The 40,430-nt window shown below is 70.4% G+C and carries 39 protein-coding genes and 1 pseudogene; 28 read left to right on the top strand and 12 right to left on the bottom strand.

The features are described from left to right. Together STRIP9103_RS04970 and STRIP9103_RS04965 are read left to right on the top strand one after the other, a co-directional pair. The coding region (locus STRIP9103_RS04970; protein WP_158696850.1) for an ABC transporter permease subunit at window positions 1–448 on the top strand (448 nt) is incomplete at its 5' end. A gap of 1 nt (window position 449) precedes the next feature. Continuing rightward, window positions 450–1,511 (top strand): ABC transporter ATP-binding protein, encoded by a 1,062-nt coding sequence (locus STRIP9103_RS04965; protein ID WP_009299292.1) that lies wholly within the window; start codon window positions 450–452, stop codon window positions 1,509–1,511. A gap of 272 nt (window positions 1,512–1,783) precedes the next feature. Here the strand turns inward: STRIP9103_RS04965 and STRIP9103_RS04960 are convergent, their stop codons facing one another. The 4 genes from STRIP9103_RS04960 to STRIP9103_RS04945 form a co-directional block, all read right to left on the bottom strand. Then, window positions 1,784–2,443, bottom strand: coding sequence for a potassium channel family protein (locus tag STRIP9103_RS04960; protein WP_009299285.1), 660 nt, complete (start codon window positions 2,441–2,443; stop codon window positions 1,784–1,786). Then, complete coding sequence (locus STRIP9103_RS04955) at window positions 2,440–3,099, bottom strand: potassium channel family protein (RefSeq protein WP_009299311.1); 660 nt, start codon at window positions 3,097–3,099, stop codon at window positions 2,440–2,442. The genes STRIP9103_RS04960 and STRIP9103_RS04955 overlap by 4 nt, the downstream gene beginning before the upstream one ends. Then, window positions 3,096–4,133, bottom strand: coding sequence for an HAD-IC family P-type ATPase (locus STRIP9103_RS04950; protein WP_309474675.1), 1,038 nt, complete (start codon window positions 4,131–4,133; stop codon window positions 3,096–3,098). Before STRIP9103_RS04950 ends, STRIP9103_RS04955 begins: the two co-directional genes overlap by 4 nt. Before the next feature lie 212 nt (window positions 4,134–4,345). Beyond that, window positions 4,346–5,218, bottom strand: coding sequence for a universal stress protein (locus tag STRIP9103_RS04945; RefSeq protein WP_009299309.1), 873 nt, complete (start codon window positions 5,216–5,218; stop codon window positions 4,346–4,348). Window positions 5,219–5,582: 364 nt separating this feature from the next. Here STRIP9103_RS04945 and STRIP9103_RS04940 point away from each other — a divergent pair, with 364 nt between their 5' ends. From STRIP9103_RS04940 to STRIP9103_RS49770, 5 genes are all read left to right on the top strand, one after another. Further along, on the top strand, window positions 5,583–6,320 hold the full coding sequence (locus STRIP9103_RS04940; protein ID WP_309474674.1) for a universal stress protein: 738 nt from the start codon (window positions 5,583–5,585) through the stop codon (window positions 6,318–6,320). After that, on the top strand, window positions 6,293–6,463 hold the full coding sequence (locus STRIP9103_RS52720) for a universal stress protein (RefSeq protein ID WP_009299277.1): 171 nt from the start codon (window positions 6,293–6,295) through the stop codon (window positions 6,461–6,463). The genes STRIP9103_RS04940 and STRIP9103_RS52720 overlap by 28 nt, the downstream gene beginning before the upstream one ends. A gap of 482 nt (window positions 6,464–6,945) precedes the next feature. Then, window positions 6,946–7,626: a hypothetical protein gene (locus STRIP9103_RS45155; RefSeq protein ID WP_009299305.1), complete on the top strand. Its 681-nt coding sequence runs from the start codon at window positions 6,946–6,948 to the stop codon at window positions 7,624–7,626. 85 nt (window positions 7,627–7,711) lie between these two features. After that, window positions 7,712–8,386: a hypothetical protein gene (locus STRIP9103_RS04930; protein ID WP_009299307.1), complete on the top strand. Its 675-nt coding sequence runs from the start codon at window positions 7,712–7,714 to the stop codon at window positions 8,384–8,386. Between the two features lie 141 nt (window positions 8,387–8,527). Continuing rightward, window positions 8,528–8,683, top strand: a complete 156-nt coding sequence (locus STRIP9103_RS49770; RefSeq protein ID WP_158696849.1) for a hypothetical protein — start codon at window positions 8,528–8,530, stop codon at window positions 8,681–8,683. Window positions 8,684–8,870: 187 nt separating this feature from the next. Here the strand turns inward: STRIP9103_RS49770 and STRIP9103_RS04925 are convergent, their stop codons facing one another. Then, the gene (locus STRIP9103_RS04925; RefSeq protein ID WP_009299288.1) at window positions 8,871–9,203 is read right to left on the bottom strand and encodes a metal-sensitive transcriptional regulator; all 333 of its coding nucleotides are present in this window, start codon (window positions 9,201–9,203) and stop codon (window positions 8,871–8,873) included. Continuing rightward, on the bottom strand, window positions 9,200–12,001 hold the full coding sequence (locus STRIP9103_RS04920) for a heavy metal translocating P-type ATPase (protein ID WP_009299284.1): 2,802 nt from the start codon (window positions 11,999–12,001) through the stop codon (window positions 9,200–9,202). The genes STRIP9103_RS04925 and STRIP9103_RS04920 overlap by 4 nt, the downstream gene beginning before the upstream one ends. A gap of 203 nt (window positions 12,002–12,204) precedes the next feature. On the opposite strand from STRIP9103_RS04920, the gene STRIP9103_RS04915 reads away from it, so the two are divergent. The 15 genes from STRIP9103_RS04915 (at window position 12,205) to STRIP9103_RS04845 (ending at window position 24,433) form a co-directional block, all read left to right on the top strand. Further along, on the top strand, window positions 12,205–12,468 hold the full coding sequence (locus STRIP9103_RS04915) for an SHOCT domain-containing protein (RefSeq protein WP_009299300.1): 264 nt from the start codon (window positions 12,205–12,207) through the stop codon (window positions 12,466–12,468). Between the two features lie 49 nt (window positions 12,469–12,517). Then, complete coding sequence (locus STRIP9103_RS50545) at window positions 12,518–12,775, top strand: DUF2933 domain-containing protein (protein ID WP_009299286.1); 258 nt, start codon at window positions 12,518–12,520, stop codon at window positions 12,773–12,775. A 31-nt stretch (window positions 12,776–12,806) separates the two neighbouring features. Further along, window positions 12,807–13,088, top strand: coding sequence for a hypothetical protein (locus STRIP9103_RS04905; protein ID WP_009299283.1), 282 nt, complete (start codon window positions 12,807–12,809; stop codon window positions 13,086–13,088). After that, window positions 13,081–13,797 carry a methyltransferase family protein gene (locus STRIP9103_RS04900; RefSeq protein WP_009299293.1) on the top strand — a complete coding sequence of 239 codons (717 nt, stop codon included), beginning with the start codon at window positions 13,081–13,083 and terminating at the stop codon, window positions 13,795–13,797. Before STRIP9103_RS04905 ends, STRIP9103_RS04900 begins: the two co-directional genes overlap by 8 nt. Before the next feature lie 112 nt (window positions 13,798–13,909). After that, window positions 13,910–14,227, top strand: a complete 318-nt coding sequence (locus tag STRIP9103_RS04895) for a hypothetical protein (protein ID WP_009299299.1) — start codon at window positions 13,910–13,912, stop codon at window positions 14,225–14,227. Window positions 14,228–14,417: 190 nt separating this feature from the next. Continuing rightward, entirely contained in the window at window positions 14,418–15,194 is a 777-nt protein-coding gene (locus tag STRIP9103_RS04890; RefSeq protein ID WP_009299312.1) for a PspA/IM30 family protein, read from the top strand. Then, on the top strand, window positions 15,191–15,469 hold the full coding sequence (pspAA, locus tag STRIP9103_RS04885; RefSeq protein ID WP_009299301.1) for a PspA-associated protein PspAA: 279 nt from the start codon (window positions 15,191–15,193) through the stop codon (window positions 15,467–15,469). The genes STRIP9103_RS04890 and pspAA overlap by 4 nt, the downstream gene beginning before the upstream one ends. 6 nt (window positions 15,470–15,475) lie before the next feature. Further along, complete coding sequence (htpX, locus tag STRIP9103_RS04880; protein ID WP_009299276.1) at window positions 15,476–16,390, top strand: zinc metalloprotease HtpX; 915 nt, start codon at window positions 15,476–15,478, stop codon at window positions 16,388–16,390. Between the two features lie 17 nt (window positions 16,391–16,407). Then, window positions 16,408–16,986: a PspA-associated protein PspAB gene (gene pspAB / locus STRIP9103_RS04875; protein ID WP_009299314.1), complete on the top strand. Its 579-nt coding sequence runs from the start codon at window positions 16,408–16,410 to the stop codon at window positions 16,984–16,986. A 38-nt stretch (window positions 16,987–17,024) separates the two neighbouring features. Then, window positions 17,025–17,702 (top strand): ATP-binding cassette domain-containing protein, encoded by a 678-nt coding sequence (locus STRIP9103_RS04870; protein WP_009299273.1) that lies wholly within the window; start codon window positions 17,025–17,027, stop codon window positions 17,700–17,702. Then, window positions 17,699–19,192, top strand: a complete 1,494-nt coding sequence (locus tag STRIP9103_RS04865) for an ABC transporter permease (protein ID WP_009299289.1) — start codon at window positions 17,699–17,701, stop codon at window positions 19,190–19,192. The genes STRIP9103_RS04870 and STRIP9103_RS04865 overlap by 4 nt, the downstream gene beginning before the upstream one ends. Before the next feature lie 165 nt (window positions 19,193–19,357). Next, entirely contained in the window at window positions 19,358–19,759 is a 402-nt protein-coding gene (locus tag STRIP9103_RS45975) for a cupredoxin domain-containing protein (protein WP_009299313.1), read from the top strand. A 513-nt stretch (window positions 19,760–20,272) separates the two neighbouring features. Next, the gene (locus STRIP9103_RS04855; RefSeq protein WP_009299298.1) at window positions 20,273–22,816 is read left to right on the top strand and encodes a heavy metal translocating P-type ATPase; all 2,544 of its coding nucleotides are present in this window, start codon (window positions 20,273–20,275) and stop codon (window positions 22,814–22,816) included. Window positions 22,817–22,995: 179 nt separating this feature from the next. Then, entirely contained in the window at window positions 22,996–23,427 is a 432-nt protein-coding gene (locus STRIP9103_RS04850; RefSeq protein WP_141581763.1) for a hypothetical protein, read from the top strand. 403 nt (window positions 23,428–23,830) lie between these two features. After that, window positions 23,831–24,433 (top strand): hypothetical protein, encoded by a 603-nt coding sequence (locus tag STRIP9103_RS04845; RefSeq protein WP_009299280.1) that lies wholly within the window; start codon window positions 23,831–23,833, stop codon window positions 24,431–24,433. A gap of 77 nt (window positions 24,434–24,510) precedes the next feature. On the opposite strand, the gene STRIP9103_RS04840 is transcribed toward STRIP9103_RS04845, so the two are convergent. Beyond that, window positions 24,511–25,503 carry an Acg family FMN-binding oxidoreductase gene (locus STRIP9103_RS04840; RefSeq protein WP_009299297.1) on the bottom strand — a complete coding sequence of 331 codons (993 nt, stop codon included), beginning with the start codon at window positions 25,501–25,503 and terminating at the stop codon, window positions 24,511–24,513. A 214-nt stretch (window positions 25,504–25,717) separates the two neighbouring features. Here STRIP9103_RS04840 and STRIP9103_RS04835 point away from each other — a divergent pair, with 214 nt between their 5' ends. Together STRIP9103_RS04835 and STRIP9103_RS04830 are read left to right on the top strand one after the other, a co-directional pair. After that, complete coding sequence (locus STRIP9103_RS04835) at window positions 25,718–26,230, top strand: hypothetical protein (protein WP_009299306.1); 513 nt, start codon at window positions 25,718–25,720, stop codon at window positions 26,228–26,230. 25 nt (window positions 26,231–26,255) lie between these two features. After that, the gene (locus tag STRIP9103_RS04830) at window positions 26,256–26,630 is read left to right on the top strand and encodes a hypothetical protein (protein WP_009299296.1); all 375 of its coding nucleotides are present in this window, start codon (window positions 26,256–26,258) and stop codon (window positions 26,628–26,630) included. Between the two features lie 66 nt (window positions 26,631–26,696). Here STRIP9103_RS04830 and STRIP9103_RS04825 read toward each other — a convergent pair whose 3' ends face one another. The 3 genes from STRIP9103_RS04825 to STRIP9103_RS51230 all read right to left on the bottom strand — a co-directional run bounded on the left by STRIP9103_RS04825 (window position 26,697) and on the right by STRIP9103_RS51230 (window position 28,840). Further along, window positions 26,697–27,578 (bottom strand): F510_1955 family glycosylhydrolase, encoded by an 882-nt coding sequence (locus STRIP9103_RS04825; protein ID WP_009299291.1) that lies wholly within the window; start codon window positions 27,576–27,578, stop codon window positions 26,697–26,699. Between the two features lie 125 nt (window positions 27,579–27,703). After that, on the bottom strand, window positions 27,704–28,339 hold the full coding sequence (locus tag STRIP9103_RS04820) for a DUF305 domain-containing protein (RefSeq protein WP_009299317.1): 636 nt from the start codon (window positions 28,337–28,339) through the stop codon (window positions 27,704–27,706). Window positions 28,340–28,459: 120 nt separating this feature from the next. After that, window positions 28,460–28,840 carry a DUF6153 family protein gene (locus tag STRIP9103_RS51230; RefSeq protein ID WP_078613799.1) on the bottom strand — a complete coding sequence of 127 codons (381 nt, stop codon included), beginning with the start codon at window positions 28,838–28,840 and terminating at the stop codon, window positions 28,460–28,462. Window positions 28,841–29,404: 564 nt separating this feature from the next. Here STRIP9103_RS51230 and STRIP9103_RS04815 point away from each other — a divergent pair. The 4 genes and pseudogenes from STRIP9103_RS04815 to STRIP9103_RS04800 form a co-directional block, all read left to right on the top strand. After that, a pseudogene (locus STRIP9103_RS04815) lies at window positions 29,405–29,743 on the top strand (zinc-binding dehydrogenase); the annotation flags it as partial. Between the two features lie 111 nt (window positions 29,744–29,854). Further along, window positions 29,855–32,539, top strand: a complete 2,685-nt coding sequence (ppdK, locus tag STRIP9103_RS04810; protein ID WP_009299315.1) for a pyruvate, phosphate dikinase — start codon at window positions 29,855–29,857, stop codon at window positions 32,537–32,539. A 475-nt stretch (window positions 32,540–33,014) separates the two neighbouring features. Next, window positions 33,015–35,687, top strand: a complete 2,673-nt coding sequence (gene adhE, locus STRIP9103_RS04805) for a bifunctional acetaldehyde-CoA/alcohol dehydrogenase (protein ID WP_009299295.1) — start codon at window positions 33,015–33,017, stop codon at window positions 35,685–35,687. Window positions 35,688–36,065: 378 nt separating this feature from the next. Further along, a complete protein-coding gene (locus tag STRIP9103_RS04800) occupies window positions 36,066–36,944 on the top strand; it encodes a potassium channel family protein (RefSeq protein ID WP_048819704.1) in 879 nt (292 codons plus the stop codon). 16 nt (window positions 36,945–36,960) lie between these two features. On the opposite strand, the gene pflA is transcribed toward STRIP9103_RS04800, so the two are convergent. Next, complete coding sequence (pflA, locus tag STRIP9103_RS04795; protein WP_009299274.1) at window positions 36,961–37,707, bottom strand: pyruvate formate-lyase-activating protein; 747 nt, start codon at window positions 37,705–37,707, stop codon at window positions 36,961–36,963. Further along, complete coding sequence (pflB, locus tag STRIP9103_RS04790) at window positions 37,704–39,965, bottom strand: formate C-acetyltransferase (RefSeq protein ID WP_048819703.1); 2,262 nt, start codon at window positions 39,963–39,965, stop codon at window positions 37,704–37,706. Before pflB ends, pflA begins: the two co-directional genes overlap by 4 nt. Between the last annotated feature and the right edge of the window lie 465 nt (window positions 39,966–40,430).

Here is a 40,430-nt window from a genome sequence, read left to right as displayed (position 1 = left end):
GGTGTTCTTCGGGATCAACGTGGCCTACCCGCTCTACCAGAGCGTCTGGCTGCTCGCCCTCGCGTACGCGGCCCTGTTCCTCCCACTGGCCGTAGCAGCGGTCGGCACCGCCGCGCAGCAGGCTCCGCCGGCGCTGGAGGAGGTGGCCCGCTCGCTCGGCCGCCGCAGATCCCACGTACTGTGCACGGTCACCTTGCCGCTTGCCGTGCCCGGCATCGGCGCCGGGGCGGTCCTGGTCTTCCTCACCTGCATGAAAGAGCTGCCCGCCACCCTGCTGCTGCGCCCGACCGGAATGGACACACTCGCCACCGAGTTGTGGACCCAGACATCGGTCTCCGCCTACGCGGCCGCCGCACCCTACGCCGCCCTGCTGGTGCTGCTCGCCGCAGTCCCGACCTGGTGGCTGTCGGCCCGCACCGGCGTCCTCGCCCCGGGCGGAGGAAGCTGACATGGCGGAGCTGCGCGTCACCGCGGTGCACAAGTCCTTCGGCCCGGTGCGGGCGCTGCGCGGGGCGGACCTCACGGTCCACTCCGGGACGCTGACCGCGGTACTCGGACCCTCCGGCAGCGGCAAGACCACGCTGCTGCGCTGCATCGCCGGATTCGAGGCCGTGGACGCCGGGGAGATCCGGCTCAACGGCCAGCGGATCGCCGCGCCCGGCCGCACTGTGCCGCCCGAGCGGCGGCGGATCGCGGTGGTCCCGCAGGAAGGCGCACTCTTCCCACACCTCCCAGTGCGCGGCAACGTCGCCTACGGGCTCGACCGCCACAGCCGACGGACCGGACGGACCGAGGCCGTACTGGCGCTCGTGGGCCTCGACGGGTTCGAGAACCGGATGCCGCACCAGCTCTCCGGCGGCCAGCAGCAACGCGTCGCCGTGGCCCGGGCACTCGCGTCTCGCCCACCGGTCGTCCTGCTCGACGAGCCCTTCAGTGCCCTGGACGCGGCTCTGCGCGCCGAGGTGCGCCGAGACGTACGCGGGGCACTGCGCGCCGACGGCGCCACAGCCGTCCTCGTCACCCACGACCAGGCCGAGGCCCTGTCGATCGCGGACGAGGTCGCCGTCATGCACGACGGCCTGATCGTGCAGAGCGGACCGCCGGACCGCGTCTACAGTTCCCCCGCCACCCCCTGGGTGGCCGACTTCATCGGCGAAGCCGTCTGGCTGCCCGCCGAGATGACCGGCGACCGGGCCCGTACACCGCTGGGGCTGGTGCCGGTCGTCGCCACGGACGGCTGTCCGCCGGCCGCCCCTGGGCGGGTACTGCTGCGCCCCGAGCAGATCGAGGTCGTCCCGCCCACCACTGCCGCAGTGATCACGGCGACTGTTGTACGCCGTGACTTCCAGGGCCACGATGCCCTGCTCGCCCTGCGGCTGACGGACGGAACACCGGTGCTCGCCCGGATCTTCGACCCGACCTCGGCACCCCACGCCCTCGGTAGTGAAGTCGGCCTACGCGTGCGCGGCGCCGCCCGAGCCTTCCCCGCCCCGCCCTGGGAACCGGAGTGATCCGTCTGCTCCGCCCTCGTCCATGACACCAAGGCGCGGCGGCTGTGCCGTCGGCCCTCGCGGTGACCGCCTCTCCCCGAGGCAGCGAAGCGTGGCCAGGGGAAACCTGGAAGTGAGAGGTAACGGCATCCGCAGTCCGGAACCGACGGAGATCGAGTCGCCGTAATCCGCCACTCCAACGGTGGTCGGCAGCCGGGACACCTGACAGCTGGCGGCGCTGGGTTGCCAGGACAGCAGGCGGTAGCCGTTCGGACCTCCGAATCCGGGGCGGTTCACTGGAACGCCGCGTGGATCTCCTGCTCGGTCGCGGAGTGCGAGACGAGGAGGAGTTCGTCCCCGGTCTGAAGCCGAATGGCCGGATCCGGCACAGTAGGCTGACCGTCGCGGACGATCGTGGCGACAACCGTCCCTTCGGGCAGCCGGACGTCACCCAGCGCCCGGCCCACGGCCCTGGACTGTGGCGTGATGACCGTTTCGATGACGTCGACGCCTGCTTTGCTGAGCCGCAGCAGGGCGACCGTGTCTGTGGCCCCGGTGGCCTCCTCGATGAGGGAGATCAGCGGGGTGGCGGCGGGGACGGCGGCGTCGACGCCCCAGCGCCCGTCGAACAGCCAGGCGTTGTCGGCGTCGTTCACGCGGGCGGCCACTCGGTCCACCGCGAACTGCCGTTTCGCGAGCAGACTGATGACGAGGTTGTCCTCGTCGTCCCCGGTGGTGGCGACGACGAGGTCGGTGGTCAGTGCACCGGCGTGTTCCAGGAGGGCCGGTTCGCAGGCGTCTCCCACGACCAGCCGCACCATTGGGATACTGCTCTCCAACTCGGCCACACGGTCGTCGTCGACGTCGATCAGGGTGACCTCGTTGCGCGCTGCGGAGAGCACCTGAGCGATCTGGGTGCCGAGCCGACCCGCGCCGGCGATGAGCACGTTCACGTCCCCAGCTCCTTGTCGAGAAAGCCGCGCAGTCTGCCGAGCGCGGTGGCGGCGACGGCGAAGGTGACCAGGTCGCCCGCCTGGGCGGGCGTGCTGTGCGCGGGTATCAGTGAGCGGCCCCCACGGGTGACCTCGACGACGCGAATCTCACCGTCGATGCCGAACTCGGTCAGCCGCCGCCCGATGAGGTAGTCGGGCAGTTCCGAACGGACGAGCAGGGTCTCTCCGTTGCCGAAGCTGAGTTCGGGGCTCAGGTGGCGGTGCAGCAGCATCTGATGGAGCTGGTGCACGGTCCAGCGGACGCTGGCGATGGTGGGGATGCCGAGTTCGCGGTAGATGTCGGCGCGCCGGGGATCGTAGATGCGGGCGAGGAGGATCGGCACCCGGTACGCCTCCTTCGCCGTACGCGCGCTGACGATGTTGCTGTTGTCCCCGGAGGTGACGGCCACGAAGGCGTCCGCGTGCTCGACCCCGGCGGCCGTGAGGACGCCGCGGCTGTAGCCGTTGCCCTCGTGGAAGCGGATGCGGGGGCTGTCGGGCAGCCGCTGGGCCGCCTTGGGACGGCGATCGACGACAGCCACGTCGTGCCCTTCGGTGGCGAGCAGACCGGCGAGCATGGACCCCACTCGTCCGCAGCCGACGACGATCACCTTCACCGTGGGACTCCTTTCCGACGGTCCGCGCGGCGGCGCAGCCATGCCTTGCGGGCCTCGTCCGCGATCAGGGGGAGGGTGCCGAGCCCGGCGAGGACCGCCCAGTCGGCGGCGTCGAGCGGGGCGGTGTTGAAGACGGCCTGCAGCGGGGGCAGATAGCTGATGGCGGCCATGAGGGCGACGCCGAAGCCGCCCGCCGCCAGCAGGGCCGGGTTGGACCGCAGTCCCACTTTCAGGATGCTCTGGCGGTCGGTACGGACCGCGAGGGAGACGAAGAACTGGCTGAGCACGATCGCGCCCTGCGCCAGCGTCACGGCCTCACGGTAGACGGGACTGTCCTCGGTGAAGTCGTCGAACGGAATGCCGGAGGAGTGGATGTGCCAGAAGAAGACCGCGCACACGCCCAGCGCCTGGATGCCGCCCAGGAACAGGATCCGTCCCACCACCGCGGCCGAGAACAGCCGCTCGCGCCGGGAGCGCGGCGGGCGGTCCATCACGTCCGGCTCTGGCCGTTCCGCGCCCAGCGCCAGGGCGGGCATCACGTCCGAGCCCAGGTCGATCACCAGGATCTGCACCGCGCTGACGGGCACCAGCGGGAACCCGGCGAACGTCGCCGCCAGGATCGGGCCGAGTTCGCCAATGTTGCTGCTGAAGACGTAGACCAGGAACTTGCGGATGTTCTGGTAGACGGACCTGCCGAGCCGTACCGCCGTCGCGATGGACGCGAACGAGTCGTCGAGCAGCACCATCGAGGCCGCCTCCCGGGCAACGTCGGTACCCGAGGCCCCCATCGCCACGCCGATGTCCGCGTGCTTGAGCGCCGGGGCGTCGTTCGCACCGTCCCCGGTCACCGCGACCACCTCGCCCCGCCGCTGGAAAGCGGTGACCACCCGCATCTTGTGCTCCGGGCTCACCCGGCACAGCAGCAGCTCGGACGACTCCGCGAGCAGCGTGTCCAGCGCCTCGTCGTCCATCGCGTCGACCGCCGCGTCCGTCCCTCCGCCTGGTACCAGCGGGTCCATACCGGTGCGCATCATCCGAACCCGTATGGCGCCGAGGTCCTCGGTTCCGGCGAAACCGGTCGGATCGCACGGAGGGCCTTGCGTGAGGCTTCCATCACGGACTCCAGTGAGTTCGGCGGCCGTCCGGCCGGTGTGCCGCTCCCCAACGGCAGCGACCTCTCATCGTGGAACGGGCCGCCCGGCGCCACCAGGGCCGTACGGGGCAGGGGATGGCACCGTTCGGCGCCTCACACCGGGACCGTGATGACGGGGCAGTGGGCGTGGTGCAGCACGCCCTGGCTCACCGAGCCCAGCAGCATGCCCGTGAAACCTCCGTGCCCGCGGGTTCCCACGACCAGGCCCAGCGCGTGTTCCGAGGCTTCCGTCAGTACCCGCACCGGGTGGCCGAGGACGACTTCGTGGTGCAGCTCCACTCCCGGGTACCTCGCGGTCCGGCCCGCGACCGTCTCGGACAGCACCCGGCGGCACTCCCGTACAGCGGCGTCCTCGTCCAGGACACCGAGGAGCGGCGGGTGCCACACGTACAGGGCCCGCAGGAGCGCTCCGCGCAGGGCAGCCTCCTCGAACGCCACATCCACCGCCGCGGCCGAATGCGGACTGCCGTCGACGCCGACCACGACGTACGCCGGCTGCTGGGTGACGTGCTCGGGCTCCGGTACGACCACCACCGGGCAGGGAGCGTGGGCGGTGAGCGGGAGCGCCACAGAGGCGGAGGTGAACATCTCGCGCCGTCTGCTCAGGTGCCAGGATCCCACCACGACCAGTGCGGCGCTCCGCGCCTCCTCACGCAGTACCCAGGCCGGCTCTCCTTCCGCCAGCAGTGTCGACACCTCCACCGCCGGCCGCCGGGACTCGACGAAGGCGACCGCCTCCTTGAGTACCTGGTCACCCAGGCCGTGCAGCGCCCGGTTCCACTCCTCCCAGGACGGCCGTACCTCCCCCGACCGGTATCCGCGGGTCGGCACGCCCTGGGCATGGACAAGCCGCAGCGGCAGGGCACGCCGATCCGCTTCGTCGGCGGCCCAGGCGAGCACCAGCCGCCTCGAGGGATCGGGGTCGACGCCCACCACGATCGGCCGACGCCCGTCCGCACCAGTCATGGCACCTCCAAGAGGTCTCCACGCCGCCGTCCGTTCTCTGTCCTCCCAGCGTGACCCCAGCCGTCGAACGCCGCCACGCCACGGCTTCGCCCATCCCCGGCCACTGTTCCTCGCGCCTCCCCCCATGCGGGGCGTTGCCTGCCGGTGCAGGCTGGACGTGCGTCACTGACGCCGTCCGCGGCGGAGCTGCTGCCCGGTGAGGGATCAGCAGCCCGGCCGCCCCGCCCTGCCGGGTCAGGGATACAGGGCGGGCCGAGCGGCTCCCCAATCAGCCTCATGGCCCCTGGCCTGGGTGGGCGGCTGCGCCGAGGCTGGGAGCTGACAGAGGGGCGCGTGCTGGTTGTCAGGGATGGGAGAGTGAGCAGTGAGTGATCCGGTGATCGTCGGGGTGGATGGGTCGGCCTCCAGCCTCGAAGCAGTTGACGTCGCGGCTCAAGAGGCGTACGTGCCGGAGTGTCACTGCGGATCGTGCACGCTTTCGGCCGCCCGTCCCGGACACCTGCCTGGCGGTACCTCACCGTGGAACCCGGCAGGGCACAGTCTGGAGCCGATGGTGGAGGGTGCGCTGGCCCGCGCGGAGGAACGAGCACGCGCGGCTGCGCCGGGCATCGACATCGACCGCTCCGTAGTAGCCGGTGAGGCTCTTGAGGTGCTGGAGGTCGAGTCGCGCTCGGCTGCGCTGGCAGTGGTCGGGTCCCGGGGCCTGTCCGGCTTCGCCGGACTGCTGCTGGGCTCGACAGCAGTACATCTGGCCGCTCACGGCCACTGCCCCCTGATGGTGGTGCGCGGCCGTCCCGACCCGGCCGGTGCGGTGTTGCTGGCGGTGGACGGCTCCGAAGCCGGCCAGGCAGCGGTGGAGTTCGCGTTCGCCGAGGCCGCGCTGCGCAAGGCGCCGCTGGTGGCGCTGCACGTATGGAGCACCTGGAGCGAACGGGCCTACGAAGGTCCCGGCGACCCGCTGACCGCTGTCGTGGCCGACATCGACCACCTCCGCCAGGCCGAAAGAGCCTGCTGGATGAGACGGTGGCCTCCTACCAGGGGTCTTACCCGCAGGTCGAGGTGGAGCGGCGCCTGGTGCGCTCCAGGATCCGCCCGGCCCTGATCGACGCCAGCCGCGAGGCTCAGCTGGTGGTGGCCGGCGCGAGAGGCCGTGGCGGCTTCACCGGCCTGTTGCTGGGTTCGGTCAGTCAGGCGCTCCTGCACCACGCCCACTGCCCCGTCGCCGTCGTGCGCGGCAAGGAGTGAACGTGCCCCAGCAGACCTGAACCACAGCTGCGCCCCAGCCCGCCGTCACATCCCCGCAGCCGGTGACGGACACCTGCCAGCAGGAGATTGCCGAGGCGGCGGACCTGCACCGCGTCGTTCCGGCAATTGAGCCCTTCGGATGCCGAGCATCGGGCCGCCGCGTTTGGGTGCCGGCGGGCCGGCCCAACAGGCCCGCCAGACGCAGTGGTTGGGCATCGGCGCGTAGAAGCCAGATCGCAGGAGGGCGCGATGCGGCTGCCGGTCCGTGCGACCGGGGCACTCGGAGCCGCGCCGGTCCCTGAACGACGATCCCGGCGAGGCGAGCGGTTCGCGGCTCTCGTCCATTGTGCGAGACCATGCGTACGAGTCGTACAGAACCAACGCAGCCTGTATGCGCGCCAGCCCCGCACGCATTCGCCTCCCTACCGCGCCGGGAAGACGCTCACCGACGACACTGGAGAAGTCGGCCGGAGGAGGTTGCGATGGACACGGACACCGGTGCCCGCCCCCTGTTGCTCGACCGCGCTCTGCCGGACTTCCGGTTCACGCGCCTGGAGTGCGCGACTGTCGCCGCCGGGCCGCCGCAAACGTATCGGACAGCACGCGATCTCGATCTCCTGTCGATCCACTCTCCGCTGTTCGACCTGGTCGCCCGGGCACGCGGCCTGCCCGACCGGCTGCGAGGCAACCCCGCCTCACCGCCTGCCTCGATGCGGTTGGCCGATCTCTTCGACACGGTCACGGAGGGCCGGCACGACCAGGAGCAGCGGGAGTACGAGCAGGAGCAACCGTGGGTCGGGCTGGGCGAGGATCCTGGGCGAGAGCTGGTCTTCGGTGCCGTCGGCAAGGCGTGGCAGCCGTCCATCCAATGGCGGCGGATCGAGCCCGGCGAGTTCCCGGAGTTCGCGGAGCCCGGCTGGGCGAAAATCGCCGCCGCCCTGGTGGTCCACCCCTACGGCACCCGGCGCTCCCTGCTGACCTACGAGGCGCGCACGGCCTGCACGGACCCGGTCGCCACCCGGCGCTTCGCCCGATACTGGACCGTCGTGTCGCCCGATGTCGGCATCGTCATGCGCGCGGCGCTGCACGCGATCAGGACAACGGCGGAAGAAGAGGCCAGGTCCGCGACCGGTGCGCCCGGCACCGTGGCGAACGGTGCCTGACAGGTGTCAGGGCCGTCTCCAAGCCTGCTCGGTGACGCTCCCGCGTTCTGTGGTGCGACCGGGACGCAGCTGAGACGCTGAGAACATGAGCGAGCACCGGCCCCGGGTTGGGCGACGTTCCCTCGGCGTGGCGGCGGCCACGCTGGCCCTGTACAGGGTCTTCCTGAGGCCGCGGGTGCTGACCTGGGGCGCGACGGACGAGGAAGTCGACCGTAGCTACCCCGGTGATGACCTCATCCCCGATGCCGATGGATCTTCGACCATGGCCACGACCCTGCCGGCGCCGCCCGAAGAGGTCTGGCCCTGGCTTGTGCAGATGGGCTGCAACCGCGGTGGCTGGTACAGCTGGGACCGCCTGGACAACGGCGGACGTCCAAGCGCGGAACGCATCGTCTCGGAATGGCAGCGCCTGGAGACGGGGCAGCACCTGGACTCCCTGCCGAGCGGCGACGCCTGGTTCATCGTCGCCGTCCTGGAACCGGAGAGGACACTGGTGCTGCGCTCGCTGACGACGCTCCCGTCGGGACGCCCCTTCGATAGTCTGGACGCGCCGCCGCGGGCGTACACCGACTCGATCTGGGGCTTCCATCTCCGGCCGGAGCCCGGCGGCGGGACCCGGCTGGTCGTCCGCGCGCGGGGTCACAGCCGCCCGCGGTCCCTCACCCGGCCCATGGACGTGCTGTTCTGGGAACCCGCCCACCTGATCATGCAGACCCGCCAGTTCCACAACCTGCGCACGCGCGTCAGCGTGGCGGCATGATTCCACGTGCCACGCGATTCCGGTGCCGCAGCACAGCGGTATTGCGTTCCGATAGCACTCGGGCATGCTGTTGTCGAACTTGCGGTTCGAGACCGTGAGAGGTTTGAACGACCGGCCGGATGCGAGCGGTGGATTGTGCGGGTGACCGCTCACGCCTACGAGTTGGCGGCGCTCGTAGCCGCCGCCCGCTTCGTGATCGAGTCCGCGCCACCGGACATCCCGGAGCAGGCGCTGGAACAACTGAGGCAACTGCTCAGCGACTACGACACGCAGACGGCACGCTCGGGAGATACGTGACCAAGGATCTGCGGTCGGCTCTGCACGCACGTACAGCACCCGCAAGATCTGCGCCTTACCGGTCGAGGGCCGCCGTAGTAGCCCTCGCTCGCTGTGGTTCAGGGCGTAGCGGTCCGAATCGCATAGGACCGCGGTCAACGGCGGCGGGCCTCGGTCACCCTGGGAGAGGCGCGGCGGCGGGTGTTGCTCACAGGCGCAGTGTGCGTCGCAGGGCCCCGGTGAGTTCCTCGAACTTCTCCTCGGCGTCGGCGGGATCGGTGCGGGCGGCGTCGGTGACGCAGCCGCGTATGTGGTCGTCGAGGAGTCCGAGGGCGACTTCCTGCAGGGCGTGGGTGGCGGCGCTGATCTGGGTGAGCACGTCGATGCAGTAGCGGTCGTCGGTGACCATGCGGGAGATGCCGCGTATCTGGCCTTCGATCTTGTTCAAGCGGGCCAGGTGGTCGGCCTTGCGGCTCGTGTAACCGGGTGCCTCGGTGTGCTGTTCGTGCGCGTGGCGGGGGGTGGCCGGAGCGGTGGTCATCGGGGTTCACCTCCCTCGTGCGTTCCGCCGGGCGTGGGGGCCGTGTAGCGGTCCGGGTCGCCGTCGAACGTGGCGGCGCAGTGGGCGGAGCAGAAGTAGTAGGTGCCGGACTTGCTCTGCCGCTGTTCGGCGGCGGTCGCCTTGTCCACCCGCATGCCGCACACGGGGTCCGTGACCATGCCGTTGCCGTCGCCACTGGAGGCGGGGTGTTGGTGCCCGCAGTCCGCCATGGCGGCCGTGCTCTCGGTCGGCGCGCGGTCGGCGGCGGACTCGACCCGGGGCTGGATGCTCGCGGGCCGGGTCTCCAGCAGCGGCTGGGTGCGCCAGCGGCGTAGCCGGGAGGCGTTGGTGACCACCGACAGGGAGCTGAGCGCCATGGCCACGGCGGCGATGACCGGGCTCAGGCGCAAGCCCCACAGCGGGTACAGGGCGCCTGCGGCGAGCGGGACCCCGACGGCGTTGTAGACCAGGGCGAAGAACAGGTTCTGCCGGATGTTGCGCATGCTCGCCCGCGACAGCCGGATTGCGGTGACAACGCCGCTCAGCCAGCCGGAGATCAAGGTGATGTCGGCGGCCTCGATGGCCACGTCGGTGCCGGTGCCGATGGCCAGGCCGACGTCGGCGGCAGCCAGGGCGGGGGCGTCGTTGATGCCGTCGCCGACCATGCCCACGGTGCGGCCCTCGCCCTGCAGACGGCGGATCTCGTCGGCCTTGTGCTCGGGCAGCACCTCGGCCAGCACCCGATCCACGCCCACCTGGGCGGCGATCGCCCCGGCCGTGCGGGCGCCGTCGCCGGTGATGATGACGACCTCGATGCCGAGGCGCTGGAGAGCGGCGATGGCGGAGACGGAGTCGTCCTTGACGGTGTAAGCGACGGCCAGCACACCGGCGGGACGTCCGTCGACCGCCGCGAGCACGGGGGTCTTGCCCTCGGCCGACAGGCGGGCGGCGACGGGGGCCAGCGTGGTGGTGTCGATGCCGACGTCGCCCAGCAGCCGGGCGGTGCCCACCAGGACGGCGCGTCCGTCGACGGTGGCCTGGACGCCCTTGCCGGTGACCGAGTCGAACCCGGTCGCTGCGGGCGGGCGAATACCGCGGTCGCGGACGCCGGTGATGACGGCTTGCGCGAGCGGGTGCTCGCTGTCGGCCTCGGCCCCCGCGACCAGCCGCAGCAGCAGCGTCTCGTCGAATCCGTCGGCAGCGTGGACGTCGGTCAGGATCGGCTTGCCCTCGGTGACGGTGCCGGTCTTGTCCAGGACCACCGTGTCCAGCTTGTGCGCGGTCTCCAGGGCTTCGGCCGAGCGGATGAGGATGCCGGCCTGGGCCCCCTTGCCTGTGCCGACCATTACCGACAGCGGAGTGGCCAGTCCGAGCGCGCACGGGCAGGCGATGATCAGCACCGCGACCGCGGAGACCAGCGCCAGGGTCAGCGCGGGCGACGGTCCCAGGGTGAACCAGACGGCGAAGGTGACGATCGCGATCGCGATGACCGCAGGCACGAAGTACGCCGACACGGCGTCGGCGAGCCGCTGGATGGGTGCCTTGGACGCCTGGGCCTGCTGCACCAGGCGGATGATCTGGGCCAGCATGGTGTCCGCGCCGACCTTGGCCGCCCGCACGCGTAGGGAGCCGGTGCCGTTGACGGTCGCGCCGATGACGATGTCTCCGCCGCGCTTCGTCACCGGTATCGGCTCGCCGGTGACCATCGATTCGTCGACCGCGGAGGAGCCGGAGAGAACCTCGGCGTCGACGGGGATCTTCTCCCCCGGCCGGATGACGATCTCGTCTCCGACCACGACGTCCTCGACGGGGATCTCAGTCTCGGTGCCGGCCCGCACCACCCGTGCGGTGCGGGCCTGCAGGCCCAGCAGGGCACGGATGGCTTCGCCGGTGCCGGCCTTCGCACGGGCCGCGAGCAGCCGGCCGAGCAGGATCAGGGTCAAGATGACGCCGACGGCCTCGAAGTAGACCTCCCGCAGGTCCTCCGGCAGCAGGCCGGGGGCGAGGGTGACCAGCAGGCTGTAGCCATAGGCGGCACTGGTGCCGAGGGTGATCAGGGAGTTCATGTCCGCGGCCCGGTGGCGCAGGGTCAGCCAGCCCGTCACATGGATCGGCCACCCGGTGTAGAACATCACCGGCGTGATCAGCGCCAGCTGCAGCCAGTGGTTCAGCATCCAGCCGGGCACCCAGTCCGCGCCGAAGAGTTCGTGCGCCATCACGGCGAAGAGCACCGGTGCGGTGAGCACCGCGCCGGTCAGCACCCTGCGGGTGAGGTCCTTGATCTCCGCCTGCCGCTCGGCGGCGTCCGCGGCCTCCGCCTCGGCCGCCGTCCGTTCCTCACCCGACGGCGGCGGCGCGCCGACCGCAGGAGCAGAGGCAGCCGTGACACCGTGACCGTCCGGGGCGGGCGGTGCGGAGCCTTCCGCGGGTTCGACCAGCAGCGTGCCGTGGATCATGTTCATGCCGCAGGCGAAGCCGAAGGAACCGGGCCGGTCCGGGGTCAGTCGCACGGTCGTGCGACTGTGAGCGGGCAGCCCCGCGCCGACCTTGAGATCAGGAAAGACCACACGGACGGTGCACTCGCCGGCCTCCTGCCGGTCGAAGACCAACTCCACCGGCATGCCCTGGCGGACCTTGATGACGTCGGGACTGTAGCCGCCCCGCACCGTCACCTCCACCCGCTGTACGCCGTTTTCCAGCCGGGCGGCACCGGCCCGTCGCGGCCCGAAGAAGTACCAGCCGAGCGCAGCGACCAGCATGGCCGACGCCAAGATCACAACGGCATCAATGGCACCCATGGGTTTCTCGCCTCCCCTGGCGGGTCACTCTCAAGCCTGCGCTCGGCTACCCCTGCCAGGTAGGGGCTGAACGGCCCACTGGTCCTGGGCCGTCCGGCCCGAGACCGCCTCACCAGGCAGAGCGATGATGGATGTGAAGGCAATAAGTCCCCGGGAGCCCATCCAGCGCCCGGTCGCCGATAAGCCGAAGCAGGTGAGTGGCGATGATGTTCTGGTACGCCCACGACATGAGCGGGTGGGGCTGGTTCGGGATGTCGATCGGCATGGTCGCGTTCTGGGCACTGGTCGTCACAGCCCTCGTGCTGGGTTTCCGCGCCGTCAACCGGCCCCACGAACACACCCACACCCCCGCCGCACCCACACCGCAGCAGATCCTCGCTGAGCGGTTCGCCCGCGGTGAGATCGACGAGGAGGAGTACCGGCGCCGCGTGGACGCGCTGCACGTCGGCCCTCCAGCCAAATCCTGAATACCCGGCCGCACCCTGTGCGGCCTTGGCCCTCCGCTGAAGGAGGCTCATGATGAACGACAAGCGCAACTACGGCATGTACGCGCTCGCCGCAGCGATCGTCGTCGTCGGCGCGCTGATCGTCGGCGCGTCCCTGGAAAGCCTGGTCTGGCTCGCTCTCGTCGCCGCCTGCCCGCTGATGATGTTCTTCATGATGCGCAGCATGCACGGCCAGGGCATGCACGGCGGCCACGATCAACACCGTGACGACCGGGACGAGGACTCGCTGCACAAGCACGACCACCACACCGGACCCGGCCGGCCCTGACCGCCCCGGGCCCGCCCAGGGGGTGAGTGCCATGGCTGCTGTCATCGCCACGCTGACCGGGGCACTGATCCTGGCAGGCATCGTTTACGACGTCGCCCGCCTGATCACCCCCGACGAGCCTCGCCGTCCACCGCTGGCCCGCCTGCGCGGACGGCGTGCGGCGCTGGAGGAAGCGGAACGGTGGCTGGTGGGTCTGCGCCTTCACGACCGTGTGGACGCGGCCACCTACCAGCGCCGCATGAGCGCACTGGCCCACGGACAGCGTCGCACCACCACAGGACCGACCAACGCCGTGGGAGGACGTCATGGCTGATTCGGCATACGGCCTGTGGCCGCTCGTGGTCCTCAACACCCTGCTCTTCGCGGTGTTCGCCGCCAGCTTCTTCCATCCGAAAACGAAGCGGGACTGGCGGGCGATGGGCGCCTACGGCGCTTTTCTGGTCGCCCTGTTCACCGAGATGTACGGCACCCCGCTGACCATCTACCTGCTGGGCAGCTGGCTCGGCTCCCAGTTCCCGCTGCTGAAGGACTCCCACGCCGGCGGCCACCTGTGGAACGACCTGACCAACTGGTCCGGCGACCCGCACCTGAGCCCCTTTCACCTGGCCAGCTATATCGCGATCGGCACCGGCTTCTGGCTGATCGCCGCCGCCTGGAAGCGCCTGCACGAGGCCGCCCAGCACGACGAACTCGCCACCACAGGTCCCTACGCCTGGGTGCGCCACCCGCAGTACGACGGCTTCCTGCTCATCATGATCGGCTTCCTGCTGCAGTGGCCGACCATCCCCACTCTGATCATGTTCCCGGTCCTGGTCTACGTGTATGTACGTCTTGCCCGCAGCGAGGAGCGCGAGGTCGCCAAGGAATTCGGCGAGCAGTGGGACACCTACGCCGCCCGCACTCCGGCGTTCTTGCCACGCCACCGTCCTGCCCGCAGCACCACGCCCCCGCCGGGCCGGCAGCAGCCGCAGCCGCCGCGCACGGCCGACTCCCACCACGCCCCCGCCGGGAGGAGCCGATGACCGGGATTTCCGTGGCCCCACGGGCCGTGATCGCCGACGGCGCCCTCGCCGGAATCACACTGCTGCCCGGCGTGCTCGGGCAACCACGCCACCCCGGCCGGAGGTGACCGAGATGGATGCTGCTGGCCTGCTGATCCGGCTTCTTCTCGCGCTCCAGGTCCTGACCACTGCCGCCAGTGGGGTGCTCCTCGCACGGCGCGCCAAGCACGAGGCCCCAGGTCTGGACCGCAGCATCCGCCGCACGGCCCCCGCTCTCCTGATCGCCGGAGTACTGCCCCTTCCCGCCCTGCTCGCCACCGACGCACCCGCCGGCGCCTGGGGCCTGTGGGGTGTCGGCTACATCGGCGCAGCCCTCGTCTACGCCTCGGCCGATACTCTCCGTGACATCCGCGCCGCCCAGAGCGCGGATCCGGCGGGGAGGATCCCGTGACCGGCCCGAGGCGCGCACGGGCCCGCGGCGGGTGGAGCTGCCGGGCCGGGAGCGTGGCCAGACAATGGGAGAACCACGGTCGGGGCTGGGACCTGCGGCGGCACATGCCGTCGCGCACGTGCCCGCAGACGGCCCGGCCGGTCTCTCCCGCATCGCCCAGAATCCGAGAGGCGAGAGGAAGGCGGTCGTCATGAGCAGCATCACTCACCGTATCGCCGCACTGTTCCGGATCAAGGCCAACAAGGCGCTGGACCGGGCCGAGGACCCGCGTGAAGTCCTGGACTACTCCTACGAGCAGCAGCTTCAGATGCTGCAGAGGGTTCGGCGTGGCGTGGCCGATGTGGCGACCAGCCGCAAGCGCGTCGAGCTGCAGGTGAACCAGTTGCGGCAGTCCACGGGCAAACTGCAGGGCCAGGCTCAGCAGGCGCTCGCGGCCGGTCGGGAGGACCTGGCCCGTGAGGCGCTCACCCGCCGGACGGCCGTGGGCTCGCAGATCACCGATCTGCAGGAGCAGCAGGCGTCGTTGCAGGCGCAGGAGGAGAAGCTGACCCTGGCCACACAGCGCCTGCAGGCGAAGGTCGACTCGTTCCGTACCCGCAAGGAGACGATCAAGGCCACCTATACCGCGGCCGAGGCTCAGACCCGTATCACCGAGGCGGTCACCGGCATCGGTGAGGAGATGGGCGACGTCGGCCTGGCCATGCAGCGCGCCCAGGACAAAACCGAGCAGATGCAGGCCCGCGCCGGTGCGCTGGACGAGCTGATCGCCTCCGGTGCGCTGGAGGACGCCACCCTGTCGGCCGGGCGTGACGACATCCAGGCCGAGTTGGAGCGCGTGAGCGCGGGTCAGGACGTGGAGATCGAACTGGCCCGCATGAAGGCACAGCTCCCGGCGGCCTCCGCCCCAGCGCCGCTGGAGGGCCCTGAACCCCCGAAGACCCCGCCGGATCAGGAGGCGACGTCATGATCATGCGGATTCTCGGCGAGGGCCAGTACGAGGTCCCCGACGAGCACCTGAACCGGCTCAACGAACTGGATGCCGCCCTGCAGTCGGCCGCCGACGCAGGCGACGAGACGGCCTTCGCCACCGCGCTCTCGGCCCTGCTGGACGCGGTGCGCAGCCTGGGCACGCCGTTGCCGGACGAGCAGATCACGCCGTCCGACCTGGTGCTGCCCGATGAGGGCACCAGCCTCACGCAGGTGCGACAACTGCTGTCCGACGAGGGTCTGATCCCGGGGTGAGGGGCGATGCGCAGCCGCTTCGAGCCCGACCGGCAGCTGACCGCCCGCATGGCAGTCACCATGTTCCTGCTCGGGCTGGTGTACGTGGCTTTCATTGCCGCGCTGATTGTGCTGCTCAAGTCCACAGTCCTGGTGGTCGTCATCGCCGCCGGACTGCTGGCCGCGCAGTACTGGTACTCGGACCGGATCGCCCTCTACGCGATGCACGGCCGCCTCGTCACATCTGAGGAGCAGCCCCAACTGCACGGCGTCATCGACCGGCTGTGCGCCGCCGCGGACATGCCCAAACCCCGGGTGGCCATCTCCGAGATGGACCTGCCGAACGCGTTCGCCACCGGCCGCAACGCCGACCACGCCGTCGTGTGCGTCACCACAGGGCTGGAGCGCCGCCTGACGACCGAGGAGCTCGAAGGCGTCCTCGCCCACGAGCTCTCCCATGTCGCGCACCGCGACGTGGCGGTGATCACCATCGCCTCGTTCCTGGGCGTGCTCGCGGGGCTCATCGTCCGCTTCGCCTTCTACTCCCAGCTGTTCGGCGGGGGTCGGCGCGACCAGAACACCGCGGCGCTGCTCGCCCTCGTCATGGCGGTCTCCGCCCTCGTCTACGCGCTCAGTTTCCTTCTCATCCGGGCGCTGTCGCGCTACCGCGAACTCGCCGCCGACCGCGCCGCGGCCATGCTGACCGCGAAGCCCTCCGTTCTGGCCTCGGCTCTCACCAAGGTCAGCGGCGACATCGCCCGTATCCCCACCCAGGACCTGCGCACCGCCCAGGCGTTCAACGCGTTCTTCTTCACCCCTGCCCTCGGCCCCGGCACGGTCGTGGCCAACCTGTTCTCCACCCACCCCAGCCTGGAACGCCGCCTCGAAGCCCTCGCGGAGATCTCCGCCGAGCTGGGCGAGCCGGGCAGCCGGACGCCATGAGAAGGAGCTGAGACCCCGTGGGTTTCCTGGATTCCCTGCTCGGCCGGTCCAGGCCGGTCAAGCCCGACCTGGACCAGCTCTTCGGCCTGCCCTCCGCGGCGATCACGCTCCAGGCCGCCGTCGGCTTCACCCCGACAGGTGCGGGCGCGGTGTGCTTCGCCTCCATCGAGGGCGGGGCGTTCGCCCAAGTCCAGCAGGAGGTACAGGCCCTGCTGGACGCCGACTCCGAACGAGCGGGCGCACCCGTGGAGTTCAGCCGTGACGACTACGGGTACTCATGGCTGCTCTCCCGCCGCGATCCCGACAGCCTGCCCGCCCTGGTGAGCGATCTGCACGCGGTGAACACCGCCCTGCAGGACAGCGGCTTCGGACCCCAACTCCTCTGCTCCCTGGTCTCCTTCCGCGACGCCGAGCTGCGCCCCCTGGCGCTGGTCTACCTCTACAAGCGCGGCACCTTCTACCCCTTCGCTCCGCTGCCCGGCCAGAAACGCGACAACCCGCTGGAACTCCAGGTCAAGGCAGTGGTCAAGGACGACCTGCGCATCGAACAGGACCTGAGCCGCTGGTTCCCGCTGTGGGGTGCCCCCGGCCTGTGAAGGGGCGGCGACGTCATCCGAAGCCGGGGAGGTGGAACGTGGCAGCAGTGGGCGCCCGTCGTGACGACGGGCCACCTGGCGAGCGGTCGGTGCTGGCGGCGGCCGGGATAGAGAAGTCCTACCGGCGCGGTCTGTGGCCCGCCCAGCGACGCGTGCGGGTGCTGCACGGCGCCGACCTGGCGCTCGCCCCTGGCGAGGTGGTCGGCCTGGTCGGGGAGAACGGCTCCGGCAAAAGCACCCTGATGAAGATCCTGGTCGGGGCCCTGACCGCCGACGCCGGCACGGTGACCCGCAGCGGGCGGCTGGGCTACTGCCCGCAGGAGCCGGTCGTCTACGAACGCCTCACCTGCGACGAACACTTCGAACTGTTCGGCCGCGCCTACGGTCTGCCCCCAGATGCGGAGCGGCACTCACGCCGGGACATCTACACCTTCCTGGGCTTCGAACGCTACGCCGCCACCCGCGCCGACCGCCTCTCCGGCGGGACCCTGTCCAAGCTGAACCTGGGCCTGGCGCTGCTGGCCGACCCCGAGGTACTGCTGCTGGACGAGCCCTACGCCGGCTTCGACTTCGACACCTACCTGAAATTCTGGGAGCTCGTCGGCGAACGCCGCCAGGCGGGACGCTCCGTGCTGATCATCAGTCACTTCGTCACCGACGAAGAACGCTTCGACCGCATCATCGAACTGCGGGACGGACGGGCCGTGCCGCGATGACGACCCTGTTGTGCACGCGCCGTTTCCTGGCAGAGGCCGCCCGCACCCCGGTGAACCTGCTGGTGCTCATCCTGGTGCCAGTGGTGTTCGTCGTCGTGGCCGCCCGCCCGCTGGCGGACACGGCCGAACTGCTCGGCGGCCCCGGCGGGCCGTCCGTGCAGACCGCCACGGCCGGATGGGCCGCGGGATTCATCGCCGCGATCGCCATGTACTTCCAGATCCGCGCCGCCCACGCCGCCGACCGCCGCCTGGTCCTGGCCGGGCTCGCCCCCGCCCGCCTGGTGGCAGCCCGCATGACCACCGGCCTGACCCTGGCACTGATCGCCACAGCGACGGCCCTGCTGGCCCTGACGGCGCGGACCGGTATCGGTGACGATCCGGGGCGGGCGCTGGCCGGGACACTGATGTACGCGGTGATCTACCTCGCGCTCGGGGCGCTGATCGGCACCCTGGTCACCAACCCGGTCAACGGCACCGTACTGGTGCTGTTCGTATGGATCCTGGACGTGTTCTTCGGACCCGTGCTCGGCGCGGCCGACAGGCCGGTGACCCGGGCGCTGCCGACCCATTTCGTGACCCTGTGGATGGTGGACCTGCCCTCCCGGCACAGCGGACGCATCGGCGATCTCGGCTGGGCCCTGACCTGGGCGGCAGCGGCCATGGTGGTCAGCTGGACGGTGATCACTGCCGCCAGCCGCACCGCCCGGCCCCGCCATCGCACCCGGCCCGGATCAGCGGCCGACCAGCTGTCCGCAGGCGTGCGCATGGGGCTGCGGGAAGCGGCCCGCAACCGGGTGCTGTGGGCGCTGCTCATCGCCGTACCCGTCGTCTTCGTCCTACTCGCGGTGGCCACCACCCCCGAGGAGTCCACCACCCTGACCGTGCGCGAAGGCGGCCGCACCATCTCTCAGAAGGCGTGGCTGCCCGACATCCACGGCGGCACCATGGCCCCGATCGCCATCGCCTCCCTGGCCACACTGGCCGGGCTGTTCACTGTCCTGGACGCCCGTTCCGGCGACCGGCGCCTGGCCCTCGCGGGCTTTCGCCCCCTGACACTGCTCGCCTCCCGCTTGGCCGTCATCGCTCTCGGCGCGCTGCTGGCTACCGCCGCGTCCCTCGCCGTCACCACCACCGTCTTCGACGCTCGCCGATGGGACCTGTATATCGCCGCCAGCGTCCTGATCGCGCTCACCTACGCCCTCGTCGGCGTCCTGCTCGGTCCGCTCTTGGGCCGGGTCGGCGGCGTACTCATCGCCTTCCTGCTGCCCTTCATCGACGTCGGCATCGAGCAGAGCCCCATGCTCCGCCCAGCCCCGCCCGGCTGGGCCCACGCCCTGCCCGGCTACGGCGCCGGCCGCGTCCTGATCGACGCCGCCCTCACCCCCACCTTCGACGAAACCGGCCCCCTGCTGATCGCCCTCGCCTGGCTGGCCGCCCTCACGACCGCAGCGGCCGTCATGTTCCGCCGCACCGCCATCACGCCCCGCTGACACCCCACACCGACGGCGGCCTCGCGACGTCCTTCAGATGAACCGGCGAGGCGGTTGGCGGTATCACCGTGGCGGGTGCCCCCAAGCACGCCGAAGCTGGGTACGCCAGCCCTCCTCCGGCTGCGCCAAGCCGACGGCAACCTCGTTTCGAAAGGCCCGCCCCGCATGTCACTCACCTCTCCACACCGGGGCCGCATCGCACTCGCCATGGGAAGCGCCTGCGCCCTGCTCTCCCTGGTCGGTTGCTCGAACGGCGACAGCACCGCCCCCGCCACCACCAGCGCCTCATCCGCCGCGACCAGCGCGAACCCCGGCGGGACAAGAATTGTGATCGAGGACTTCACCTTCAGCCCGACGAACCTGCGGGTGCGCAACGGAGCGAAGGTCACCGTCGTGAACCGGGACTCTGACGCGCACACTGTGACCGCCGCCCAGGACAAGGTCTTCGACACCGGCAACATCACAGGCGGAGTGACCACCACGTTCACCGCTCCGTCCACGCCGGGCAGCTACTCCTATCTCTGCACCCTCCACCCGAACATGAAAGGCACCCTCATCGTGACCTGACCCCGAACGGGGTCCCACCCTGCGACTGTGTGCGCGGGGCCGCCGCCTCCGTCGTCGCCTCGCGTACATCGTCGCGGGCGTCTTCGGACCGATCTTCCTTGTGCCGTTCCTGGACCGCAGCCCGAAAACGGAGGTGGCGCGAGCGCAGGCTCTCCCTCGGTATGGCCGCCTTGCTGCTGGCGCTTGCCGCGAACCACGATCCAGGTCTGGACCGCCAATCCGAAGGGGCACTGATGACCGCTGCTGAAGTACGGCGCGCGACACTGGTTCTGGACGCTCACCACCACCGTCGTACTCGCAGCGGTGTGGACCGGACCGGGGCGGCTGCACGCCGCCCATGGTCCGGCGACGGGGTTGCTCGTCTCGGTCGGCGCCTTGGTGCTGGTCACTTCTGCTGTCCGGGCGGCGCGGATCTGGGCGGTGCTCGCCGGTTCGCCCCGGCTTCTCCGGTGGTTGCGCCCCAGCGCCCAGAGGGGCAGCGCGGTGGAAACGAGCGCCGAAGGAGGGATGACCGTGTCTCACCCCGCAGACGACCACGGTCACCAAAGGCATGACCCGTCGGGCCCGCGCAAGGAGCGCAGCACCGCGGTGCTGGATGTGCGCGGCCTTGCGTGGGCGTCGCAGCAGAGTACCGTCGCCGCCGCGCTGGGGCGTCGTCCCGGTGTACTGCAGGTCGAGGTCAATCCGATCGCGCAGTCGGCGACGGTGGTCTTCGATCCTCGGCGTACGTCGCTGGCCGAGCTGCGCCGCTGGGTGACCGAGTGCGGCTACCACTGCGCCGGCCAGGTGGTGCCCTCCCATGTCTGCGACCCGATGGCCGAACCCGATCCGCCCGTGGGGGAGGTGGCGGGCGAGCAAGCGGGGCACGAGGGCCGGGCCGCGAGAGCGGCCGTCCTGCCTGAACCCGCAGAGCCGGCACGAGCCGCGCACGGGGAACCGGCCAGGGCTCCGGCCGCACCCGAGCAGATGCCCTCGCCGCACGAGGTGATGGGCCACGGTGGCCACGGCGAGATGTCGATGGACGCCATGGTGGCCGACATGCGCAACCGCTTCCTCGTGGCGCTGCTGTTCTCCATCCCCATCGTCATCTGGTCACCGATCGGCGAGGACGTCTTCGGCCTCGATGCGCCGGTGCCCTTCGGTCTGCGCCAGGACGTGTGGGCGCTCCTGCTGAGCATGCCGGTGATCTTCTACTCGTGCACGATCTTCTTCGACGGCGCTGTTCGGGCCCTGCGCGCCCGCACCCTGGACATGATGGTGCTGGTCGCGGTCGCCGTCGGCTCCGGCTGGCTGTACTCCCTGATCATCACGCTCACCGGCGGCGGCGACGTCTTCTACGAAGCGGCCACCGTGCTGGCTTCGTTCGTCCTGCTCGGCCACTGGTTCGAGATGCGCGCCCGCGGCGGCGCCAACGACGCCATCCGTACGCTTTTGGATCTCGCTCCGCCCAGGGCCCTGGTCGTACGTGGTGGGGTGCCGGTCGGGATGCCGACCGCTGAGGTCGTGGTCGGCGACCTGCTGCTGGTCCGCCCCGGAGCCAAGATCGCTGTCGACGGAGTTGTGGAAGAGGGCGAGAGCGAGGTCGACGAGTCGATGGTCACCGGCGAGAGCCTGCCGGTGCACAAGGCACCCGGCACGCAGGTGGTGGGCGCGACCATAAACGCCAACGGCACGCTGCGGGTGCGCGCCACCAAGGTCGGTGCCGACACCGCCCTGGCGCAGATCGTCAAGCTGGTCCAGGAGGCTCAGAACTCCAAGGCGCCGGGGCAGCGGCTGGCGGACCGGGCGGCGTTCTGGTTGGTTTTCGTCGCCCTGATCGGCGGCGCCGTCACCTTGGCGGTCTGGCTGCTGGCCACGGACCGCTCGCTGGGCGCCGCGATGCTGTTCGCCATCACCGTCGTGGTCATCACCTGCCCGGACGCCCTGGGACTTGCGACCCCGACGGCCATCATGGTGGGCACCGGCCTCGGGGCGAAGCGCGGCGTGCTGTTCAAGAACGCCGTCGCCCTGGAGGCGTCCGCCGGCATCCAGGTCGTCGTCATGGACAAGACCGGCACCCTGACCAAGGGCGAACCGGAAGTCACCGACGTGGTCACCGCCCCCGGAACCGACGAGGCAGAGCTGCTGCGGCTGGTCGCGGCGGTGGAGCGCGACTCCGAGCACCCGCTGGCCGAAGCCGTCGTACGCCACGCCGACGCCCGTGCAGTGGACCCCGCGAGCGCCCGGCACTTCGAGAACGTCCCCGGCCACGGCGCGACCGCCGTCGTCGACGGCCACCGGGTCGCGGTCGGCAACCGCCGGCTGGCGATCCGCGAAGGCGTCGCCCTCGGTCCACTGGCCGGCCGCCGCGAGGAACTGGCCGACACCGGCCGCACCGTCGTCATCGCTGCCATCGACGGACAGGCAGCCGGACTGATCGGCATCGCCGACGCACCCCGGGAAACCGCACAAGAGGCCGTGACCGAACTGCACGCCCTCGGCGTCGAGGTCGTCATGCTCACCGGCGACAACGAGGCCACCGCCCGGCGGATCGCCGGACGCCTCGGCATCGACACCATCATCGCCGAGGTCCTCCCGGGCGACAAGGCGGCCAAGGTCGCCGAGCTGCAGCGCGGCGGCCTCAAGGTCGCCATGGTCGGTGACGGCGTCAACGACGCCCCGGCACTGGCCCAGGCCGACCTCGGCATCGCCATCGGCGCCGGCACGGACGTCGCCATCGAGACCGCCGACCTCGTCCTGATGCGCTCCGACCCCCTCGACGTGCCCACCGCCCTGCGCATCGGCCGCGGCACCCTCCGCAAGATGCGGCAGAACCTCGGATGGGCCATCGGCTACAACACCATCGCCCTGCCGATCGCCGCAGGCGTCTTCGAGCCCGCCTCCGGCCTGGTGCTCCGCCCGGAGATCGCCGCCCTGTCCATGTCCGGCTCCAGCATCATCGTCGCCGTCAACGCCCTCGCACTCAAACGCCTCCGGCTGCCACACACTGTGCCCTCGCCCGCCGAACCACCGATCGGCGCCGCCGACGCCAGGGAGGGCGGTGGGCCGACGCGCTGAAGGACACAGCGGCGAGACCCTGGACACCTCCCCGCACATCGGAGTTTCGGCTCGACAGCACCCCGTGCGTCCCGCTGATCGTCGGACCGGGGGACCGACGCCGACGGGCCATGGGTACGCTCATGCCACCAGCACGAGGACGAGCACGCCGCCCAGGGGCGCGGACGAAGGGCGACGACGTGACGAGGACAGCCGGAGCGACCAGGGTTCTCCTGGCGCGCCTGCTGATGCTCGGCCTGCTCCTCATCGGCCTCGGCGTCGTTCACACGCTCGCCCACGCCGACGCCCATGACGGCGTCACCGGACACATGACCGCCCACCATCTCGATCTGGCCACGGCGTACCAGGAATCCTTCAGCGGGCATCACGCGCACGAGACGGACACGTCCGGCGAAGCCTCGCACCGCACGACCGCCCTTGCCACCGCGGACGCGGACTCCCTGCCCGAGGCCGACTGCTGGGCCTCTGTACCCACCGGGCCGTGGCCGGTAACGACGGCTCAGCTCGCGGCCGGGACCACGACCGCCACGCACGCGGCGCCGCCCGCCGACGGGCTGCTCAGCTGCCGCGCGCACACCTCACCCCACGCGCTGGGAGTCCTGCGGATTTAAAGAGGGGACAGCCCGACCGCTCTCTCCCGTCCGTGTTCTCCGGGCCGCCGCCCGCGCCCTCTGCGCCGTACGTCGGTACAGGCGTATCGCGCTGCCGCCGGCCCGTGCCGAAAGGTGTCACTTCCCGTGTCCCAGCACCACCTCTCCGACTCCCGCTCACTGTCGGCACCGCCCTACGCGTCCCGCACCACGTACCCCCTCCCGCCTGGCAACGCCTGAAGGCACGCACCTGTCCGATCGAGATCGCGCTGAGCCCACGCCGCGCCGCGCGGAACGCGAGCCCGCGAACAGAACCGGCGGCCGACGCGGGCGGCGCCGGGCGCCCAAGCGCACCCCACTGCTCGGCGACTATCTGGGTTATGCCGCGACCTTCGTCGGAGCCGGGCTGATCAGCGGCGCCATCGTGCACCACCCGCTCGATCCCACCCGCTACACCCTCATCGCCGTCATAGGCGCCGCTGTCTTCCTCTGCGCCACCGTGCTCAACGAGTTTGTCCTCACCCGCAGCCGCCCCAGCGCCCCGAAGGTCTGCGGTGTCGTGGTGGCCTCCCTCGCGCTGTCGTTCGGCATCGGCATGCTCAGCGGCGGGCTGCAGCACTTCGAGGACTTCCCCGAACGCGCGGCGATGCTCCTCCCCTTCGGCCTCGCACTCTCCTTCGTCGCCTACGTGCTGCGCCACCAGCCCACGAGGTGGCGCGGCATCCTCGGTCCGGCCGGGATCCTGGTGGCGGTTACGGCGGTAGTCGCCTTCCTCGGGCTGAAGGGCATCGCCCAGGAGATGGCCGCACAGCCGGGCGGCGACGGCCGTGGCCACAGCCACGGCGACCAGCCTGCAACAGAAGCGGAGCCGGACACGGGCGGGGCGGACGGACACGACCACGAAACAGGCTCCTCCGGGGGCACATCCCATGAGACGCCGCCGAGTGCACGTCCGAGCCAGGAACCCACGGCGACTACCCCGTCCCAGGAGGCCGAGGACCACGGCGCAACAGGGCACAGCCACTGACGGATGGCGCTCGCGGTCGGGGACGTGCAGGAGCCGACGGCGTCGGTACCTCGCGGCGACGACGTCCGAGAACACCTCTACGACTCGATGTCGAGCACGTCTTCCACCGGGCGACGTGGCGTCCCCGGCCCCTGCTTGCCGTATCCCAGGCGCAGCACCATCTGCACGAACCCCACCGTCGACTGCGGGTCGCGGACGGCCCAGCGGAGTTCCGGCCATTCGAGGGCGTGGGACGTGAGCGAGGTCGCCAGCCCGTCCAGGGTCGCTTCGAGCAGGACGCGCTCCATCGCCTGCCCCGCCTTGAGCCAGTCCTCGGGTCGGTCGCCGGTCGTGCCCAGCAAGGCAAGATGGGGCTTGCTCTCGAAGGTGGCCACCTCGCGGCCGGGCACGGCGCGTCGGCCTGCGAAGTCGCGTACCGGGGCCTTTCCGTCCCGCTTGCGCGGGCCGAAGGCGTAGTCGGGGATGCCGTCGGCCGACGTGGCGGCGCTGTCGGGGCCGATATGGGTCCAGCGGACGAGGTCCTCAAGCTGGCTGGGGTCCAGCGAGTCGCGCCCTTCGGCATCGCTGACCAGGTCCAGCACCGATTCCGTGTGCCATTCGGACGGAAAGAGCAGCCGCGCTCCTTCCCGCAGGGCAGCACCACAGAGGGCGTCCTGTACGGCCTGGGGTATGTCCTCGTCCGAGAACGGAAAGCGGCTGGTGTGCCGGCGGCGGATGGCGGGGTACAGCACGGCGAGGTCGGTCTCCGGGCGTACGGGACCGGCCAGCTCCACCGTCGCGAGCAGTTCCGGGTCCGCCGGGTCGGGCAGCAGCCGGGTGGCCGGCTCCCAGCCCGCGTGAGCGGCGCTGACGCGCAGGTTGAACAGGGCCGCGCCGCATCCGATGTGAAGGGCGCGGTGGGTGGGGTCAGCATGGGGCATGGCCCGCTCGGGATCCGAGCGGACGTGGAAGGTGCGGGCGCCGCGCAGGTAGCGGAACTTCCACGGCTGAGCGTTGTGCATGGACGGTGCGGCTGCGGCGTCGCTGACGAGAGCAGTCACGGCTTTAACGTCGAGCGGTTGTGCTGACACCGGGGGCCTCCCTCCGGGAGTCGGCTGGCCTGGCGCAACGGTGGGCCCGCCTCTTCTCACGGTAGTCGCGGCGCGTCCGCGCAGCTGTGCTGAACCACGGCGATAACGTCATCACCGATCCCTTACCAGATCAAATTGGCATTTTTCTGCCGGCGTCAAACGGAGAGGCACACCGACGGCAGCGTCGGCTCCGAGGGCGAACAGGAGATGGGCTGTGAACTTCACTGAGCGCGAGTGGTGGACCCTCATCCACGGCATGGTCCTCGGCGCCGCCTTCCTGCTCGCCTTCGCCGGTGGTCTAGCCGAGCTGTACAGCCTCAAGCCCGCCCTGATGACGCGCGTGGGAGTGGTGGAGCGGATGCGGCGGGTCCGGATCGGTGTCACCGCCATGGCGGTGGCGGCATGGGCGACCGTGATCACCGGCACCTGGGTCGTCTATCCCTGGTACCGGGAGATGACCCCGGACAGCCCCAGGTCACAGCTGCTCGCCGACCCGGACACGGCGGACTGGCACGAGTTCGGCATGGAGTGGAAAGAGCACATCGCCTGGCTCAGTCCGATCCTGGCGACCGCCGTCGTCTTCATCGTCTGGTACTACGGCCCCGGCCTGATCCGGCACAACCGCGTCCGCCGCACCACCATCACCCTGTTCGTTCTCGCCTTCGTCTTCGCGGCGGTGGCCGGGGCATTCGGCGCTTTCATCACCAAGGTGGAACCCGTCAAGTGACCAGGCTCTGAAAGGAGGCTGCGGCATGGAGGCCAAGAACGCGGCAACGCCGTCCGGAGGCGGACGGGAAGAGGACTTTCCCCTCAGCGAGAAGGTGGAGGGGCCGATCTCGGCGGCGATCATCGCCGCGGGTGTCGGAGCCACCGCGCTGGGACTTCTCACCACGCTCGCCGAGGCCAGTACGACGGTGCGGGACGGCCTGGAGTGGAGCGACTCGGTCGGTCCGCTGTCCGGCAAGACCATCCTGGCCGTGGTCGTGTGGCTGCTGGCCTGGGCCGTCCTGCATGTCGTGCTGCGCAACAAGCCGTTCGAAACCGTGCGTGCCCTCCTCATCAGCCTCGTGCTTATCGCCCTCGGGGTTCTCGGAACGTTCCCTCCGTTCTTCCAGCTCTTCGCATAGGCCCTGTGCTCGTTCCTCAGCGGCCTCGGTTTGGAACAGACCTCGATGCCGCATGCCGAGAGGCGTTCATTGCCCTCCCGTGGTGGACATCGGCAGGCGTTGGCTGAACGTCTTGCCGCCATCGCGGGATTCGTACACGCCGTCCTGTGTCGCGGCCAGGACGCGCTTGGCGTCGATGGCGGTCAGGGCCTGGGGCCGCCCGCCCGGAACGGTGCCCGTCTTCTGCCAGGTGGCGCCGTTGTCGGCGCTGCGGTGCAGGCCGCCGGCGAGGTCGACGCCGTACAGGGTGTCGGCCGCGGGCCAGGACAGGAAGGCCAGGACCTGCCCGGAACCGGCGTCGAACGTCCGGCCGCCACTGGTGCTCGTGGCGACGCCGTCCTCCGTGGTGGCCAGCACGACGTCCGGGTCCTTCGGGCTGACGGCGAGGTCCAGGGCGGCGAGTGGGGCGCGGGTGTCCCAGGTGGTGAGGTTGGTGCTGACGAGCAGCAGGCCGCGGGTGCTGTCGTAACCGTAGACGGTGTCGTGCGCGTACTCCAGGGAGTGGAAGTCGGTGGTGCCGCCCAGGGACAGGGTCTTCCAGGTTTTGCCGGAGTCGGTGGACTGGATCAGGCCGCGGTTGCTGTGGCCGCGGCTGCCTTCGGCCGGATGGCCGCTGCCGAGGAAGGTCTTCGGGCCGACGATGGTGAAGCCCATGTAGTCGGCCGTGTCACCGACCCGCTCGGCGACGCCGTTGTCGGCCACAGCGATGATGCCTTCGTGGGTGGCGACGTACAGGCGTCCGTCGGCCGGGTCGATGCCCAGGCCGTGGACGTGGCTGACGGCAAGGCTGCCGGAGCCGTTGGCGGACTCCGTGTCGGACGAGGTGTCGGAGCTGGCGGAGCATGCGGCCAGTACGGCCGCGAGGACGGCCGCGGTGATGGCGGTGGCCGCGCGGGAACGCATCTTCATGCTGAGGATCTCTCGGTGAGGCGCGAGAAGGAGTGGCGAGCAGGGCGTCAGGGATCGGCGCGGGACGTGCGCGCACGGGGGCCGGGCTGCACGGACGCAGGCCCGAGCCCCCGATGCGGGTCTCGTCAGTTCTTGCCGAGGAGCTTGTTCATCTCCTCGATCTCGGCGTTCTGCGCGGTGATGATGTCGTCGGCCATCTTCTTGGCCGGCCCGTACCGGCCCTTCTCCTTCTCCGTGGTGGCCATTTCCACGGCGCCCTCGTGGTGCTCGACCATCATGGTCAGGAACATCGTGTCGAAGTCCTTTCCGGACGCCTTCATCAGCTTGTCCATGTCCTCGGTGTCCATCATCCCGGGCATGTCGGAGCTGCCGGAGTGACCGCCGTGGTCCATGCCCGGCATGGAGGAGGGCACGTCCTCGCCCCACGCCTTGAGCCAGCCGGACATCGTCTTGATCTCCGGGTCCTGGGCCTTCTCGATGCGTGAGGCCAGGTCCTTGACCTCGGCGGAGGACGCCTGAGTGACGGCCATCTTCGACATCTGGATGGCCTGCTGGTGGTGCGGGATCATGCCCTGGGCGAAGGAGACGTCCTGGTCGTTGTGGGCGGCGGTGGTGGCCTCGGCGCTCGCCGTGGGCGACTCCTTCACCGTCGAGCCGGAGTTGTCGCCGTTGTCGCTGCCACAGGCGGCGAGGACGAGGGCGGCGGTGACGGCCGTCGCGGTCAGCGCGGTACGACGGACGAGGGAACGGGTACTGGTCATGCGGGAACTCCTGCGGTGTGCGGGGGAGAGCGCGCCGAAGCGCGCGGGACATGGCTGAGTTGCCGTAAGTCCGCAGCCCGCAGTGCACGCGGCAGCGGTGGAGTACGGCTCGGCCTTGTCCTAGATCCGCAGGAGTTGCAGCTCGGCAAGCGAAGGAGGCGCGCGCCCGCCGTCCGGCTTGGCAGCCGGGGACTGGTGGCTGCCGACCGAAGCCCCTGCCTCCCGACCGACGGGGTCGGGCGCAAGCACAGGGAGAGTGGGGCCCGCGCCGACGGCACCAGAAGCGCATGTCGGGTCGGCATGCTGTGCGTGCCCACTGCCGTCACCGTTGCTATGGCAGACGGACTCGGCGCTCAAGGCCGCCATGTCCAGATGGGCGGCAGAAGAGGAGTGATGTGAGGAGTGATGGCCTGTAAGGGCGGCCCCGCCCGGTGCGAGGCCATGCATGCCGAGCACCCCGGCGAGCACCCCGAGCACCAGCAGCGTCGGCCACCACCTCATGGGCGATGACGCTCGGTGAAGCTGTGCACGGGCTGTCACAGCGTTCATGTTACGGAAGCCCATCGTCCTTCGCAGACAGGCGGCGCTTTGCCGCCGCATCATCGGTAACCAGCGTTTACCTCGAGTGCCGGATTTTCACCAATCACTTCCGCCGCTGCCCACGCCCTTGAACGGGATGATGAGAACGGGCGCAACGCGGCACGAGCTGCCTGCCGGGGTGACCGTCGCGGGCAACGTGGCTGCCCGGCTTCTGCCGCCTCGCCCGCGGCCGTGCCAAGGACACCGGAATCGCTGCGGTCCCCCGCAGCGCTGACGCGGCCACCGTGAGACGGCTCCCTGACCTACCTCCCCCACGTCCTCGTCAACGACGCGGACACCTCCGAGGAGCGGCGGTCGGAGTTCATCGCCCACGCCTACGGCCCGAACGGCACCCTCCTCGCCGAACAGCTCGCCGCCGCCGTCCGCTCCTGAGACCTGCACGTACGAGGCCACGGCAACCCACAGCTCGCCGTGTACCCCGCCGGCACCGATCTAGGGGAGCTGTCCGGCGGGCTGGTCCTGGACAAGCGGCACAGCGGCGCTCACGCCGCGATTGCGCTGGCCGTCAATGAGCAGGCGTTCGCCTCCGTGTACGGCGGTCTGCGGCGCGGGGGCAAGCTGGTCATGGTGGCCCTGCCCGCCGGCGGCACCATCCAGGTGCCGATCTTCGACACCGTCCTGAACGGCACCTCCGTCATCGGCTCCATCGTCGGCACCCGCCAGGACCTGGACGAGGTCTTCCAGCTGCACGCCGCCGGACGCACCAAGGTGATCTACGAGACCCGGCCCCTGGAGACGGTCAACGAGTCCATCGCAGAAGTCCTGAACGGTCAGATCAAGGCGCGCATCGTCTTCGAGATGTGACTCGGTAGCCGCCTGGCTGCTGCGCCTCGTGCACCACTGGGGGTGCGGCTCGGCCAGTGGCCAGGCCCGCCCGCACCTGCCCCTTGCGAAGACAGGAAGGAACAGCACGTCATGGTCCGTTACGTGTACGCGTTCACCGAGGGCGGCCGTGACATGGCCGGCCTGCTCGGCGGCAAGGGCGCCAACCTGGCCGAGATGACCCGGATGGGTCTGCCGGTGCCGCCGGGGTTCACGATCACCACCGAAGCATGCCGGGCTTTCCTCGCCACCGGGCACGAGCCGGACGGACTGGCTCGCGAGGTCTCCGACCGGCTGACCGACCTGGAGCGGGCGGCCGGGCGGCGGCTGGGGCAGCCGGACGACCCGCTGCTGCTGTCCGTCCGCTCCGGGGCCCGCTTCTCCATGCCCGGCATGATGGACACGATCCTCGACATCGGCCTCAACGACGAGACCGTCCTCGGCCTGGCGAAGTCCTCCGGAAACGAACGCTTCGCCTGGGACTCCTACCGCCGCCTCGTGCAGATGTTCGGCAGCACCGTCATGGGCGTCGCCGGCGAGCGGTTCGAGGACGCCATGACCGCGCTGAAGGAGTCGCGGGGCGCCGCCGACGACCTGGGCCTGGACGCGGCCGACCTGGCCGCTCTCGTCGAGGTCTACAAGGACCTGATCCGTCAGGAGACCGGCGAGCACTTCCCGCAGAACCCGGCCGAGCAGCTGCGCCGGGCAATCCTGGCCGTCTTCGAGTCCTGGAACGGCGAGCGCGCCCGCATCTACCGCCGCCGCGAAAACATCCCCGACGCCCTGGGCACCGCCGTCAACGTTCAGATGATGGTCTTCGGCAACCTCGGCACCGACTCCGGCAGCGGCGTCGCCTTCACCCGCGACCCGGCCACCGGCCACCGCGGTCTGTACGGCGACTATCTGCCCAACGCGCAGGGCGAGGACGTCGTCGCCGGCATCCGCAACACGGTCGGGCTGGATCAGCTCAAGCGCCTCAACCCCGAGGCGTACGTCCAACTGCGGGACCACATGGGGCTGTTGGAGGCCCATTACCGCGACCTGTGCGACATCGAGTTCACGATCGAGCGCGGTCGGCTGTGGATGCTGCAGACGCGGGTGGGCAAGCGCACCGCGGAGGCCGCGTTCGCCATCGCCGCCGAGCTGGTGGACGAGGAACTCATCACCCCGGACGAGGCTCTGGCCCGGGTTGGCGGGGACGGCCTGGCCCGGCTGATGTTCCCGCGCTTCGACACCGACGCGGTCGGCTCGGCGCTCGCGCACGGCATCCCTGCCTCGCCGAGTGCCGCCGTCGGGGCCGCGGTGTTCGACTCGGCCGAGGCGGTGCGTCGCGCCGCGGCGGGCGAGAAGGTGGTCCTCGTACGGCAGGAGACCACTCCCGACGACCTGCCCGGCATGGTCGCCGCCCAGGCCGTGCTGACCAGCCGTGGCGGAAAGACCAGCCACGCGGCCGTGGTCGCCCGCGGCATGGGCAAGGTGTGCGTCTGCGGCGCCGAGGAACTCGCCGTGGACACGCAGGCGCGGAAGTTCACGGCCAACGGCACCACCGTGGAAGAAGGCACCGTCCTCTCCGTCGACGGCTCCGAAGGCGCCGTGTACCTCGGCGCCGCGCCGCTGGTCGACTCCTCGGTGATGCGCTACTTCGAGACCGGCGAACGGTCTATGGGCCTGGTCGACGCCGTAGCCCGGACCATGGAGCAGGCGGACGGGGTGCGGAAGTTGGGCGTGCGGGCCAACGCGGACACTCCCGAGGACGCCGCCCGGGCACGCCGGTTCGGCGCCGAGGGCATCGGTCTGTGCCGCACGGAGCACATGTTCCTCGGCGACCGTCGGCAGCTGGTCGAGGCGATGATCCTGGCCCGTACCGACGGCGAGCGCGAACGGGCGCTGGCCGCGCTGCTGCCGCTGCAACGGCAGGACTTCGTCGGCATCCTGGAAGCGATGGACGGGCTGCCGGTCACCATCCGGCTCCTCGACCCGCCTCTGCACGAGTTCCTCCCGGACCGCACCGAACTCGCGGTGCGTCTCGCGGCTGCCGAGGCCCACGGCAGCTCGCCCAGCGCGCACGACGCCGAACTGCTGGACGCCGTCAACCGCATGCACGAGGAGAACCCGATGCTCGGCCTGCGCGGGGTGCGCCTGGGGCTGGTGGCGCCGGGCCTGGTGGCCATGCAGGTGCGGGCGATCGCCGAGGCGGTCGTGGAGCGCGAGCGGGCCGGCGGCGACCCGCGAGCCGAGATCATGGTCCCGCTGATCGACACGGTCGAGGAACTGCGGCTCGTCCGTGAGGAAGTCGAGCAGGTCCTGGCCGAGGTCTCCAAGGCGTCGGGCGTCCCGGTCGAGTGCCCCGTCGGCACCATGATCGAGCTGCCCCGGGCAGCCCTCACCGCGGGCCGCATCGCTGAAGAGGCGGAGTTCTTCTCCTTCGGCACCAACGACCTGGCCCAGACCACGTGGGGCTTCTCCCGCGACGACGTGGAGGCGGCGTTCTTCTCCGCCTACCTCGACAAGGGCATCTTCAAAGTGTCCCCGTTCGAGACGATCGACCGCGACGGCGTGGGGCGCCTGGTCGAGATCGCGGTAGCCGAGGGCCGAGCCGCACGGCCCGACCTGAAGATCGGTGTCTGCGGCGAGCACGGCGGAGACCCGGCGTCGGTGCACTTCTTCCACGCCGCCGGGCTCGACTACGTCTCCTGCTCACCGTTCCGCATCCCGATCGCACGCCTGGAGGCCGGACGTGCCGCCCTGCCCGAGACGGAGGACAGCGACAGCAGGTGACGGGTGGCCCGGCTTCCTCAGGAGGAGCCGGCCACTTCTCGACTGCCGCGGTGAGAGCGAACAGCGCTCGCCGCGGCCGAGCGCTGCACACGTCGGTACGCATGGCGATCCGGGGCACTCGGTCCACCGGCCTCGAGACACTCGGCCGCCGCTTCATCGGCATCGCCACCCGACGGGACCTGCTGTGAGTCTTCCTGCGGACGGACGAGGAGATCCGCCAGTGCAGAAACTCGAGACCGGCCGGCCATCCGAGTGCCCGCAGCCGTGCGGTGATCCTCGTGGCGGCTCACCGGCCGTGGGCCACCCGGCCCCGGCAATCAGGGCCGGTCAGACGCCCACCCGGGACCCGGGGGACCTGCACAGCGAAGCGGTGCCGGCGAGAGGCTGCTGGTGGAGCCACGCCCATCCGCTCGGCGCCGCTCCTGTACGGGCCGCAGACCGTGCGGCTTCACCTCTCGACCACGGAGGCACCCACATGACCCGCCACGACGACCGAACCGCGAACGCTGCCCCTGCCGAGGCGCCGTCGGACATCGCCGTCGCCGTCGACCGGCTGGTCACGAACGGGCTCAAGGCACTGGCCGATTACGAGGAACTCGACCAGGAGCAGGTCGACCACCTCGTCAACAAGGCGTCGGTCGCCGCCCTGGACCAGCACACCGCGCTCGCACGGCTCGCGGTGGAGGAGACCGGGCGCGGCGTCTTCGAGGACAAGGCCGCCAAGAACATGTTCGCGTGCGAGCACGTCACGCACAGCATGGGCCATATGAAGACCGTCGGCGTGATCGCCCGTGACGACATCGAGGACATCGTCGAGATCGCGGAACCGGTCGGCGTGGTGTGCGCGATCACGCCCGTGACCAACCCGACGTCCACGACGATCTTCAAGGCGCTGATGGCGCTGAAGACCCGCAACCCGGTCGTGTTCGCCTTCCACCCCTCCGCCCAGCGGTGCAGCGCCCAGGCGGCCCGGATCGTGCGCGACGCCGCAGTCGCCGCGGGCGCGCCCGCGCACTGCATCCAGTGGATCGAGACCCCGTCCGTCGAGGCGACCAGGACACTCATGCACCACCCTGGTGTCTCCCTCATCCTCGCCACCGGCGGCAACGCCATGGTCAAGGCTGCCTACTCGGCCGGAAAGCCCGCCCTCGGCGTGGGCGCCGGCAACGTCCCCGCCTACGTGCACAAGAGCGCGAAGCTGCGCCGCGCCGTCAACGACCTGGGGCTCTCCAAGTCCTTCGACAACGGCATGATCTGCGCCTCCGAACAGGCCGTCATCCTCGACGAGGAGATCTACGACGCCGCCCTGGCCGAATTCCGCACCCTGCACGCCCACCTGGCCACCGCCGAGGAGAAGGCGAAGCTGGAGCACTTCCTCTTCCCCGCCGCCGCCTCGAACAGCGGCTGCGAGCCCAAGGTGAACGCGGCGGCGGTCGGCCAGAGCCCTCAGTGGATCGCCGAACAGGCCGGATTCACCGTTCCCGCGGACACCTCGCTGATCTTGGTCGAGGCGGAACGGGTCGGCCCGGACGAGCCGCTGACCCGCGAGAAGCTCTGCCCGGTGCTCGCCGTGCTGCGCGCCGGCTCCGACCGGCAGGGCTTCGACCTCGCCGCCGACATGGTCGCCTTCCACGGACAGGGCCACAGCTCCGTCATCCACACCGAGGACCGCGAACTCGCCGAAGCGTACGGCCGGCGCATGAAGACCGTCCGGGTCATCGTCAACTCGCCCTCCTCACAGGGCGCCATCGGCGGCATCTACAACAACCTGCTGCCCTCCCTGACCCTGGGATGCGGCTCCTGGGGCAGCACCTCGGTGTCCAACAACGTCTCCGCTCCCCAGCTCCTGAACGTCAAGCGGGTCTCCACCCGCCGCAACAACCTCCAGTGGTTCAAGGTCCCGCCGAAGATCTACTTCGAGCCGCAGGCCATCCGCTACCTCGCCGACATGCCGGACGTCCACCGCGTCACGATCGTCACCGACGCGACCATGACCCGCCTCGGCTTCGTCGACCGCATCACCCGCGTACTGCAGCTTCGCCGCGAGCCGGTGACCGTCCAGATCATCGACAACGTCGAGCCCGAGCCGAGCATCGACTCCGTGCGCCGCGGCGCCCGCCTCATGGGCGACTTCCGCCCGGACACGATCATCGCGCTCGGCGGCGGCTTGCCCATGGACGCGGCCAAGGTGATGTGGCTGCTGTACGAGCAGCAGGCCGACGGCAAGGACGTCGACTTCGCCGACATGCGGCACAAGTTCTCCGACATCCGCAAGCGCGCCTTCCGCTTCCCCGTCCTCGGCAAGCTCGCCCGCCTGGTATGCGTACCCACCACCTCCGGCACCGGCGCCGAGGTCACCCCCTTCGCCGTCATCTCCGACCCCGCGACGGGCAAGAAGTACCCGCTGGCCGACTACGTGCTCACCCCCAGCGTGGCCATCGTCGACCCGCTGCTCACCGCCGAGCTGCCCCCGGCGCTGGCGGCCGACAGCGGCTTCGACGCCCTCACCCACGCCATCGAGGCGTACGTGTCCGTCTACGCCAACGACTTCACCGACGGCCTGGCCCTGCACGCGATCCGCCTGATCTTCGACAACATCGAAGCGGCGGTGGACGACCGCGCGGCCCGCCCGGACGCACAGGAGAAGATGCACAACGCTGGCACCATCGCCGGCATGGCCTTCGGCAACGCCTTCCTCGGCATCGTTCACGCCATGTCCCACACCCTCGGCGCCACCTTCCACATCGCCCACGGCCGCACCAACGCCGTCCTGCTCCCCCACGTCATCCGCTACAACGGCACGGTTCCGACCAAGCTCACGGGCTGGCCCAAGTACGAGCACTACCGCGCCCCCGAACGCTTCCAGGACATCGCCCGCGCCCTCGGCCTGCCCGCCACCACCGCGACCGAGGGCGTGGAGTCCCTCGCCGCCGCCGTGGAGCGCCTGCGCGAGGCCGTGGGCATCGAGCCGTCCTTCCAGGCCCTCGGTGCCGACGAGCGCAGCTTCCTCGACGCGCTGCCCCAGCAGGCCCTGAACGCCTACGAGGACCAGTGCGCGCCCACCAACCCGCGGATGCCGATGCTCGACGACATGGAGGAGATCATGCGAGCGGCCTACTACGGCCCGGCCAACGCGCGTGGCGAATAGGCTCCTGTCCGGCATGCCCGAGGAACTGGGCGCGCCGCTCACGTATGCGGTTGATGATTTCCAACCGTTGTACGCGGGGCGGTGGCGGGGTTTGTCGGGGGCGCCGAGGACGGGGGCGAGGACCTCGGAGTTCGGCTCTTCGGTCTGCACATCGGCAGGACCGGGAACCTGTACGGCCGGGCGCCATGACCGCCTGGCGTCGACTGTCGGGGAGACCTGCGCGCTCGTGCTGCAAGCGAGCTGATCGGCGCGGATGGCCGGTCGATCGGCGCGGATGGGCGTGCCGGGCCCCGCGTCTGCCGCATGATCCGTCAGTTTGGGATCTGAGCTCCGAGGAGGGCTCCTCCGATTCAGCCGACAGGGCCATGGGAGACGTACATGAAGTGGTTGGTCTCGTTGCTCGGTGCCGGGCTCGTGATGATCACGCTGCGGGACCTGTTCCACACTCTCTGGCACCCCACCCGCCACGGCGGCCTGAGTCGCCTCGTCATGACAGCGTTGTGGCGGCTGGCCCGGCGCTTCCGCGCCCGCAGGCGGGTGGTCGGGCTCGTCGGGCCGCTCGCCATGGTTACGGTCGTGGGCATGTGGGCCGGCACCGTCGTCCTCGGCTGGGCCGTCATCTACTGGCCCCACATGCCCGGGGCGTTCGCCTTCTCCCCCGGTTCCAAAGCGGCGCAGGAGCCAGCGTTGCTCGACTCCGTGTACCTCTCGCTCGTCACGGTGGCCACCCTGGGCCTGGGAGACATCGCACCCGGCGAGGGCTGGCTCCGCCTGGCCTCACCGCTTGAAGCCCTTGTCGGCTTCGCCCTGCTGACGGCCACGGTCTCCTGGGTGCTGGAGATCTACCCAGCGCTGACCCGCAGAAGGGTCCTCGCCATCCGGCTGGCGCTGCTGCGCGACTGCGACCCGACGACGCAGCAGATCGACTGCACCGCAGGGGCGCTGCTGCTGGACAGCCTGGCCACGGAGGTCGTACGCGTCCGCATCGACTTCACCCAGTACGCCGAGGCGTACTACTTCCATGACGGAGAGGACCACTCGTCACTGGCGGCCATGGTCGGCTACGCCGCCGCCCTTGCCCAGCGCGGACAGGCGGCGCGGCGGCCGGAGGTGCGACTGGCCGGCGACGTGCTCGCCGGGGCGCTGAAAGACCTCGCCACCATCCTCGACCAGCGCTTCCTCCATACGGGCGGAACGCCGGCGCTGGTCTTCGCCGCGTACGCCGCCGACCACGGCCGCAGCCACGCGCACCACTGAGCAAGGTGCAGTCAGTTCACAGCGCCCGCAGGCCGTGCTCCCGGAACTGCTCGCGGACCCGCTCGGTCAGCTCCGGATCCGGTGCGGGTGTGTCGCGCAGCGGGAAGGGGATGCCCAGCGCCTCGTACTTGTGGGCGCCGAGCTTGTGGAACGGCAGGACGTCCACCCGGTCGACGTTGCCCAGCCCGGCGAGGAACGCGCCGAGCCCGTCAACGGCCGCCGGGTCGTCGGTCCAACCGGGGACGAGGACGTAGCGGATCCACACCGGGACGCCGAGCCGGTCCAGGCGGGTGGCAAAGTTGAGGGTCGGCGCGAGGTCGCCGCCGGTCAGCCTGCGGTAGGTGCGGACGTCGAAGGACTTGATGTCGAGCAGGACCAGGTCGGTGTCGGCGAGCAGCGTGTCGGTCGCGCGGGCGCCGAGGAAGCCGGAGGTGTCCAGGGCGGTGTGCAGACCGAGTTCCTTGCAGCGGCGGAAGATCTCGGCCGTGAACGCGGGCTGCAGCAGGGCCTCACCGCCGGTGAGGGTCACTCCCCCGCCGGCGGTCGTGATGAAGGGCCGGTACTTCTCGATCTCGGCCATCACCTCGTCGACGGTGGCCTGTTTCCCGTCGCGCATGTGCCAGGTGTCCGGGTTGGCGCAGTACAGGCAGCGCAGCGGGCAGCCGCTGAGGAACAGCACGAACCGGGTCCCGGGACCGTCCACTCCCGTGGACAGGTCCCAGGAGTGGATTCGGCCCGTCACCGGCTCGACCGAGGTACTCACAGCGCTCCGTGGAAGGTACGGCTGATCACGTCGAGCTGCTGCTCGCGGGTCAGGCGGACGAAGTTGACCGCGTACCCGGAGACCCGGACCGTCAGTTCCGGGTACCGCTCCGGGTGGTTCATGGCGTCCTCGAGCGTCGCGCGGTCCAGGACGTTCACGTTCATATGGAATCCACCGGAGGCCGTGTACGCGTCCAGGATGCCAACCAGATGGCCCGCGCGCTCGGACAGGTCGTGCCCCAGTCCCTCGGGAGTGATCGTCGTGGTCAGCGAGATGCCGTCCCGAGCCTGCTCGTAGGGGAGCTTGGCCACCGAGAGGGCCGAGGCAGCCACGCCGTGCCGGTCGCGGCCGTTCATCGGGTTGGCCCCGGGCGCGAACGGGGCGCCCGCGCGCCGGCCGTCGGGGGTGTTGCCGGTGTGCTTTCCGTAGACGACGTTGGAGGTGATGGTCAGCACCGACTGGGTGTGTTCGGCGTCCCGGTAGGTGGGGTGCTTGCGCACCTTGGCCATGAACGACTCCACCAGGTCGACGGCGATTGCGTCGGCGCGGTCGTCGTTGTTGCCGTACGCCGGGAAATCCCCCTCGGTCCGGAAGTCGACCGCGAGTCCGGTGGCGTCCCGGAAGACCTTCACGCGCGCGTACTTGACGGCGGACAGGCTGTCCACGGCGACCGACAGGCCGGCGATGCCGCACGCCATGAAGCGGTGCACCGGGTGGTCGTGCAGAGCCATCTCGATGCGCTCGTAGGCGTACTTGTCGTGCATGTAGTGGATGACGTTGAGCGTGTTGACGTACGTGGCCGCGAGCCAGTCGAGCATGTGGTCGTACGCCGCCCGCAGCTGCTCGTAGTCCAGGTACTCGCGGGTCAGCGCGGGCGCCTCGGGCGCGATCTGCTCGCCGGTCATCTCGTCCCGGCCGCCGTTGACCGCGTACAGCAGCGCCTTGGCCAGGTTCACCCGTGCGCCGAAGAACTGCATCTGCTTGCCCACCGCCATCGCGGACACGCAGCAGGCGATCGCCGTGTCGTCGCCGGTACGCGGACGCATCAGGTCGTCCGACTCGTACTGGATGGCGCTGGTGTCGATGGAGACCTGGGCGCAGAACCGCTTGAAGCCCTCGGGCAGCCGCGGCGACCACAGGACGGTCAGGTTGGGCTCGGGGGCGGGGCCGAGGTTGTAGAGGGTCTGCAGGAAGCGGAACGAGGTGCGGGTGACCAGCGGGCGACCGTCGGTGCCGATGCCGCCGATGGACTCCGTCACCCAGGTCGGGTCGCCGGAGAACAGGGCGTCGTACTCGGGAGTGCGCAGGAACCGTACGATCCGCAGCTTGATCACGAAGTCATCGATCAGCTCCTGGGCACGGACCTCGTCGATGGTCCCCTCGTCCAGGTCGCGCTGGAGGTAGACGTCGAGGAAGGTGGAGGTGCGGCCCAGTGACATCGCGGCGCCGTTCTGCTCCTTCACCGCGGCCAGGAAGCCGAGGTAGAGCCACTGGACGGCCTCGTGCGCGGTCGTGGCCGGCTGGGTGACGTCGCAGCCGTACGTGGCCGCCATCCGCGCCAGCTCACCCAGTGCCTTGATCTGCTCGGCCAGCTCCTCGCGGTCGCGGATGACGTCCGGGCTGGAGGGCTGTGCGTCCAGCCGGGCCCGCTCGGCGCGCTTGGCCTCGATCAGCCGGGTCGTGCCGTACAGGGCGACCCGACGGTAGTCGCCGATGATCCGGCCACGGCCGTAGGCGTCCGGCAGGCCGGTGATGATGCCGGCCTTGCGGGCGGCGCGCATCTCGGGGGTGTAGGCGTCGAAGACGCCGTCGTTGTGGGTCTTGCGGTAGCTGCCGAAGACCTTGGTGACGAAGGGGTCGGGTTCGTAGCCGTATGCCTTCAGGCCGTTGTCCACCATCCGCAGACCGCCGTTGGGCATGATCGCGCGCTTCAGCGGCGCGTCGGTCTGCAGGCCGACGATCAGCTCACGGTCCGGGTCGATATAGCCGGGCGCGTGCGAGGTGATCGTCGACGGGGTGGCGGCGTCCACATCCAGGATTCCCCTGCGGCGCTCCTCGGGGAACAATGCGCTGACCTTGTCCCAGACCGTGCGGGTGCGCTCGGTCGGGCGGGCCAGGAAAGAGGCGCCGCCTTCGTAGGGCGTGTAGTTGGCCTGGATGAAGTCGCGCACATCGACCTGGTTCCGCCAGTGCGTACCGGCGAAGCCTCGCCATGCCTCGGTTGTCGCCCGGGGTCCAGCTGTCACCGTTACCGTCATCGCCGGTCTCTCCCTCGTCGTGCACGTGAATGTCTGCACTGTCGATGCTCGTCGCCCTCGATGCCTGCGGGGAGGGCCTGTCGGCGTACCCGGAGCACGCCATCCGTCCCTCGCAGCGGGGCCGTTGGGCCCGGTCAGGCCGAGCCGACGGGGACGAGCAACCGGGGCACAGGGACTCGGCGACCGGCTCGTCGTCTTCCACCAGAAGTACGCGCACGGCACGACCTTAGTGCTTGAAAGTTGAGCATTCATCGGTGTGGGGTGCATCGATGTGACTCGGGGCACTTTTCCGCGTCCTCGCCGACTGTTCGGCGGGGAGGTGGGCAGAGACGTTCCCGGAGCGGCCGGAGGTCCGGGCGAGAAGCCGGGTGAAAAACGGCGGACGTCCGGAGAAAACCGAGGTGATCAAGAGGTGAGCGGGACATCTCACCATGCGGTACTTCGGAGGGGAATGTCGGCCGCTCG

The sequence above is a fragment of the Streptomyces ipomoeae 91-03 genome (assembly GCF_000317595.1).
GTDB classification, from domain to species: Bacteria; Actinomycetota; Actinomycetes; order Streptomycetales; family Streptomycetaceae; genus Streptomyces; species Streptomyces ipomoeae.
Note: the sequence above shows the minus strand (reverse complement) of the source record. Positions and strands in the feature narration are given on the sequence as shown.

Coding starts and splice junctions, on each gene's coding strand:
- STRIP9103_RS04965 (WP_009299292.1), top strand. CDS start 450: ATGGCGGAGCTGCGCGTCACCGCGGTGCACAAGTCCTTCGGCCCGGTG.
- STRIP9103_RS04950 (WP_309474675.1), bottom strand. CDS start 4,133: ATGATGCGCACCGGTATGGACCCGCTGGTACCAGGCGGAGGGACGGAC.
- STRIP9103_RS04945 (WP_009299309.1), bottom strand. CDS start 5,218: ATGACTGGTGCGGACGGGCGTCGGCCGATCGTGGTGGGCGTCGACCCC.
- STRIP9103_RS45155 (WP_009299305.1), top strand. CDS start 6,946: ATGGACACGGACACCGGTGCCCGCCCCCTGTTGCTCGACCGCGCTCTG.
- STRIP9103_RS04930 (WP_009299307.1), top strand. CDS start 7,712: ATGAGCGAGCACCGGCCCCGGGTTGGGCGACGTTCCCTCGGCGTGGCG.
- STRIP9103_RS04925 (WP_009299288.1), bottom strand. CDS start 9,203: ATGACCACCGCTCCGGCCACCCCCCGCCACGCGCACGAACAGCACACC.
- STRIP9103_RS04920 (WP_009299284.1), bottom strand. CDS start 12,001: ATGGGTGCCATTGATGCCGTTGTGATCTTGGCGTCGGCCATGCTGGTC.
- STRIP9103_RS04915 (WP_009299300.1), top strand. CDS start 12,205: ATGATGTTCTGGTACGCCCACGACATGAGCGGGTGGGGCTGGTTCGGG.
- STRIP9103_RS50545 (WP_009299286.1), top strand. CDS start 12,518: ATGATGAACGACAAGCGCAACTACGGCATGTACGCGCTCGCCGCAGCG.
- STRIP9103_RS04905 (WP_009299283.1), top strand. CDS start 12,807: ATGGCTGCTGTCATCGCCACGCTGACCGGGGCACTGATCCTGGCAGGC.
- STRIP9103_RS04900 (WP_009299293.1), top strand. CDS start 13,081: ATGGCTGATTCGGCATACGGCCTGTGGCCGCTCGTGGTCCTCAACACC.
- STRIP9103_RS04895 (WP_009299299.1), top strand. CDS start 13,910: ATGGATGCTGCTGGCCTGCTGATCCGGCTTCTTCTCGCGCTCCAGGTC.
- STRIP9103_RS04890 (WP_009299312.1), top strand. CDS start 14,418: ATGAGCAGCATCACTCACCGTATCGCCGCACTGTTCCGGATCAAGGCC.
- pspAA (WP_009299301.1), top strand. CDS start 15,191: ATGATCATGCGGATTCTCGGCGAGGGCCAGTACGAGGTCCCCGACGAG.
- htpX (WP_009299276.1), top strand. CDS start 15,476: ATGCGCAGCCGCTTCGAGCCCGACCGGCAGCTGACCGCCCGCATGGCA.
- STRIP9103_RS04865 (WP_009299289.1), top strand. CDS start 17,699: ATGACGACCCTGTTGTGCACGCGCCGTTTCCTGGCAGAGGCCGCCCGC.
- STRIP9103_RS45975 (WP_009299313.1), top strand. CDS start 19,358: ATGTCACTCACCTCTCCACACCGGGGCCGCATCGCACTCGCCATGGGA.
- STRIP9103_RS04830 (WP_009299296.1), top strand. CDS start 26,256: ATGGAGGCCAAGAACGCGGCAACGCCGTCCGGAGGCGGACGGGAAGAG.
- STRIP9103_RS04825 (WP_009299291.1), bottom strand. CDS start 27,578: ATGAAGATGCGTTCCCGCGCGGCCACCGCCATCACCGCGGCCGTCCTC.
- STRIP9103_RS04820 (WP_009299317.1), bottom strand. CDS start 28,339: ATGACCAGTACCCGTTCCCTCGTCCGTCGTACCGCGCTGACCGCGACG.
- STRIP9103_RS51230 (WP_078613799.1), bottom strand. CDS start 28,840: ATGAGGTGGTGGCCGACGCTGCTGGTGCTCGGGGTGCTCGCCGGGGTG.
- ppdK (WP_009299315.1), top strand. CDS start 29,855: ATGGTCCGTTACGTGTACGCGTTCACCGAGGGCGGCCGTGACATGGCC.
- adhE (WP_009299295.1), top strand. CDS start 33,015: ATGACCCGCCACGACGACCGAACCGCGAACGCTGCCCCTGCCGAGGCG.
- STRIP9103_RS04800 (WP_048819704.1), top strand. CDS start 36,066: ATGAAGTGGTTGGTCTCGTTGCTCGGTGCCGGGCTCGTGATGATCACG.
- pflB (WP_048819703.1), bottom strand. CDS start 39,965: ATGACGGTAACGGTGACAGCTGGACCCCGGGCGACAACCGAGGCATGG.